The 57,671-nt window shown below is 39.4% G+C and carries 51 protein-coding genes, 3 rRNA genes, 1 pseudogene and 1 other annotated feature (1 of these 56 running past the window's edge); of the genes and pseudogenes, 14 read left to right on the top strand and 41 right to left on the bottom strand.

Annotated elements, in window-relative coordinates:
* A protein-coding gene (locus OMU_RS21105; RefSeq protein ID WP_016181875.1) for an energy-coupling factor transporter transmembrane component T crosses the window boundary here: on the bottom strand, positions 1-629 show its 5' portion. Its footprint begins 136 nt before the window's first position; the window shows 629 of its 765 coding nt (coding positions 1-629); the start codon lies at positions 627-629; its stop codon lies beyond the left edge, outside the window.
* A 12-nt stretch (positions 630-641) separates the two neighbouring features.
* On the bottom strand, positions 642-1,268 hold the full coding sequence (locus tag OMU_RS21100; protein WP_016181874.1) for an ECF transporter S component: 627 nt from the start codon (positions 1,266-1,268) through the stop codon (positions 642-644).
* A 214-nt stretch (positions 1,269-1,482) separates the two neighbouring features.
* Between OMU_RS21100 and OMU_RS21095 the strand changes: the two genes are divergently transcribed.
* Positions 1,483-3,381: a PfkB family carbohydrate kinase gene (locus OMU_RS21095; protein WP_016181873.1), complete on the top strand. Its 1,899-nt coding sequence runs from the start codon at positions 1,483-1,485 to the stop codon at positions 3,379-3,381.
* A 190-nt stretch (positions 3,382-3,571) separates the two neighbouring features.
* Here the strand turns inward: OMU_RS21095 and OMU_RS21090 are convergent, their stop codons facing one another.
* The 19 genes from OMU_RS21090 to OMU_RS21000 form a co-directional block, all read right to left on the bottom strand.
* Positions 3,572-5,017, bottom strand: a complete 1,446-nt coding sequence (locus tag OMU_RS21090) for an IS1182 family transposase (protein ID WP_016181586.1) — start codon at positions 5,015-5,017, stop codon at positions 3,572-3,574.
* A gap of 407 nt (positions 5,018-5,424) precedes the next feature.
* A complete protein-coding gene (locus OMU_RS21085; protein ID WP_016181872.1) occupies positions 5,425-6,255 on the bottom strand; it encodes a MetQ/NlpA family ABC transporter substrate-binding protein in 831 nt (276 codons plus the stop codon).
* Positions 6,256-6,313: 58 nt separating this feature from the next.
* On the bottom strand, positions 6,314-7,075 hold the full coding sequence (locus OMU_RS21080; protein WP_016181871.1) for an aspartate/glutamate racemase family protein: 762 nt from the start codon (positions 7,073-7,075) through the stop codon (positions 6,314-6,316).
* On the bottom strand, positions 7,072-8,292 hold the full coding sequence (locus tag OMU_RS21075; protein ID WP_016181870.1) for an NAD/NADP octopine/nopaline dehydrogenase family protein: 1,221 nt from the start codon (positions 8,290-8,292) through the stop codon (positions 7,072-7,074). Before OMU_RS21075 ends, OMU_RS21080 begins: the two co-directional genes overlap by 4 nt.
* A gap of 62 nt (positions 8,293-8,354) precedes the next feature.
* Positions 8,355-8,602, bottom strand: a binding site (T-box leader).
* A gap of 524 nt (positions 8,603-9,126) precedes the next feature.
* Positions 9,127-9,801 (bottom strand): fructose-6-phosphate aldolase, encoded by a 675-nt coding sequence (locus tag OMU_RS21070; protein WP_016181869.1) that lies wholly within the window; start codon positions 9,799-9,801, stop codon positions 9,127-9,129.
* Positions 9,802-9,812: 11 nt separating this feature from the next.
* Entirely contained in the window at positions 9,813-10,613 is an 801-nt protein-coding gene (locus tag OMU_RS21065; protein WP_016181868.1) for a sorbitol-6-phosphate dehydrogenase subunit, read from the bottom strand.
* A 26-nt stretch (positions 10,614-10,639) separates the two neighbouring features.
* The gene (locus OMU_RS21060) at positions 10,640-11,695 is read right to left on the bottom strand and encodes a zinc-binding dehydrogenase (RefSeq protein WP_016181867.1); all 1,056 of its coding nucleotides are present in this window, start codon (positions 11,693-11,695) and stop codon (positions 10,640-10,642) included.
* Positions 11,692-12,756: a galactitol-1-phosphate 5-dehydrogenase gene (locus tag OMU_RS21055; RefSeq protein ID WP_016181866.1), complete on the bottom strand. Its 1,065-nt coding sequence runs from the start codon at positions 12,754-12,756 to the stop codon at positions 11,692-11,694. Before OMU_RS21055 ends, OMU_RS21060 begins: the two co-directional genes overlap by 4 nt.
* Positions 12,757-12,830: 74 nt before the next feature.
* Positions 12,831-14,102: a PTS galactitol transporter subunit IIC gene (locus tag OMU_RS21050; protein WP_010741515.1), complete on the bottom strand. Its 1,272-nt coding sequence runs from the start codon at positions 14,100-14,102 to the stop codon at positions 12,831-12,833.
* Between the two features lie 61 nt (positions 14,103-14,163).
* Entirely contained in the window at positions 14,164-14,454 is a 291-nt protein-coding gene (locus OMU_RS21045; RefSeq protein ID WP_016181865.1) for a PTS sugar transporter subunit IIB, read from the bottom strand.
* 15 nt (positions 14,455-14,469) lie between these two features.
* A complete protein-coding gene (locus tag OMU_RS21040; RefSeq protein WP_016181864.1) occupies positions 14,470-14,946 on the bottom strand; it encodes a PTS sugar transporter subunit IIA in 477 nt (158 codons plus the stop codon).
* Positions 14,947-14,949: 3 nt separating this feature from the next.
* Positions 14,950-17,028 (bottom strand): BglG family transcription antiterminator, encoded by a 2,079-nt coding sequence (locus OMU_RS21035; protein WP_016181863.1) that lies wholly within the window; start codon positions 17,026-17,028, stop codon positions 14,950-14,952.
* A gap of 175 nt (positions 17,029-17,203) precedes the next feature.
* On the bottom strand, positions 17,204-17,338 hold the full coding sequence (locus OMU_RS23980) for a hypothetical protein (protein ID WP_002302374.1): 135 nt from the start codon (positions 17,336-17,338) through the stop codon (positions 17,204-17,206).
* Between the two features lie 43 nt (positions 17,339-17,381).
* Positions 17,382-18,686, bottom strand: coding sequence for an IS91 family transposase (locus OMU_RS21025; RefSeq protein WP_071879978.1), 1,305 nt, complete (start codon positions 18,684-18,686; stop codon positions 17,382-17,384).
* 435 nt (positions 18,687-19,121) lie between these two features.
* Positions 19,122-20,192: an ABC transporter substrate-binding protein gene (locus OMU_RS21020; RefSeq protein ID WP_016181862.1), complete on the bottom strand. Its 1,071-nt coding sequence runs from the start codon at positions 20,190-20,192 to the stop codon at positions 19,122-19,124.
* On the bottom strand, positions 20,189-21,034 hold the full coding sequence (locus tag OMU_RS21015; RefSeq protein WP_016181861.1) for an ABC transporter permease: 846 nt from the start codon (positions 21,032-21,034) through the stop codon (positions 20,189-20,191). The genes OMU_RS21020 and OMU_RS21015 overlap by 4 nt, the downstream gene beginning before the upstream one ends.
* The gene (locus OMU_RS21010) at positions 21,031-21,840 is read right to left on the bottom strand and encodes an ABC transporter permease (protein WP_016181860.1); all 810 of its coding nucleotides are present in this window, start codon (positions 21,838-21,840) and stop codon (positions 21,031-21,033) included. The genes OMU_RS21015 and OMU_RS21010 overlap by 4 nt, the downstream gene beginning before the upstream one ends.
* 12 nt (positions 21,841-21,852) lie before the next feature.
* Positions 21,853-22,941 carry an ABC transporter ATP-binding protein gene (locus tag OMU_RS21005; protein WP_016181859.1) on the bottom strand — a complete coding sequence of 363 codons (1,089 nt, stop codon included), beginning with the start codon at positions 22,939-22,941 and terminating at the stop codon, positions 21,853-21,855.
* 16 nt (positions 22,942-22,957) lie between these two features.
* Positions 22,958-23,500 (bottom strand): helix-turn-helix domain-containing protein, encoded by a 543-nt coding sequence (locus OMU_RS21000; RefSeq protein ID WP_016181858.1) that lies wholly within the window; start codon positions 23,498-23,500, stop codon positions 22,958-22,960.
* Between the two features lie 213 nt (positions 23,501-23,713).
* Here OMU_RS21000 and OMU_RS20995 point away from each other — a divergent pair, with 213 nt between their 5' ends.
* The 4 genes from OMU_RS20995 to OMU_RS20980 are packed head-to-tail and all read left to right on the top strand — an operon-like array spanning position 23,714 to position 26,594.
* Complete coding sequence (locus OMU_RS20995; protein WP_016181857.1) at positions 23,714-24,706, top strand: YhdH/YhfP family quinone oxidoreductase; 993 nt, start codon at positions 23,714-23,716, stop codon at positions 24,704-24,706.
* Entirely contained in the window at positions 24,703-25,428 is a 726-nt protein-coding gene (locus tag OMU_RS20990; RefSeq protein ID WP_016181856.1) for a phosphopantothenate--cysteine ligase, read from the top strand. The genes OMU_RS20995 and OMU_RS20990 overlap by 4 nt, the downstream gene beginning before the upstream one ends.
* Positions 25,425-25,967, top strand: coding sequence for a phosphopantothenoylcysteine decarboxylase (coaC, locus tag OMU_RS20985; RefSeq protein ID WP_016181855.1), 543 nt, complete (start codon positions 25,425-25,427; stop codon positions 25,965-25,967). The genes OMU_RS20990 and coaC overlap by 4 nt, the downstream gene beginning before the upstream one ends.
* 3 nt (positions 25,968-25,970) lie before the next feature.
* Complete coding sequence (locus OMU_RS20980; RefSeq protein WP_016181854.1) at positions 25,971-26,594, top strand: ECF transporter S component; 624 nt, start codon at positions 25,971-25,973, stop codon at positions 26,592-26,594.
* A gap of 48 nt (positions 26,595-26,642) precedes the next feature.
* Here the strand turns inward: OMU_RS20980 and murB are convergent, their stop codons facing one another.
* Positions 26,643-27,548, bottom strand: a complete 906-nt coding sequence (gene murB / locus OMU_RS20975) for a UDP-N-acetylmuramate dehydrogenase (RefSeq protein WP_016181853.1) — start codon at positions 27,546-27,548, stop codon at positions 26,643-26,645.
* An 85-nt stretch (positions 27,549-27,633) separates the two neighbouring features.
* Entirely contained in the window at positions 27,634-28,545 is a 912-nt protein-coding gene (locus OMU_RS20970; protein WP_016181852.1) for a Gfo/Idh/MocA family protein, read from the bottom strand.
* 159 nt (positions 28,546-28,704) lie between these two features.
* Here OMU_RS20970 and OMU_RS20965 point away from each other — a divergent pair, with 159 nt between their 5' ends.
* Positions 28,705-29,460, top strand: coding sequence for an exodeoxyribonuclease III (locus OMU_RS20965; protein WP_016181851.1), 756 nt, complete (start codon positions 28,705-28,707; stop codon positions 29,458-29,460).
* Positions 29,461-29,537: 77 nt separating this feature from the next.
* Positions 29,538-30,071, top strand: coding sequence for a 3'-5' exonuclease (locus OMU_RS20960; protein ID WP_016181850.1), 534 nt, complete (start codon positions 29,538-29,540; stop codon positions 30,069-30,071).
* 34 nt (positions 30,072-30,105) lie between these two features.
* Here the strand turns inward: OMU_RS20960 and OMU_RS20955 are convergent, their stop codons facing one another.
* From OMU_RS20955 to OMU_RS20915, 9 genes and pseudogenes are all read right to left on the bottom strand, one after another.
* A complete protein-coding gene (locus tag OMU_RS20955; RefSeq protein WP_016181849.1) occupies positions 30,106-30,627 on the bottom strand; it encodes a GNAT family N-acetyltransferase in 522 nt (173 codons plus the stop codon).
* On the bottom strand, positions 30,624-31,091 hold the full coding sequence (gene tsaE / locus OMU_RS20950) for a tRNA (adenosine(37)-N6)-threonylcarbamoyltransferase complex ATPase subunit type 1 TsaE (protein WP_016181848.1): 468 nt from the start codon (positions 31,089-31,091) through the stop codon (positions 30,624-30,626). The genes OMU_RS20955 and tsaE overlap by 4 nt, the downstream gene beginning before the upstream one ends.
* Positions 31,092-31,247: 156 nt before the next feature.
* Positions 31,248-31,703 (bottom strand): PTS sugar transporter subunit IIA, encoded by a 456-nt coding sequence (locus OMU_RS20945; RefSeq protein ID WP_016181847.1) that lies wholly within the window; start codon positions 31,701-31,703, stop codon positions 31,248-31,250.
* Positions 31,704-31,705: 2 nt separating this feature from the next.
* Positions 31,706-32,158: a hypothetical protein gene (locus tag OMU_RS20940; protein ID WP_016181846.1), complete on the bottom strand. Its 453-nt coding sequence runs from the start codon at positions 32,156-32,158 to the stop codon at positions 31,706-31,708.
* Positions 32,159-32,195: 37 nt separating this feature from the next.
* Positions 32,196-32,975, bottom strand: a pseudogene (locus OMU_RS20935) (MurR/RpiR family transcriptional regulator).
* Between the two features lie 64 nt (positions 32,976-33,039).
* Entirely contained in the window at positions 33,040-34,371 is a 1,332-nt protein-coding gene (locus tag OMU_RS20930) for a 6-phospho-alpha-glucosidase (protein WP_016181843.1), read from the bottom strand.
* Between the two features lie 22 nt (positions 34,372-34,393).
* A complete protein-coding gene (locus tag OMU_RS20925) occupies positions 34,394-35,983 on the bottom strand; it encodes an alpha-glucoside-specific PTS transporter subunit IIBC (RefSeq protein WP_016181842.1) in 1,590 nt (529 codons plus the stop codon).
* 229 nt (positions 35,984-36,212) lie between these two features.
* On the bottom strand, positions 36,213-37,193 hold the full coding sequence (gene pta / locus OMU_RS20920) for a phosphate acetyltransferase (RefSeq protein WP_016181841.1): 981 nt from the start codon (positions 37,191-37,193) through the stop codon (positions 36,213-36,215).
* Between the two features lie 157 nt (positions 37,194-37,350).
* On the bottom strand, positions 37,351-38,031 hold the full coding sequence (locus OMU_RS20915; RefSeq protein WP_016181840.1) for a uracil-DNA glycosylase: 681 nt from the start codon (positions 38,029-38,031) through the stop codon (positions 37,351-37,353).
* A 185-nt stretch (positions 38,032-38,216) separates the two neighbouring features.
* Between OMU_RS20915 and OMU_RS20910 the strand changes: the two genes are divergently transcribed.
* Positions 38,217-39,080 carry a Cof-type HAD-IIB family hydrolase gene (locus OMU_RS20910; protein ID WP_016181839.1) on the top strand — a complete coding sequence of 288 codons (864 nt, stop codon included), beginning with the start codon at positions 38,217-38,219 and terminating at the stop codon, positions 39,078-39,080.
* 24 nt (positions 39,081-39,104) lie between these two features.
* The gene (locus OMU_RS20905) at positions 39,105-39,629 is read left to right on the top strand and encodes an LURP-one-related/scramblase family protein (RefSeq protein ID WP_016181838.1); all 525 of its coding nucleotides are present in this window, start codon (positions 39,105-39,107) and stop codon (positions 39,627-39,629) included.
* 54 nt (positions 39,630-39,683) lie between these two features.
* Here OMU_RS20905 and OMU_RS20900 read toward each other — a convergent pair whose 3' ends face one another.
* On the bottom strand, positions 39,684-40,277 hold the full coding sequence (locus tag OMU_RS20900; RefSeq protein WP_016181837.1) for a GNAT family N-acetyltransferase: 594 nt from the start codon (positions 40,275-40,277) through the stop codon (positions 39,684-39,686).
* A 138-nt stretch (positions 40,278-40,415) separates the two neighbouring features.
* On the opposite strand from OMU_RS20900, the gene OMU_RS20895 reads away from it, so the two are divergent.
* Positions 40,416-41,483, top strand: a complete 1,068-nt coding sequence (locus OMU_RS20895; protein WP_016181836.1) for an endonuclease/exonuclease/phosphatase family protein — start codon at positions 40,416-40,418, stop codon at positions 41,481-41,483.
* Positions 41,484-41,754: 271 nt separating this feature from the next.
* A complete protein-coding gene (locus tag OMU_RS20890) occupies positions 41,755-42,642 on the top strand; it encodes a GNAT family N-acetyltransferase (protein ID WP_016181835.1) in 888 nt (295 codons plus the stop codon).
* Between the two features lie 54 nt (positions 42,643-42,696).
* On the opposite strand, the gene OMU_RS23060 is transcribed toward OMU_RS20890, so the two are convergent.
* Positions 42,697-45,114 (bottom strand): hydroxymethylglutaryl-CoA reductase, degradative, encoded by a 2,418-nt coding sequence (locus OMU_RS23060; protein WP_016181834.1) that lies wholly within the window; start codon positions 45,112-45,114, stop codon positions 42,697-42,699.
* A 232-nt stretch (positions 45,115-45,346) separates the two neighbouring features.
* Here OMU_RS23060 and OMU_RS20875 point away from each other — a divergent pair, with 232 nt between their 5' ends.
* The 3 genes from OMU_RS20875 to OMU_RS20865 all read left to right on the top strand — a co-directional run bounded on the left by OMU_RS20875 (position 45,347) and on the right by OMU_RS20865 (position 48,448).
* Positions 45,347-46,498 carry a hydroxymethylglutaryl-CoA synthase gene (locus OMU_RS20875; RefSeq protein WP_016181833.1) on the top strand — a complete coding sequence of 384 codons (1,152 nt, stop codon included), beginning with the start codon at positions 45,347-45,349 and terminating at the stop codon, positions 46,496-46,498.
* Between the two features lie 507 nt (positions 46,499-47,005).
* Positions 47,006-47,455, top strand: coding sequence for a class Ib ribonucleoside-diphosphate reductase assembly flavoprotein NrdI (gene nrdI, locus OMU_RS20870; RefSeq protein ID WP_016181832.1), 450 nt, complete (start codon positions 47,006-47,008; stop codon positions 47,453-47,455).
* A gap of 87 nt (positions 47,456-47,542) precedes the next feature.
* Entirely contained in the window at positions 47,543-48,448 is a 906-nt protein-coding gene (locus OMU_RS20865; protein WP_016181831.1) for a lactate/malate family dehydrogenase, read from the top strand.
* Positions 48,449-48,619: 171 nt separating this feature from the next.
* Here the strand turns inward: OMU_RS20865 and OMU_RS23055 are convergent.
* The 7 genes from OMU_RS23055 to OMU_RS20825 all read right to left on the bottom strand — a co-directional run.
* A protein-coding gene (locus OMU_RS23055; RefSeq protein WP_225844229.1) for an IS3 family transposase occupies positions 48,620-50,040 on the bottom strand; the annotation gives its coding sequence in 2 pieces (ribosomal slippage) (positions 48,620-49,563 and positions 49,563-50,040; 1,422 coding nt in all).
* Between the two features lie 110 nt (positions 50,041-50,150).
* Positions 50,151-50,711 (bottom strand): histidine phosphatase family protein, encoded by a 561-nt coding sequence (locus OMU_RS20850; protein ID WP_016181830.1) that lies wholly within the window; start codon positions 50,709-50,711, stop codon positions 50,151-50,153.
* Between the two features lie 158 nt (positions 50,712-50,869).
* A complete protein-coding gene (locus tag OMU_RS20845) occupies positions 50,870-51,856 on the bottom strand; it encodes an RnfABCDGE type electron transport complex subunit D (RefSeq protein WP_016181829.1) in 987 nt (328 codons plus the stop codon).
* 1 nt (position 51,857) lies between these two features.
* Positions 51,858-53,171 (bottom strand): electron transport complex subunit RsxC, encoded by a 1,314-nt coding sequence (gene rsxC / locus OMU_RS20840; RefSeq protein ID WP_016181828.1) that lies wholly within the window; start codon positions 53,169-53,171, stop codon positions 51,858-51,860.
* Between the two features lie 644 nt (positions 53,172-53,815).
* Positions 53,816-53,931, bottom strand: a 5S ribosomal RNA gene (gene rrf / locus OMU_RS20835).
* A gap of 73 nt (positions 53,932-54,004) precedes the next feature.
* A 23S ribosomal RNA gene (locus OMU_RS20830) occupies positions 54,005-56,916 on the bottom strand.
* Positions 56,917-57,155: 239 nt separating this feature from the next.
* A 16S ribosomal RNA gene (locus OMU_RS20825) occupies positions 57,156-57,671 on the bottom strand; the annotation flags it as partial.

Here is a 57,671-nt window from a genome sequence, read left to right as displayed (position 1 = left end):
TCAAGGGTCATCCCTCTCTCTTGGGCATCTGTCAAAGAAGATAGAACAACTGGTCCTATTAACGGTAGAAATGCTTTCGCTCGTTGTAAGAAAGAACCTGTTACTTCAACACCACGAGATTCTTGTGCTTCTTGAATAATTTTCACTTTTCTTTGCATTTGTGGAACAACATTGAGGCTAGCCAAAATAAGATAGCCGATTTTCATATTTAGACCCGATTGAGTTAATGCCGCAACTGTTTCTGAATTTTTAGTTGAGTTTAAAAAAAGATAAAATGTTGTCAAAAAGACCAATAAGGTAGAAGAAATTTTTAAAGCATACATGGTTCCTTCTAAACCGAGGCTAGCAAACCCTAAATCAGCTATGATTATCGTATTTTTAGGACTATATAATCCTTGGATAAAAAGTAACATCAACGTAACTGGGATTCCGAAGCCCAGTATCAATAAACTAACTTTTCTACCTGTTCCCATGAAAAAAGAGAGAATCAGAATAATCACTAACAAATAGTATCCTAAAAAAGAACTGGGATAGATCATACAACCTATGCCTAAACTTAGGACTAGTATTAATTTAGTAATTGGATTTAACTCTCTAATAAATCCATATATTTTATTATCCTTCTTCACAAAATCTCACCTTCAGTTTTTCATTTTTCTATTTGTCAACGGAGCATTGTCCAAAGGCGCATATTGACTAGAGAAACGTTTGGGTATTTTTTTTACCAACCAATAGACGATTAGAAAAACTAATCCCTTATCGATTAAATTCTCTATTATTGATGTTGAAAATACAGAAAGAACGATTTCTTTTGTAGCCGCTATCAATGCTGCTGTTGCCAGTGAACTTGTGTTAATTCCTGTTGCCCCACCATATACAAAGATAGTGATTAAAGATGATGTAAAAGAATTCGTCAACGTACAGGCTAACCAAGTGAATATCGCTCCACCAATGTTCTTAAAAAAGCCAGCCATTACTAAATATCCTGTTACTAATCCACATAAGATACTGACAAGTGCATAAGGGAAAAAAACTGGATTTGTCACAATTGCCAAAAATAGATTAGTGATCAGACCGCAAAGCGCTGCTACCCAAGGGCCGGCCAAACATGCTACTAAAACGGTACCAATCATATCTAGAAATAGTGGTAACTTTAACGCTGAACAGAGTGTGCCACCAATCAAGTTGATTCCAACAGCGATTGGTATCAATACAAGTACCTTTGTCGAAAAATTCCTATGGAGAAATGCTTGAAAGTATTTTTTCATTGTAGTTCCCCTTTTTAAAGTGTGATAAAATCAATTTAAGAAAACATTTTCGGAAAACGTTTTCCTTGATTAGAATTTATCACCGCATAACAAATTTGTCAATATAATTTTTTGAAGCACGAAATTTTTGTTCTTTTTATTCAAACACACTTGACCCTTTTTGAATTGGTTGAGTATGATGAAAAGAAAGATAACGAGGATAAAGGAGAAGTATATGAATATAAGAGATATTGCAAAATTAGCTGGAGTATCTGTATCCACGGTTTCAAAGATCGTAAATAAAAAAGACGCCAGTATTAGTAAAGAAACTCGTGAAAGGGTTTTAAAAATAGTTCATGAATACAATTACACTCCCTATTCATCTACCATTAACTCCACTACAACTACTGGTTCAATTGGTATATTGATTAATTCAGATAAATATACGGATAATGCCTTAAACGGAATGATTGAGTATGCACAGCAAACAGGTTATAGTCCGATAATTCTTAACAGTCTTGGTGATCACAAACAAGAACTTAGAAATATTACCTCCTTATGTACAAAACAAGTGGACGGAATAATTTGGGATCCGATAAATGAAAGCAGCTTAAAAAACTTGAAGCATATTGAAACATTAAATATTCCGCATGTGTTATTGGGAAAGTGGAAAGATGAAGCATCCTATTGGGTTCCGTATGAAGAAATTTCCTATTTTCTAACAGAACAATTGATTGAAAAAAAACACAAAAGAATCGCTTGTATTGTACGAGAAGATAAAAGTAAAGAACATTTTATTAATGGGTATAAAAAAGCTCTTTTTAAGTACAATTTGAAGTTCAATGATTCAATGATCATCAATACATTAGATTTTTCTATCAATGATTTTATTATTGAAAAACAAATTTCTGGGTTCGTATCTGCTGATTTTTATAAATCAATTGAGCTCTACAATTTGACCATGCAAAGTGGTCTAAAAGCACCTAATGATTATTCATTACTTTCGATTCGTAATGATACAGATATAGAATTTACGAATTATCAAAATTCTCTTTCAACAGTCACTATCAACAAAACAGATTTTGGAGCTCATATATGTCAAGCGCTCATCAACCTGATTACAAAAGCAGAAGAGCCAAAACCATTTAATGAAAAAATGGTTTTGGCTAATACAAAATCAATTGGAATTCCAGCAGAAAATGAACGCTCTAAAGTTCTCGTTGTTGGAAGTATAAACATGGATACTTATCTCTATTCTTCGAAGCTTCCTCATAACGGTGCGACAAATTTTCTATCTAATCTGAGTAAACGTCCAGGTGGAAAAGGATTAAACCAAGCAATTGGAACTGCAAAACTCGGACATCAGGTTCGTTTGATTGGCTGTATAGGAACAGATAGTGACTCAAATACAATGTTTCAAGAGCTCAAGAAAAATAGTGTAGATACTGAAGGCATCACACGCTCAAACGAGACAGAAACAGGTCAGGCTTATATTTCTGTAGAATCTAGCGGTGATTCAATGATCTCAATTTTACCCGGAGCGAATGCAGAACTATCGCCTACATTTATCAAAAATAAACATAAGCTATTCTCTAACGTGAAATATTGTCTCGTACAAACAGAGATTCCAATTGATGCTGTAGAAATGACTTGTACATTAGCTACAGAAAATGCGGTTAAAACAATATTGAAACCTTCTGCTTCAAAAAAAATACCTGATTCTCTTTTAGCTAAGGTGGATTATCTCATTCCAAATGAGGAAGAATTAACTTCATTATGCCCCGATTACAAAACGATTGAAGAAAAGGTTGATTTTTTAATTTCCAAAGGTGTCGGAAACGTTATTGTTACTTTAGGTAAAAATGGCTGTTTTCTTAAGAATTCTAAGCAAGGAAAATATTTCCCTGCTACCAACTTCTCCGCTGTTGATAGCACTGGAGCAAGCGATGCATTTATTAGTGCATTGTCTGCATATTTGTTACGAGACTACTGTTTGGAAAAAGCTATCCAAATTGCTATTTATGCGGCAGGATTTCTAGTCTCACGTGATGGTATTACAACAGCTCTCGTTGATCGAACAACACTAGAAAGTTACATTGCTAAAAAAGAACCTCAACTATTGTTAAAAGATTAATTCTTTTCTTTGATCGGATTTATCTCCTTGAAAATACTCTTTTACATTCGTATTGAATTCAAGATTTGTCTTTTTCCGAACAATTTATATACGCTAATACGACAATAGATGAAAAAAGCGAGTGGTTAGCTAATCAAAACTCATATCTTAACTACTCGCGTTATAAAAGAAACGGCAAAATCGCCGTTTCTCAGACTGTAGACAAAAGACGTCTCGAACTCGTAATTTGAGTTTGAGACGTCTTTTTATCTGATTTCTTTCGAAATTTTGAACAAAAAAATAAAGGCTCCTTGCCTTTCCATAGCCAGGTGGCTAATTTCTTTAAATTCATTGCAGCAAACACTAGCATCGTATGCGTCGCGACTTTTTCCAAGCCTCGATACTTGGTCCAACGCATCCCATGCTTTTCTTTTGCATCCGCAAATATTCGTTCAATCGTTTGTTTCCGTTTTTTGTAAATTGATTTATTCAGATCCGTTAGGCGAAGATGTTCCACTTCATCCATCAGATCTCCCCAAACATGTCTCGTGATGACTCGTTGATGATTTTTACTTTTGGTACATTGGTTTAGCAGAGGACAGTTCACACATTCTTTTGGATTGGATTTGTATTCTCGGTACCCTTCTCGATTAACCGTTGAAAAAGCGAGCATTTGATCTTGCGGACAAATGTAACAATCATAATACTCGTCATAGAGAAACTCGTTTTTTGATAATAACCCCTTTTTCCCTTTGGGCCTTGAATAAGGCAAACAAGGTCGAAGGTTCAAATGAGTCAAAAAGTGAACAAACTTAGGTGTCTTATACCCAGCATCAGCGACAACACAGTTGATTTCAGGAAAAAGTCTCTTCGATTGTTTGACGAGCTGAAAGGCGACTTGACTGTCATGAATATTTCCAGGAGTGATGATTGTGCTAAGAATAAATCCGTTGTCGTCGCATGAAGTATGGGCAGAATAAGCAAATTGTTTTTCTCGTTCGCCTTTGACGTAGTAGCCGCTTTCCGGATCAGCCTTACTTATTTTTCTTTCTTTCAGCTTCACTTCCTTTTCTAAGTCCAAAGTAAAAGGGCGTTTTCCGGCCTCTATTCGTTGACGATTGATCTCATCTTCTAATTCATCCTGATAGGCTTTCGCTTCATCATGGGTCATTTCTTTCGTAAACTTATGTTTATTGGCGTTAGCTTTGATGTGGGTAGAATCAAGATACAAATTATCCTCTGTTACAAAACCTGCTTTAACTGCTTGTTCTAAAATATAGGCAAAAATATCCTCAAACACCGTCGTTTCTCTAAATCGGCGGACATAATTCTTTCCAAAAGTTGAGAAATGGGGGATTTTCTCCTCGAAGGAATAGCCTAAAAACCAGCGGTAAGCGACATTGGTATCGACTTCCTTAATGGTTTGTCGCATGGAACGGATACCGAATAAATACTGAATAAACACCAATTTGATCAGAATCACTGGATCGATACTTGGGCGACCTAAATCGGAGTAAGTGGCTTCGACGATTGGATAAATAAATTCAAAATCAAGCGCGGCATCAATCTTTCGAACGAGATGATCTTGAGGAACTAGATCATCAATCGTAAGCATCGCAAATTGATTTCTACCATTCGTATTGTTTTTAGACATCATAACTATCACTCCTTGCATTCGTTTTCATAAATCTATTATAAAAGAAAAGACTGTAGACATCATCCATAAAATGGACTTTGTCTACAGTCTGTTCTGAGAAACGGCAAAATCGCCGTTTCTTTTTGAAGAATATTGAAAAACTGACAGTAAAAATGTAGATTTCTCATGCAATTTTAAAACTGATTTATGATCATTTTTTACTGTCTTTTACTCTACTTTCAAAGTACATCCTATTTAAGGATATAACGATTTAAAGTATTGTTTTATCTACGTTTCAGATTTTTCAGGCAGAAAGTTGGAAAACTAAAATTTATAGCTTTTCTACTTTTCCCTCATTATTATTCTTTTCAAAATTAAAATTCTCTATCCAAAATCCGCATCTATAAGTTCGAGTAACGTTTGAATGATTAGTTATCTATTGAAACGGGTTTTACAGACCCCTCCCATTTCTTCAATATCCATTCTTGTACGTCTTCATCATGTAATACTTTGACAAGTTTTTTTACACGTGGATCATTTTTATCTTCTTTTCGTACAGCGATAATATTTCCATATGGGGAGTTGTCTTCCTCTAAAAGAATTGCATCCTTAACAGGATTCAGCTTTGCTTGATAAGCAAAATTTGCATTGATTGCTACTAGATCGCCTTCTTCATTGTTGTATGCACTAGTTAAAAGTGATGGATCAATTGAATGTTCGAATACTAAATTTTTAGGATTTTCTTCAATATCCTCAAAATTGGCCGTTTCAAGATCAACCCCATCCTTCACTTTGACTAAACCGGCATTTTGAAGAATCGTAATGATTCGACCCCAATCAGATACAGAATTAGAAGTAATGATTGTTGCACCATCCTTTAAATCTGCCACTGATTTTATTTTCTTTGAATAAAGTCCCATTGGTTCAACGTGAACAGCTCCAGCATCCGCAAATTTGTATCCATTTTCTTTTATTGCTTGCTCAAAAAAAGGAACATGTTGAAAATAATTTGCGTCAATATCGTTATCAGCCAAAGCTTTATTAGGAAGGATATAGTCATCAAAGTTTTTTATTTCCAATTTGACTCCTTCTTTTTCTAACATAGGTTTCACATACTCTAAAATCTCTCCATGTGGGGTGGGTAACGTTCCTACCACTAACGTATCTTCCTTTTTTTCATTTGTCGAAGCCTTCGTACATCCTGCTAAAACGAAGATTATCGTTAATAAAATTGAAAAAATGATTGTCTTTCTATTCATAATATTTTCTCCTTATTCATTTCTTATTTTGTCGGATTCACTCCTCTTATAGATTCTTTTAGAAGTGTCCATAATATTTTGATTGAACTACTGCAAAATGCACCCAGTTTATTAAACTAATAAAGTCAAAGACTGGCAATCCGGATACTTGTTGAATGGCATAGGAATACGGAGGAAGATCACTGCACTCAAGTAAAATCGCTCCAATTTCCGCTGACCTATTCAACTCAGTCTGTACCACCTTAACTAAATCTGCTTCCAGTTTTTGATTATCTAACTCGGTTTTCCCCCAACGAATCGGAGAAAAGCTTTCTAGAGTACCTATTTCTCGAATGATACAATCCGATAAATCTGCTCCGGATGAACGGAAAAATGCTTCATTTATATCTTTTCCGCTAGCAACTAGGGTTAGTATTTTCTGCTCTTTTTTGAGTCCTAGCTTAATAATAGGCACCTGACTGATGCTAGATAAAAATGCAGGAATATCTACAGCTTCTGAGACAGCTTCTTGAAAATGTCCAAAATAACCGCATGCCCCGACAATCGCTCGAACCCCCTGCTTCTCTAATTTTTTTGCTGCATCGATGACCTGCTCCTGAATTTGTTTACTTCCTTCAAATAGCTGTTCAATTTCAAAATCAACTACTTCATAAAGAACAGGAAAGGCGAAGGTCGTCGCATTCGCTACATTGCCGGGTATTTTAGGATAGATTAAATTGACTGCTATTATGCCAATCGCAAACCCTGAAAATGCGGTTGGAGCGACTTGAATAGTTGAAATCAAGTCTGCCTCTGTTTGAAGATTCTTGGCTTTTCTCACTCGATCACCCCGCGATTTAAATAATCCAATAACGCATTTTTGTCTAAGCTTCCAATCCCTAAATCATCTAAGGTCAAGCCTTCTTTTGAAAAATCTTGGCCAGTCATAACAGAAGCCAAAGTGATCATGCTGTCGATTACCTTCGTTTCAACGTCGAATTTTTTTCCTAATTCATGATAAACATGGCAGCCTACTGGTATATCTTCGGTAATATAGCGATCATGAATACTGAATGGACCTGTTCCAATAGCCATCTCAAACTGTTCATCAAACGGCACGATGCACTCATCTCCCATGTATTCAGGCCCCAAAATACTCGTTCGTGAAAGGAAATTTTTCTTAGGAAAACGCTGAAGATCAACACCGATTGCCTCGGCCAAAGCTACTTCTTCCAAATAAAATGCGTATTGGACTTCTGAAATCGATTCACAATAGGCATGTGAATAAATTGAGTAGGTACTTTTGTCATTTCCACCAAAAACTCTGCCCCAATTCTCCATAACTCCGACACCTAAGATTGTTCCTGGACAATGCAGAACTGGATTAACATTGCTGAATCCAATATCCAATACAGTTTTCCCTCCGATTGGTCCATCGCCTTCTGTGATGGTATCAAAGCAGCCCAGCTCTTTTGTACTTTGTAAAAATATCTCTTGATCAGTTGAAGGTAAGGAGGCCCCTCGCAAAGTAATTGCTCGGTACATTAAACTGACTTCAGGAGTCAACACCCCTCCCTCTTTGACTATTCTCGCTCCATATGGAGCACTCGACCAACCACCGATAACTACTGTTTTATTACAATTATTTTCACGCATTTTCTTTCTCAGTTTTAACGATCCAAAATTATCAGGAATAATATGAACAATCATGTTGTCCTCTAACGCAGGTACCAGCTCTTCAAAGAATGCATCATGTGCAATTGACGGAACCGCAACAATCACCAGCTTACAACCAGCAACACACTCTTTTACATTTGTGGTGATTTTATTCATTATCGCTTTGCCTGAGCGCTTGAATCCATACTTGTTGTTTTGATTCCCCGTAAGTAATATTCCCGTACGCTCTATATTTTTCAGTGTTGTTTCTGCAAACTCCGGCAAATCACAAATATTCACCTTGTTTCCACCTAAAACACAATCAGCTGCGATTGCTTTTGCAGCTGCACCTCCTCCTAAAACAGCGATTGGTGCTCCATTCATTTTTTTTTCATTACTCATTTCTCTTCCTCCTTTTTAATAGAAAACAAAAAAATCGTCCTCGATCTGTATTTAGAATACAAATCAAGGACGATAAAAATACCTTATCGCGGTACCACCTTCATTACTTGTTTTTAAAACAAGCCACTTTTCGGTTACGGAAATATTTCGATAACCTATCACTATATCGGGTGAACCCGTAGCATCTAAAGATCTCTCTCTCGATAACTAATGCTCAAAGACCATTTTCATAACGTTCGACTATCTCTTTTCACCAACCAGAGACTCTCTGAAAATCTAAAATTATTACTTTTCTTTTCATAGCTTAATTATATTTTAATTTAATAGTAATATTACTTGAGTCAATTTTAATTGTCAATACTATTTTTTCTGATATTCTACCTGAGACCCCTTTTTATGACATAAAAATTATTGTCACAATTACAAAAATAAAACTACAAAGAGTTCTATTCAATTCTCCTTAGCTGCCTGACTATAGCCGCTTTTTATTACTAGGCAGCCATTCACTAAACAGAAATTGACGCAGAAATTACTCGTTTTTGATTATTACATTTTTTCTTCATATTAATCGAATAACATATCTTAAAGACCGCTTCAAAGACAAAATTATTGTACTGTTATTTTGAGCGAACTTACAAAATCAAAATCAGCTCGCTGCGGAATTTTGATAATTCTTTGAAAAATCACTCTACTCTATGGAAGAAATCCCACACAACATTTGAATAGAATCAATTTCTCGCATCAATGTTATTCATAACTAATAACTATCTCATCTCAATTTATTAGCAATACTCACGAATCCCATTTCTAAAAATGAAAGAACCTGTAGATCAGTTAAATATTTTTCGTCTGATATAAATTTTCCCAATCACTTGTAAAATGTTCTATCGCTTGTTTTGTCGCCGCTAAATCAAAAAAATCCTCTAGTATTGCAGGCGAAAAAGTTACTGCATCAGCTCCAGATTCTATCGCTTCTGTAATTTGCATGGCATTCTTAATACTAGATGCCATAATTTTTCCGTTCAATGCATTTCTTTTTGTGTACTCTGTGGCTGAGCTGATAATGTCAAAAGGATCAATTCCGATGTTCTCAGATCGATTAGTGTAGACAGCTACATAATCTGCTCCAGATTCTAATGCTAGAAAAGCCTGTAGTTTTGTGTAAACAGCTGACGTTGTAATTCGACAATTGGCATGTTCTTTTTTTAAAATACTTAGCGCATTCAGACCAGCTTTTGAAGCCGGAATTTTTACATAGACCTCTTCACCGATTTGGTTCCAAATTCTTTTCGCATCATCGATCATTCCCTCAAGTTCTTTTGCAACGACTTGCATGTGCAATGTGCGATCATCCCCAATTATTTCAAGTGTCCTTTTCATATGAGGAATAAAATCAATTTTCCCTTCTCGTTTAATGATACTCGGTGTAGAGGTTATTCCTTTAATTGGTACTACATTCATATATTTTTCAATACTATTTAAACAAACAGTATCCAACATATACTCCATTTTTATCCACCCTATCCTCTAGATTTTCCACCAGCGATATTTGTGATAATACCGGTTAAATAGCTGGCATGCTCTGATAAATAGAAGGCAACTACTTCTGCAACCTCCATTAGTTTTCCTGCTCTACCGAGGGGTATACTAGAAGCTTTTACATAGCCTTCTCTCAATTCTTTTGGTGATATTCCTCGAACAAAAGCTAAGGTTTCTTCATACTTTTCAGAACGCAGATCCGTTTCCTCCATAATTCCTGGCGCTACTCCTAATACTCGGATATTATATTTACCTAACTCCTTTGCCCAAGTACAAGTCATGCTATTAATAGCTCCCTTTGTACCTACGTAAAAACCTTGTCCGATTGATCCTTCTATAGCACTTTCAGTCGACATGTTTATAATCACTCCAGAATGCTGCAGAACCATCTTACGCGCCACTGCTTGACTCATCAGAAATACACTTTTCTGATTAACTGAGACAGTCCGGTCAAATAGCTCCTCGGTTAATTCATACTTCCCAGTGTTATCAGGATTTATTAACATGCCCGGTAACGCTATCCCTGCATTATTTACCAGACCATCAATTCGCCCAAATTTCCGAAAGACATGAGCTACTTGCTGCTCTATCTCAGTTTTTTTTGATACATCAACTTTATAAAAATAATAATTTTTTTGTTTAAGTTGATTGGCACTCTTTAAATCGAAATTCACCACTTGTGCATTGTTTTCTATCAAATATTTAACGATGCTACGCCCGATTCCGGCAGAACCACCTGTTACAATAATTACCTTATTATCTAAACCCAACCAACTTTCCATGTCTCTCCTCCTTACTTAGCTTTCCCTTAATCAGTGAACTCTTCTGGATTGGATTCGATCATTACCTTGATTTCGTTGCCTTCCATCACTTTATCAAAGGCTTTCCGCCATTCAGTCAACGGGTATTTTTTCGTAATCATCTCATCGATATTGATCGCACCTTTCGCTAATAAGTGGATCGCAATCGGCCAGTCATAAGGGTTCTGTGAACGACTGCCGATGTATTCGATCTCTCGTTGAATGATCGATTCAGTGTCTAAATCCACCATTTTATTAGCGAACAAGCCTACTTGAATAAATTGCCCCTGCTTGCGAATCAACGGCAGACTAGCATTGACTGCTGGTACAGCACCTGAGGCATCATACACTTTATCGACACCGTAGCCATCCGTGATCTCATTAACGACTTTCGCTAGATCTTCCTTCATCGTATCAACGATCACATCCGCACCTAGTTTTTTTGCTAATGCTAAGCGATGAGCATCTTTTGTGATCCCCGTCATAATGACGAAGGCTCCAATTTCCTTGGCAATCTGCAAAAGATACAGTCCGATTGGTCCAGGGCCCATGATAATGATCGTGTCTTTTAATTCCAAGTGACTCTTTTGATACATCGCGTGGACACAGCACGCTAATGGTTCGCTCATCGCCGCACCTTCATAGCTTAAATGATCCGGCAGTAAATGAATGCTTTCTTCTCGAGCCAACACATAGTTTGCCATGGAGCCATTTTGCTGCGTGCCGATTCCTTTTCGATGGGGACACAAATTATACTGCTTTTCCTTGCAATAATCGCATTCGCCGCAGACATAAAAGGTCGTCTCACTTGTTACCCGATCACCAACTTTGACCTTTGTTACATTGGATCCGACTTCAACTACCTGCCCAGAAAATTCATGTCCTAGGACGACGGGAGTAGTGGGATTTTTGTATTCACCTTTAAAAGTATGGATATCTGATCCGCAAATACCTGTATAAGCGACTTTAATCAAGACCTTGTCATCTGTTGCTTCTGGAACAGATAAATCGATAAATGCCATTTGATCGTAGCCTGAGGCTTGTTTTGAAACACCCTTCATCATTTCTTTTCCTCTTTTCTATCTTCCGGAAAAATCATTACTTTGTTATAGGATTCTTCACGATTCACTGTCAGATCAAATGCTTTTTGAATCTCTGCCAATTCGTAACGATGAGAAATCAATTCTTTTAGCTTTATTTTCCCCTGTTCGATAAACTTCGCAGAATGTATCCATTCTTTTCCCGGAAAAGGTGCTGAATAAGAATTCCAGAAACCGTTTATTGTATATTCTCTTCTAAAAATATTTTCAAAAGCTCGTTGGTGTAATAGAACATCTGAATAAGCGATTCCTTGGTAGCCAATTTTTCCGCCTTTTTTTGTAATTAACAGGCACTGCTCTTCTGTAATTTTGGAACCAGCACATTCGATAGCAATATCTACCCCAAGGTCGTCAGTTAGCTTAAATATTCTTTCTTCTAATGATTCTTCTAAAGAATTTATCGTATCTGTTACGCCGTACTTTTTTGCTTCGTTTATCTTATTTGAGTCGATATCAATGCCAATAATCTTTTTTACACCAGTTAATCGCAACCACTGAACTGTTAATATTCCGATCGTACCTAAACCAAATACCGCTACCGTATCTCCGATTTTAGGATCTAAACCCATTACACCATGAGCTGCTACCGCTAATGGTTCAATCATTGCGGCCTCTTCAAAAGAAATGCTTTCCCCAATGTTGATCACGTTCTCTTCTGGAACAGTCACATACTCTTCAAAACCGCCATACCGGTGAGAACCTATCATTGTATAGTCTTCACACAGCTGATATTTTCCCGATTCACAATAGACGCATTCATGACAGGGGATCAGAGGCGCTACAACCACTCGATCGCCAATCAATATCCTTTTTACTTTACTTCCTATGGATTCAATGACTCCAGAAAATTCATGCCCCATAACCATGGGAAGCTCATATTTCCATTCGTTCTGCATTTTATGGATATCAGATCCACATATTCCTGCAGCTTTAATTTTTACCAAAACCTCATGCTCCTTAGGAATTGGCTTTTCGATAGTTTCTATTTCAAATTGATTCAATCCTTTTAACAATGCGGCTTTCATGACAAAACTCCTCCCTTTCAAAAAATTAAGGGACCCATTTTAGAGTCCCTTAATTCAGTAGTGACTATAAAAAATTAAAGGATTCCAGAAACCAGTTGAGAAAATTTCAAAATTACCCAGTTTAGGAAATTACCGCCCATATCGAGTGTTGATACTTGTGTTGCTCCTTTGGGAAACTCATACACGCCTCGCATCATTTCCGTATGAACAGGAGCAAAATTAGTTGCCATGTATAATGCCAATGCTATTACAACAGTTCCTGTTAATACCGATTGAATAATATTCCCTTTCCGATGAGCAACAATTAAAGAAACATAAAAGGGGATAGTTGCTAAATCACCAAAAGGTAATACTTTGTTCCCCGGCAATATTACAGCGATAAATAAAGTTATTGGAACTAAAAGCAAGCCGGTTGCCAAGTTAGCTGGGTGTCCAGTGGTAACCGCAGCATCTAAGCCTAAATAAATTTCTCTTTCACCATAACGTTCTTGTAAAAAATCTCTGACAGACTCTGAAATCGGGATGAGACCTTCCATTAGGATTTTTACCATCCGTGGCATCAAGAACATTACTGCTCCCATGTTAATGCCCATTTTTAAGATGCCTCCAATATCATAACCGCCTAGTGCAGCAATGGCTGCCCCGATAATAATTCCCATCATCATTGGTTCGCCAAAAATTCCAAACCGTTTTTGGATCGATTCTGGATCAGCGTGCAACTTATTTAAACCAGGAATTTTACTTATAGCAATACCAATTGGGATACCTACTAAGCCAAATGCCACCGTTGATCCAGTTGGTAAACTTACGCCTTCCAACCCATAGAATTTCGCTACTAAAGGTGCTGTTTTATCGGCAATAATCAAGCAAGCAATCTCATACAATACGGCACATAAAATAGCAAACCACCAGTTGCCATTTGTTACAATATAACCTGTTGCTCCCGCAGCGATAAAATGCCAATAGTTCCATAAATCAATATCTAAAGTTTTCGTAACTTTTAACAGTAGTAAGATAACGTTTACAATCAGGCAAATCGGAATTAAAACTGCTGAAACCGGCGAAGCCCATGCAGCAGATGCTGCGGATGGCCACCCAGTATCAATCACAGTCAAATGAAATCCAAAGCGTTCGACCATAGCTTGAGCTGCAGGCCCTAAATTATCTGATAACACACCAATAACCAAATTAATACCTACAAACCCAATTCCTATTGTTAATCCTGATCTTAATGCTTTCCCAAATGGTACTCTAAAAATGAGTGCTATGATTAGGATCATAATGGGGAGCATGACAGTAGGTCCTAAATTAAGGATATACTGTACAACATCGTTAATAGCTTTCATTCAAATAAATCCTCCTTATATATTTATTTTAAATAGCGGCCACTATTTTTAACTAACTTTATTAATTGACAGATCGTGCAATTTCCAAGATTTTTTCATCTAGTTTATCAGCGCCTACTCCACTGATATATCCCAAGGCTGTAATTGCTGGTATTTTGTATTGAGTCGGTAAAATTGTTGTCGAGATAAGCATATCGGCCCCTTCTTGTTTAGATACCGCTTCGGCAATTTTAATTTGTTCAACATCCGCTTCAATGTTATTATCCTGCAATAGATCTTCAATTCTTTTCATAACTACTGTTGATGTAGCTATTCCTGCCCCACAAGCTACCAATACTTTAATTTTTCTCATATTAATCGTCTCCTTTTATTTTTCAATTTTTTTAATTGCATAAAGTAATTGCTCTGAATCTTTTGCTGTTAAAACTTCTTCTAAAATATTGTCATTTTGTAGTAATTTCATTAATGATTGCAGCATTTCTAACTGTGCGTGTGGTTGATTTAATCCCAAAATGAAAATAACATCCGTATTTACTTTTTTATTTTTGTCCTCCATGCTAGTAAATTGAACAGGCTCCTTATTAGTAATCACTGCCACAAATTCGGTTAAAATACATTCAGCATCCGTATGTGGAATGGCTGCACCAAATTTTTCCAACTGAATTCCAGTCGGAAATGTCTCCTCTCGTTGTTTTATTCGTTCTAGAAAATCACTTCTGACCCATCCTAGCTCTAATGCGTGTTCATAGACCTGTTCAAAAATTTCGATAGAATTCGAAAAAGATTCTTGAACAAAAATCAAAGGAGTCTTAACATAAAAACTTAATTTGTCACTTTTGCCCATCTCTTAGTTCCTCCAATATTTTTCACTAAAATCTACTAACAAAGTGCGTATTTCTCTGATAGATGTTGCTTCTTCTATTTTTTTTAGTTGTTCTGAACCTGCTAAGCTCATCAATTCAAAGATCAAATCAACATGTTTATCTTTATCATTAGAGGCCAACAGAACAACTGTGTGTACTTTTGATCCATTTTCAGTAAGTATTCCTTTCTTAACGATTCCCATACTGATTCCTACTCCTAGCGCTCCTGCTTCACTCATCGTATGCGGCAGACCTATGGTATTTCGTAAAACCGTATATTGAGGTAATATGGGCATCTCTTGTTTTAAAACCGTTACAAAATTTTTACTAATAACCTTTTGCTTCTCTAAAGGCCGGGCCAATTTATCAAGGAGTTCTGACCACTCTATGGCATCATCAAATATTTGGATCGTATCCATTTTTAATGTATCGATCAAATGAATACGTTTCTTCTCTAATCTCTCGAAATCTTTTGGAGTAAACAACGTTAATAGTTCGTGATATAAATTTTCTTCGTCAGAAATCACCGCATATTTCTTTATCAATGACATGATCTTTCCTGGATTTATAACGGTGTTTTGAGCTAGTGTCACTGAACGTAATACCCGTTCCCTTAACTGTCTCTTTTCTTGATCAGTTAAGAAATTATTTACGACGAAAACTGGTTTCTCTGTTTCCAGAGGAATAGCTGAAAAAATGAAGTCAACATCGTAATTATTTCGATAGAATTTTCTTTCAGAGATTAACTCTACAAAGTCGATTTCTGGTAATAAGTTCTGTAACGTATTCTTTAGCAATAGCGAGATTGAGATACCATTCGGACAAACAATAATTGCCCGCCTTCTATTTTCATCTCGAATGATCTCCGTACTTTCAACAATATGACTGCCAATGAATAAAGAAATCAGGAATAATTCTGGATCTGGTATTTCCTCTCCAAAAAAAGCCTCAAGAGGTTCACTAGACTCCTTCACTAAATAAAATAATGAAAACAAATCGGTGTCTTTATTCTCTTGATAAAATCGTGTTTGCAGATTTAGATGGTATTTAATGCGATAATACGCTGGCCTCATATGAATCAATAAGCGCTCTAACAATATTTCTTTACGCTCAACACTTAGTCCAGATACTTTTTCAAAATTGTTCAATACTTCAAATAAGGCTTCTTTTAAATTATCAATTTCTCTAACTGAAAGAATGTTTGCTTGCGATAGATTAGTTGTAAGCAATAACAAAGTTAGGTACACTCGTTCATTTCTACTTATTTCATCTACATCCCAAATAATGTGTTCCGCTGCCAAGAATTCTTTTGTATCAGCAAGTTCAAAATCATCAATTTTGAAATTATAGATTATTTGTTTCCCCCTTTTTGCCCTCCGAATAATTAGAATAATTAATAGTGGCAAAACCTTTAAGCGATCATCAGTAAATTGAATATTTAATTTTTCTTCGACTAACCCGATACGATTCTTGAAAACCTCAATTAGATCTGTATCAATTTTTGAAAATCGAATAATACAATTGATTCCATCATAAATATCTGCCAAATTCATTAAGGTTGCCGACAGCAGTTCTCTTTTATTCCATTCATCTCCATGGAAATAGTATCCTTTCTGTCGTGTATACTTTAGTTTCAGCCCATAATTTTCAATGTCTTCTGCGATTCTTTTTAAGTCTCGTAAAATAGTATTCCTGCTAACCTCTAATTCCACGATGAAATGATTTAACGAAAGATACTCTTCTTTTGCCAAAATCATTAATTCGATTCCCCAGATTCTTTCTTGTCCAGAAAATACATAGTGCGCTTTCTTTTCACGTTCTTTTTCTTTACCACCTCCAAATACAGATACCACTACATTAGGAACTAAAAAATGGCCTTTTTTTGTTCTTTTGATTTGTGGTAACTTTCCATCTTCTAGAAAATCGTTGATTTTTTTTAAAGCGTAATTCAATTGACTTCTTGATAGATCAAACCTTTCATATAAAACTTTACTAGTAACTTGGGGATTATTTATTAGTTCCATTAATACTTGGTTATTTCTATCTTCTAAGTTCATATTCATCACCCTTACACTCTCAAAATACTTTAAAAACGTTTTCAAATCTACAAACTTTGTTATCCAATAATATGCATACTTTGTGCAACATGAGCTTACACTACCTCCTTATTTGGTTTCCCCATTAAGAAAACCTCAGGAGAAAACCGCTCCTGAGGACTTTTTGTTTAGATAAATCATTTTATTGTCGATCACTGATTCTAAATTCGTATCCAAGTACGTTCTTATAGTATTCTGGATACATCTCTCCACCACATTTTTCGCAATCAAATTGCGGAGCGTTCTCAGGATCAAATGCAACATCTCCTGCATCCAAAAATTGAACTACTTCCTTTGGAATTTTTTCCTTTATCCCACATTCAAGACAAATGTAATGAACCACTCCATTGGAATCGAAGTTTTTTAAAAGCTGCTTCTTTTTCTTTTTCATACTTACGTTTCGATGCTTCTTCCCCAATTTTTTTATTCTCCTCTCGCATGAATCGTTCCGATTCTTTATTCTTCGCATATTTCACTACAAGTCGTCCATTTTTAGACACACTAACTCCACTAAATTCATAATATTCGCCACATCTAGTACATTCCAATGGATTTACTCCGAATTCTTCGGCTATTCGTTCACACCATGATTTTGGTTTAAGTGCTTTCTTCACATTCACAAGCATTCGTTGAATCTCTTTCTGGTAATTACTTAATACTTTTTTCATGATTGTCTTGATCCGCCGACTATAAATGCCGTATCTACGAATTGTTTTGAACTGGTTCTCTGGAATATGACGAATCAGTGCACCAATAAATTCCTCTGCCGACATCGTCTTTATCTTATCCGTGTTAGTTCGTTTATCATGATACTGAAACATCACTATTTTCCCATCGTACAAAAGGATACGATTTAAAGCAATGGGACCACGTTTCATATAACGACTGATATATTCTAATATCTTTTTGAGAGAAGTTCGGCTCCTTTTGGGTGCATGCACGTAAAAACCCTCTGCATTTTTCGTGTACGCCGCTTGTAAAAGCGGCTGGACTCGTGCCTTATCCCATTGGGATAAGGTTCTTCGAATGAGCTTTAGGACCGCATTCTGCCAATATTTCCTCAACATTGCGAACGGAAAATAGTCATAGTCCTTCCATTTTCCATCCTTCGTCAGTCCACCCATGGTGACGACTAAATGAACATGCGGATTGTATTCTAGCTGAGAACCGAAGGTGTGGAGTGTTGCCACAACCCCAGCTTGTATATGGTGCTTTCTAAAAAAATCTAATAGTATCCGTGCAGCTTCATCCATTAATCCTTTTAAAAGCTCCTTACGATACTTCTCCTTCAGAAAAATCTCACGTAAACCTTCATCGATCGTGAAGATGACGTGTCGATGCGTCACTGTAAACAGATCATTCGCCGCAACCTCTGCCCACCGTTGACTTTCCCCAGTTGCACAAGTTGGACAAAATTTCCCTTTACAACGAAAAGCCACTTTCTTTACATCATGGCATCCTTCACAGACAAATAGACGATAACCTTTTTTAAGGTCACCACAATCGCGAAACTTCTTCACTTCTCTTTTCACAACGGATCGAATCCTTCTTGTGTACCTTTGATTGAATTTCTCCCAGTTTTGATATTCATCAAAGAAAATGGCGTGTAAAATATTGGGTTTCATATCTCCAGTTTAATAGGAAAAAGACCAGATGAAAAGCGGTCAAAAGATTGATGTATCAATCCTTTGACCGCTTAAAATGTTATACTTCCTTTAATGTTAAAAAAAACAGGTGATTTCCCCTGTTTTACAACCTTTATATCAATTTTTCTTAAATCCTATTGAAATACGATCAAAATCACAGTAGCTCAAGCCACTAAATACTATCATATTTTTGTTATCCTTACTGTTCAAAATCATCCCGCTAGTTATACTTATTTCGCTCGTTCTCATCAAGCAAATTATTAAGTCTCTCCCAGAAAAATATCGCTCACAAATAGATAGCATTATAAATATTTACATTTCTTGTATCAAAAAAAACAGCACATCTTTTTGACGATATGCTGTGTATTAATAGTTATATTTTTTTGTTTGAAGCTGTTTTCCCCAGTTCCCACACTACTTCCGATACATCTTAAACTCCAAATACAAATCATTATAGATTCCCAAATATTCTGGACCTAAATCTTTATAAACCTCCAAATGACTAATGGTCTCATCGTCTGGATAAAATTGCTTGTCACCAGAAATACTTTTTGGCAGCATCGCCAATGCTTTTTTATTCGGTGTTGAATAACCGATATATTCTGCGTTTTGCTTGGCTGACTCTGGCTTCAGCATAAAGTTGATAAAATCATAGGCGCCTTCTTGATTTTTGGAGGTCTTTGGAATCACGATATTATCAAACCACAGATTTGAACCTTCAGGTGGAATCACATAATGGAGATGCTCGTTTTCCGACATCATATCCGCTGCTTCTCCAGAAAAGGTCACCGCGACTGCACTTTCTTCATTTGCCATATACATTTTAATCTCGTCAGCAACGATCGCTTTGACATTAGGCGTCAGGCTGCTTAATTTTTTGATGGCTTGATTCAGCTGTGTCATGTCCTTACTATTGATGGAATAGCCTAAGGTGGTTAAGGACAAGCCCATAACCTCTCGAGCACCATCGATTAGCATGATATTGTTCTTCAATTCTGGGCGCCACAAATCGTCCCAATGCTTGATTTTTTCTCCAGCAACAAATTTATCATTATAGACAATTCCTAAGGTCCCCCAGAAATACGGAATCGAGTATTTATTGTCTCGATCGAAATCCAAATCTAAAAAACGTGAATCAATATTTTCTAAGCCATGAATTTTTGAATGATCCAATGGCAGTAGTAATTTCTCTTTTTTCATTTTTTGAATCATGTATTCACTAGGAATCGCAATATCATAGGCTGTTCCGCCTTGTTTGATTTTGGCTTCCATGGCTTCGTTTGAATCAAATGTTTCGTAATTGACCTTATAGCCGTATTCCTTTTCAAATTGTTTCAACAAATCGGGATCGATATAATCGCCCCAATTATAAATGTTCAAAACTTTTGAACTAGCATTAGAAGAATGATTCAAGCGAATGACTAAAAATGTCAGTAAGAGAATGATGGCGACGACACCGATAAAAAGTGATTGTAATTTTCTCATTTCAGTATTGCCACCTCCTCAAAATCGCGTTTGCGTTTCCGTGCTTTTTTCGAAGTATCACGACTAATAAAGTAATAACCCACGACTAACAACAGAGAGAAAATAAAGACCAGAGTCGATAAGGCATTGATTTCTAAACTGATCCCTTGTCGAGCCCGTGAATAAATTTCGACTGAAAGTGTCGTAAAGCCATTTCCGGTAACAAAGAAGGTCACAGCAAAATCATCCAATGAATAGGTGAAGGCCATAAAATATCCCGCAATAATTCCCGGTGTCAAAAATGGCAATATAATATTGGATAACACTTGAAAATTATTCGCGCCTAAATCGCGCGCCGCATCAATCATAGAATCATTCATTTCCTTCAGCTTCGGTAACACCATTAAAACAACGATGGGAATACTAAAGGCGATATGAGAAAGCAGCACACTGACAAAGCCTAATTGGAAATTCTTCAAAACCCCACCAAGCATCGTAAAGAGAATCAGAAAGCTGGCACCAATAATAACATCCGGTGAAACCATCAAGATGTTATTCAGCCCCAATAGGACATTTCTTGAATTTCGCTTACGTGTATAATAAATCCCCATCGCACCGAAAGTCCCAATAATCGTTGCCAACAATGCGGACAAAAATGCCAGCACAAAGGTCTGAACGACAATACTAATCAAGCGACTATCTGAAAACAGACTTTGATAATGTTCCCAAGTAAACCCAGTAAAGGTGCTCATATTGCCGCCCTGATTAAAGGAATAAAAAATCAAATAGAAGATCGGAATGTACAATAGAATAAACACAAAAATCAAATAAACTGTGGACCAGGAAAATTTTCTTCTTCTCATTTCACCCGACCTCCCTTACGTTTTTCACCGGTTAGCATCATCACAATAAACATAGCCACGATCAGAATCACACCGATCGTAGACCCCATGCCCCAATTCTGCGTCACCAAGAAATGTTCTTCGATTGCTGTACCTAGCGTGATCACGCGGTTTCCACCGATTAAGCGCGTCAGCATGAAGAGTGAGAGCGACGGGATAAAGACAGCCTGAACACCGCTTTTTACGCCATTCAAGGAAAGCGGGAAAATTACCCGACGAAATGTATCAAAATTATTTGCTCCTAAATCGCGACTAGCACTGATCAAAGAAGGATTGATTTCCTCCAATGCATTGAAAATCGGCATGATCATGAAAGGCAGTTCGATATAAGCCGCCACAAACATGAAACTAAAATCAGTGAATAGCAGCTGTTTCTGTCCGATCCCGATAAAACTCAAGAAATCATTGACCGAACCGTTCGCGCTAAAAATACCGATAAAGGCATACGCCTTCAGCAACAAATTAATCCATGTCGGCAAGACAACCAGCAGCAGTAATAATTGGCGATGCTTCAATTTCGATAAAAAGTACGCCGTTGGATAACTGATTAACAGCGTCATCAACGTAATCAAAAAGGCAAATAGTACGGAATTGACGGTCATCATCAAATAGGTTTTTGAGGTTAAGTACGTGTGATAATTGGTTAACGTAAAATTGCCGTTCATATCAAAGAAAGACTGATAGACGATCAAAATCACCGGCGCAATGACAAAAAACAGCAGCCAAAAAAAGTAAGGGATTGAATATAAACGACGCATATTTTTCATAGTGATCCCTCCCTAATCTTCATAGCTTTCCAAGCGAGCTTCGAAGTCTTCTTCACTTTCGTTGAAACGCATGACGTGAATGTCCTCAGGTTCAAAATACAGTCCAACTTTGCTGCCTTTTTTGGCTTTCTTCGTCGAATGAACCATCCATTCGTTTCCGTCCGCATCAATACAGTTCATTTCGTAATGAACCCCACGGAACAGCTGCGTATCAACCGTCACAACCAGTTTGCCCTGTTCAGGTGTGGTTAATGTCAAGTCTTCTGGACGCAAAACAACCTCTACTGGTTCATTAGGACGCATCCCGCCATCGACACATTCAAAGGTTTTGCCGACAAATTTGACCAGATTATCTTCCACCATTTCACCAGCGACAATATTACTTTCTCCAACAAAATCCGCGACAAAGTGATTAATTGGTTCATCATAAATATCAACCGGAGTACCACTTTGTACGATCTTACCCTTATTCATTACAAAAATCTCATCACTCATAGCCAAAGCCTCTTCTTGATCATGAGTCACAAAGATAAACGTAATGCCTAAACGTTTTTGCAAAGCACGTAATTCATATTGCATATCGGTTCGTAATTTCAAATCTAAAGCTGACAATGGTTCATCCAATAATAAAATCTTCGGTTCGTTAACAATCGCTCGCGCGATCGCCACCCGCTGACGTTGACCACCAGACATTTCGGTGATTTCCCGATTTTCATAACCTGGTAGCTGAACCAGCTTTAATGCCTCTAAAACTTTTTTCTCAATCTCTTTTTGTGATAGCTTCTTGATTTTTAAACCAAAAGCAACATTGTCAAAAACATTCATATGAGGAAACAAGGCATAATCTTGAAAGACTGTGTTGACCTGACGTTTATTAGCCGGAATATCATTCATTCGTTTTCCCTCAAAAAAAATATCGCCTTCACTAACGTCTGTGAAACCGGCGATAATTCTTAAAATCGTTGTTTTTCCGCAGCCAGAAGGTCCTAATAAGGTATAAAAGCGTCCCTCTTCAATATCAAAATTTATTTTCTTCAATACCGGATCGTCATCGTCGTATTGTTTGCTCACGTCTTTAAAAGAAATAATTGTATTTGCCATGACTTCACGTCCTTTTCTATAAGTAAGAATCTGTAGCGACGATCAGCACTTTGCTGACTCCATTCGCTTGGTTTTGCAGCCGATGCGGTTTACTCGCTTCGTAATAAATACTTTCGCCTTTTTCCGCCTCATATAAGGTTTCGCCAAATTGCAACGCCACCTTGCCTTTTAGTACATAGATAAACGTTTCAGACAACGAAGGCGTAAACTGTTTATATTGCCCCTCTTTGTCCAACGTTAACAAAATGGGTTCCATTTCCTTCTCATTCGATTCAGGAATCAGCCACTTAATATGATAACCGTGTTCCTCATCGCTGTAAAAAGTAGTGTCTTCATCTTTATAGACAATTTTCTGATCACCGGTCTTTTGCTTGAAAAATTCAGCTGGTGTCACACCTAGAACTTCTAAAATATCAAAAAAAGTCTCCATAGAAGGAGAACTTAGGTCACGTTCCAACTGAGAGATGTATCCCTTGGACAAATCGGTTCGTTCACCTAACTCTTCTTGTGTTAAATTTTTTTGGATTCTAAGATTTCGCAGCTTCTCACCAATCTCCATACTCTCAGTCCTCCATTCCTTGTTTGCTAATAGTAAACTTCTTGTTTAATAGCACCATTCCAGTATACGAACTTTTTCCTAAAAATCAAGCGATCTGAATGAAATTCTTTCACGATTTTAATGGAAACTAACGAGAAAATAAATTTGCTTTTTCTTTCATTTCCGCTAAGATAATAGTAACTATTTTTTTAAGTACAGGGAGGCTAACAACTAATGACTTATCGCCGTTTACGTGTAATCAATGATGAAACCCTTCACACAGAGATTGAAAACTTTACTAAACCTGAAATAAAAGAGAATGAAGTATTAGTTAAGGTGAATTATTCTGGCATCAATTATAAGGACGCCTTAGCGACTAGGCCCAATACTGGTGTGTTGCGGGAGTATCCGATGACGCCGGGCATTGATTTAGCGGGTACCATTATTGAAAGTAAGGATAAAAAGTTCCAATCTGGTGACGAAGTATTAGTCACAGGCTTCGGCCTAGGTGTCAAGCACGATGGTGGCTTAAGCGATGTACAGGTTGTTCCGGCTGCATGGGTCGTTCACCTGCCTGAAGGCTTGTCTGCAAAACAGGCGATGATCTTTGGTACAGCTGGATTTACGGCTGCACTCGCTGTTGATGCGTTGCAAATTCATGGATTAAATGCTGAGAGTCGGGTATTGGTTACTGGAGCGACTGGCGGTGTTGGCGGTGTTGCTTTGCATTTCCTAAAACAAATCGGCTGTAAAGAAATCACTGCGTTAAGTCGAAAAGAGGATCAAAAGGATTACTTGCAGCAGCTAGGAGCAACCGCTGTTCTCTCTCCTACTGAACTGTTTCCAGAAAAAGCCCGTCCGTTGAATAAGCAGCTCTTTGATTTTGTCATTGACACGGTCGGCGGCGATACGCTTGCTCAGGTTCTGCCTTTTATTAACTATGGCGGAAGTGCTGCTTTATGCGGAAATGCTGGCGGCATCAAACTGAGTACAACTGTCTTGCCTTTTATTTTACGAGGTGTTAACTTATTAGGCATCGATTCAGTCGAAGCTTCGATGGAGCAACGCCAAAAGCTTTGGAAAAAAATGGCGAATGAATGGGCTTTGTCTGATCATTTCCAAGTCCAACAAATTGAATTAGAGCAAGTATTGGAAACGGCGAATGCCCTGTTAGAAGGAAAGCATGTAGGACGTACAATCGTTGCTTTAGGGGGAACAAACCAGTGAGAATTCTAATAACTTCAGGCGGTACTTCAGAAAAAATCGATGATGTTCGTGCGATAACAAATCATTCCAGCGGTAAGCTAGGAAAAGCGATCGCGGAAAGCTTTGCGAAAGATGATGTGACTATTGATATGATTACTACACGTCACGCGGTAAAACCTGAAGGAAAAATGATTCATCATCATTTGATTGACTCTACCGCAGACCTTGAAAAGGCATTGAAGGATTTAATGAAAAAAAATACCTATGATGCAGTCATTCATAGCATGGCGGTCAGTGATTTCACACCAGAAAGTTCGGTCACTCTTGAAGACCTTGAAGCAGTAATAGCAGCAAAAACAGTAGACTTACCAAAAGCCTTAGTGGAAGTCGCCAATGAGCGCACAGAGAAAAAAATCTCTTCAGATACCGATCATTTAGTCGTGGTTCTAAAGAAAACACCAAAAATCATTTCTTTGATTAAAAAATTGCAGCCGCAAACGATTTTGGTTGGCTTTAAATTATTAGTTGACGTGCCGATGATTGAATTATTAAATGTAGCGAAAGCCAGCCTTGAAAAAAATCAAGCTGATTTTATCTTGGCAAATGATTTAGCGGAAATTCGCGGTGAAAAACATCATGGCTATCTGATCAATAAACAGCATAAAGTCAAAGAAGCACAGACAAAAACTGAAATTGCCGAACTGATCAAAAAAGAGGTCATGAAACTGGAGGAAGCAAAATGAAAAACATCTTACTAGGAGTCAGCGGCAGTATCTCCGCCTACAAAGCTGCCGACATTACCAATCAACTGACTAAACTGGGCTATAACTTAGATGTTGTGATGACCAAGAGCAGTACGGAATTCATCACGCCCTTAACGATCCAATCCTTGTCGCATCGTCTTGTCCACTTGGATGTGATGGATGAACCCGATGCCGCATTGATTAATCATATTGCTTTGGCTAAAGCAGCCGATCTCTTTCTGGTTGCCCCTGCTTCAGCAAATATTATCGGTAAATTAGCCAACGGCATCGCTGACGATTTACTATCAACCGTAGCTTTAGCATTGCTGCCGGATACACCAAAAGTTATCGCGCCAGCTATGAATACTTATATGTATCAAAATCCGATTGTCCAACGAAATTTGGCAACGCTAAAAGAAGTTGGTTATCAAGAAATTAAACCTCGAGAAGCCTTGCTTGCTTGCGGCGATTATGGTCGCGGTGCCTTGGCAGATATTGCTGAAATTGTGCATATCGTAAATTCAAAATTGAAGGAGTAACAAATGAAAGAGAAAAATGTTAAAAGTTTTACTTTGACCGCGATGTTTTTAGCTATCATGATCATTTTAGCGGTCACACCATTAGGATTTATCCCAATTGGACCTATCAATGCAACGACCATGCACATCCCTGTGATTATTGCTTCGATTGTATTAGGTCCTCGCATTGGTGCTGGTCTGGGAGCTGTCTTTGGGGTGATTAGTTTAGCAAGAGCAACGATCGTTATCACACCGATGTCTTTTGTCTTCTCACCATTTATCGCCAATCCATTAACGAATCAAGGTGATTGGCGCGCAATTATCGTAGCAATTATTCCTCGTATTTTAATTGGTGTGGTGCCCTACTTCGTTTACAAAGGACTCCATACCTTAATGAAGCAAAAGGCACGACCAGTCAGCTTGTTTATCGCTGGTTTAGCAGGCTCAATGACGAATACGATTTTAGTGATGAACCTAATCTTTTTCTTCTTTAAAGACAGCTACGCAAATGTTTTGCAGGTCACAGCAGATACCGTCTATAGTGTCATTCTAGGAATTATCTTTGGTAGCGGCTTAGTTGAAGCAGCTGTTGCCGGTATCGCAACGATGGCCATTTGTGCCGTTCTATTGCGCTTAATGAAAAAATAGAAAAATGCTTGAAAGAAAGCCATCACGGTTTTCTTCCAAGCATTTTTATTATTTCGGTTCTTCACCTAGAATTCGGACTTCTGTTTCTAGGCTCACATCAAATTTTTCTTTGATTGTCTTTTGGATATGAGCGATCAACTCAATGTAGTCAGTCGCTGTCGCATTGTTGATATTAACAATAAAACCAGCATGCTTTTCAGAGATTTGCGCGCCACCCCAGACTAATCCCTGCAAGCCGGCATCCTGAATTAATTTTCCAGTGAAATGACCAACCGGACGTTTGAAGACACTTCCGCATGAAGGGTACTCCAACGGCTGCTTCAATTCACGCAATTCTGTAAGTTCCTTCATCCGTTTTTCGATTTGGTCGTAGTCACCTGGTGTTAATTTAAAGGTAGCACTCAAAACAATCGCTGGTTGATCTTGAATCGCTGAGTGACGGTAAGAGAAATTCATTTGATCCTTATACCACGTTTCAAATGTACCATCAGCTAATAATACATCCACTGATTCAAAAACATCTTCCAGCTGCCCATCATATGCACCAGCATTCATGAAGACCGCACCGCCAATACTCCCAGGAATACCGCAAGCAAATTCAAAGCCGGTCAACGAATGATCCAACGCAACATATGTTGTGTCGATTAACTTAGCACCAGCCTGAGCAGTAATCGTATCTTCCTCTGCACGGATCGTTGTCATATCCGTCAGCATGATCACTAATCCGCGAATACCGCCGTCACGGACAATTAGATTGCTGGCATTGCCTAAAACAATCCAGGGAATGTCATTTGATCGACAGAAATCAACTAATGCTTTCACTTCTTCATTGTCTTTTGGAAATGCTAGAGCGTCCACAGGTCCGCCAGTTTTTGTAAAGGTATAATTCATTAAAGGTTCATCCAAAAGGACTTTCACGTTTGGTAATGCGCTCGATAATTCAGTAATTTTCACTTTGATAAGCCTTTCTCGTTCATTACGGGTAAATTTTTCAAACATCTTTGCTATTTTAGCACGCGAGAAAAAAACTTACCACCCCTTATAGTTGATGACGAATATGCTGCTGCAGCATCTTTTCACACAACTCATGACTTAACAAAACATTTTTCTGACGCAAATCAACAGCCTCACCTTTTAATGCGGCAATAAAACGGATAACTAACTGCTCAAATCCGCGTTTTTCTAACGTGGTCGTCCAATCCCCAAATCGTTGAACTTCTTCCACTGTTCCCTTTTTGATCGTCAAATCGGTCAATTGATTTAAAATATTCGTTTGTTCAGGTGAACTGACTTGGTAACGCTCCATTTTCCCGCCACTCATCAGATCCATTGACAGGATAACTTCTGTTGTAGCTGTTGAAAGCAGCAGTTGTGCATAGGTCATTTTCCCTTTTTCTTCACGAATTTTTGAATGCACCGTCATGATTTCATCATCCAGCAAATAAACAGCGGTATCCACTAAATGAATGAATAAGTCATAGATACCATATTGTGTATTCATCGCATGATTCGGTTCATTCTTTTCCAAATGAATGACATGCTTTTGCGGAAGCTGTTTGAGCTGTTCCACCATTGGAGCAAAACGCCGGTTAAAGCCCACCATAAACAACAGCTTGTTTGACTTTGCCAGCTCCTGCAATTCACGCACCTCTTGCAAATTTTCACTAACAGGCTTATCGATAAATACTGAGACCCCCGCCTCTAGACATTGCTTAGCGATCTCAAAATGGACCTTTGTAGCAACATGGATGAAACAGGCGTCGATTTTCTCAGCCAACAGTTCATCAATCGTTGCAACCGTATTAACGAAATTGTATTCGCGAGAAATCTTATCCCTGGTTTCATCATTACGCGTCGCGAAAATGAATGACGCCTCCTTGCGCATTTTAGCATAGGTTGGTAAATAGGCTTTTTGGGCGATTCCTCCAATGCCGATAACTCCGATTTTCATTTATCATTCTCCTTCTTCGCTATAATTTTTTACATCTCATTAGATATTTCTTATCTACAAAATTATGGTTTGCCGATCTGGCATCCTTTGCTTTCTGACTTTTTTTCGTTACAATGAGTCCATGAGTAAATCACAAGATTTAGTATGGAGGAATGAACATTGAAATTTATTTCTTGGAACGTCAATGGCTTACGAGCTGTGATGAAAAAGAACTTTATGGACGTCTTTAATGAATTAGACGCCGATTTTTTCTGTCTGCAGGAAACCAAACTGCAAGCTGGTCAAATCGAAATGGATCTGCCTGGCTATTATGAATATTGGAATTATGCAGAGAAAAAGGGCTACTCGGGTACCGCTATTTTTACAAAATACGAACCACTAAACGTTACTTATGGTCTTGGGCTTGATGAGCACGATCAAGAAGGTCGCGTCATCACGCTGGAATACCCTGAATATTATGTGATTACCTGCTACACACCTAATTCGCAAAATGAATTGAAGCGCTTAGATTACCGCATGACGTGGGAAGAAGCCTTCCTAAACTATCTGAATGCGCTGAAAGAAAAGAAACCAGTCATCTTCTGCGGTGATTTAAATGTCGCTCACGAAAACATCGACTTAAAAAATTGGAAAACCAATCAAAAAAATGCTGGGTTCACGCCGCAAGAACGAGAAAAATTCAGTATCTTATTAGAGAACGGCTATATTGATACCTTCCGTCATTTCTATCCAGATCAAGAGGGCATCTACTCTTGGTGGAGCTATCGCTTCAATGCCCGCAAAAACAACGCTGGATGGCGGATTGATTACTTTGTCGTTTCTGATGACTTAAAAGAAAAACTGCAAGATGCTAAAATTCACACTGAGATTTTCGGCAGCGATCATTGCCCGGTAGAATTGGATATCAATCTTTAAAATGTTTGAAATTTTTGCCGCAAACCTTTCGCCGCTGAAAGAAATATGTTAAAACAATGGCGAAGAGGTGACCCTTGTTGAATTTTATTGCAATGGACTTTGAAACAGCCAATTACCAAACACATAGTGCTTGTTCATTAGCACTCGTAATGGTTAAAAACAGCCAAATCGTGGGTGAATATTATTCCTTAATTAAACCAGAAACAGAATTCTTCTGGAAAAACATTCAGATTCACGGGATTCATCCAGAGGACGTGGAGAATGCCCCAAAATTTCCTGAAGTATGGCAAGAAATCCAACACTATTATCAGGAAAATCGTTTGATCGTCGCTCACAATGCCGGCTTTGATACAAAGGTATTAGCCGGCTGTCTGGATTATTATCATTTAGAGCAGCCATCTTATTTGTCACTTTGTACTGTAAGAACCAGTCGCCGTCTATTTCCCGAAATGCGAAATCATCGACTGAACACTGTCTGTGAAGAATTAGCTATTCCACTAGAGCATCACCATGATGCCCTAGAAGACAGTCGAGCCTGTGCAAAAATATTGCTTTATCAAGAGGATCATTTTGGAGTCGATCCTTTGAAAAAATTAGTTTTACCAATGTAGATGGACTGAAAGCGAAGCGCTCTGCTTCGCTTTTTTAATTGATCAATTTACTCATCAGCAAAACATCTAAAAATTCTCCCTTACTATCACGCACTCCACGTATCATCTCAGCCTCAGTTTCAAATCCAAATTTTTGATACAAATGAATCGCCCGTTCATTGCGTTTCTGGACGGTTAGCTCCAATCGCCGCAACGGTGAAGCATTTTCGCTCCAGTAAATGACCTCATTTAATAAAGCAGAACCTAAACCAATCCCCCAGAATTCTTTTAACACACTGATACCAACCTCGCCAATATGCGCGACAGTGAATTCTGACGCCGCCTTGACTGAAGCCATACCAACGATCTTTTCATCTGCCAAAGCTAACAGTAATAAATTGTTCTCACTTTCGTATAAATCAGCCAATTGCAGGCTTAACATTTCTTCACTCAAGCCTAAACCAACTTCATCCATGATTAAAAAGTCCGTCTCCTCAGCGATTTTCTGACTCACCTGCAATAAGGCTGCAGCGTCGTCCGGGATTGCTTCTCTTAGCGTGATCTCGACCTCACTCATTCCGCTTCCCACGCTTTCAAAATGCGACTCTGAAATTTTTCAGCCTGTATTCCCTTTGCAAGCAACTCGACTTTACGCAGATTTTCATCCTGATCATCTTTAGATAAAATCAACTCCAAATAATCCTCCGGCATATACTCGCCTAACTGCTGGCCCCATTCGACTACGGAAAGACCATCGCCTTCGAAATAATCATCTAAGCCTAAATCATCCGCCCCAGCCTCAATGCGATAGACATCCATATGGTAAAGCGGTATGCGTCCCTGCTGGTATTCTCGAATGATCGTGTAAGTCGGGCTCTTAATCATTTGATCAATTCCTAAACCCAAAGCGATCCCTTTTGTTAGAGTTGTCTTCCCAGCTCCAAGATCACCCGTTAATACTAAATTATCGCTAGGCTCTGCCACCGTACCAATTATTTTTCCTAATCTTTCTGTTGCTGTTGTATCTACTAATGTTATCACGCTGTATCCCTCTTTTCTGCTACCAATTTAGTATAACGATTTACGCTTAGAGAGAAAAGAAAAAGATTCTTTATTTTTTCCGGACACAAAAAAGCAAGCATGATGATCTCTTCACCATACTTGCCTTTACTTACAAACGCTCAAGCGATTTCTACATCAAATAATCTCATCACCAGCATTTACTGTTTTCGCCTCAATCGAATAGGTATCCGAACTGCCGGGAAACAACACCATGATCGTGCTTTCTTTTCCCTGTTCTGCTAAATATGCTCGATCGACAATCGCCAGCTTCGTTTCAGGCGTTACTTTATTGGCTTCACCAACAAGTACATCGAAGCCTTCACCATTTAGCTCGACTGTATCGATGCCAATATGGATCAGAACCTCTTTTCCGTCACTCATTTCCAGACCAATCGCATGTTTGGTTGGAAAGACACTGGTTACTATTCCTGTAATTGGAGAAAAAATCTCATTTGATGCAGGTTCAACCGCAAAACCTGGTCCCATCATTCCTTGAGAAAAGACCGGATCACTTACCTCAGATAGCGGGATCAATTTGCCATCCACTGGACTGAAGATGCTGGTTTGGTTCTTCTTAAAAATAGAAAACATTCTTATACCCCTTTCAACCTCGTAGCAATAACTATGACGACCACACTGATCAAACTAATAAATCCAATCGCAAAACAGAAGATAAATTTCTCATTCCGTGAAGCAGTCTGTTTTTCAGCAAACATGTTTCTACTATAGAAATAGCATAAAGCCGCGCCAATGATATTTCCTGTCAAAATCTGTTGAAACAAGCTGAAGGTCAAAAAGCGTTTTTCAATCAACGACTTCTTTTCATTTTGAGCGCCAATCAGATAAAGACAAGCGGCTTGAAAAAGCATTAAAAAAGATAGCAGAAATGCTAGCGTGAATCCCGGAATTTGCAGGATAAGCTGTTGAATCGTTACGTGCTGATTAAAGCTTACCAAAAATAAATAAAAATAAAAGAGCACCGGCAGTACAATCCAATAACCAAGTAACAGATTTCTTTTAACATTCATTGATCTAAGCGCTATCATTTAAACTCTTCCTTTCATAACAAAACGTAAATAAATCTTAAGTCGTTGAATCAGTACTTTTATCCAGTGTGTAAATGCCATAAGAGCGAAGCAAGTAGTCCATTAAACAGCTTAGTCCAATCAAGGATTGTGATTGAAGTCTTCGTCTGCCAATAACGAAAAAGTCACAATAAAAATTCAAATGATGCGTACTGTGTCTAGCAAAATAGTTATCTCCAACTGCTGTAACCGCCAGTACTGGAATTTTTCGAACTTCAAATGCTGTTAGATTCTCTTTGATATCATCTGTTTCTCCACTTAAGGAAGCAATTACTACACAGTCATTTTGAGTAATCATCGGCATGACCATATCCAACTCTGTTTTATTCGGCAAAACCAGTGCACGTTTATCGACATTTAATAACATTTTGTAGAATTCATCGATAATGTTTTTTTGAGAAAAACCAGTTGCATAACAATAAATCGTTTGGCTTTTATCGAACATCTCATTGATTGGCTCCAAGTTCACTGATTGCATATATTCAAGCGTCTTTTTGATATCATCAAGTTGCTTCTCAAAAATATCCTTATCGCTAGTTTCCTGCTGCTGGCTAGTTTCAGTGTGTCGCAGAAAATACTTTAATTCTGAATACCCTGAAAATCCAAGCTTTTTAGTTGTTCTTAACACAGAAGATTTGGAGGCATGAACCATTTCGGCAAGCTCCATGATCCCCGAAGATCAAACCTTATCAGGATTCGCAAGCATAAATTGTAAGATATCTTTATCTAAATCACTAAGCTCATCTAAATGCTGATGAATCAACTGTTCTAATGTCATAATTTTCCCCCTCCTACACTATTATACGTGATGAAGGAGGAAAAATTGATTTTTTTCATATTAATTATTTTAATTCTGGCCAAAATTCTTTGTTCGCTTCAATCAAATCATCTAACAATTCTTTGGCAATTCGTGCATTCGGCACGATTCTCGAAAGTGCCAACGCTTGGTACAATTTTTGATAGGATTGCTCTGCCCAAGCCTCAACGACTAATTTTTCAACCGCTACTTGCTGCTCCATCAAGCCCTTTTGGAAACGCGGAATTTTCCCTTGAGTTAATGGCTCTGGACCATTGCTACCCACCACACATGGGACTTCTACCATTGCTGTTTCGTCAAAGTTAACGATGGCTCCTTCATTTGGAACAATCAGCAGCATTCTTTCATGAGTGTTATAAGCGATCGCCCGTGCTAAATCAACAATATAGCTTGCATGCTCGTCCACTTCTAAGGATGTTCCTTCAGCCGTTCCTGCTTCAGCAATCCGGTCACATTCACTAAATACATGCTGTTCACGTCCAGCCATAACCTCATTTGCCCGTGTATATTCCGGATTTGCATGAGCAACCTCATCTTGTGGATAGAAGTAATATTTTAAATACGTGTTTGGTAATGTCTCTGGGTCCAATGCGTAAACTTCTTTGGCCTTAGCAAATGTATGCATCCAGCTAGCATCGGTATGTTGAGATTCTTCAATCTCTTCTGGTAATGAATAACCGTGATCTTTGACATGTGCTTTAATCTGCGGCATCAAATCACTGCCTTCCTTATCACGGATATCTGTCCACCAGCCAAAATGATTCAATCCGTAATAACGAACAACCATTTCTTTACGTGATTTCAAACCAATTGAATGAGCCATCCGTTCCTCGATTCCTACTGGCATATCGCAAATATTGATGATTTTTGACTCTGGTCTTAGTTTTCTGGTTGCTTCAGCTACAATTGCCGCAGGATTCGAATAGTTCAACATCCATGCATTCGGCGAATATTTTTCCATGTAATCTACTAATTCTAATACGCCGCCAATTGAACGCATCCCATAAGCGATTCCCCCAGGTCCGCAGGTTTCCTGACCTACAACTCCATATTTCAATGGGATTTTTTCATCTTTTTCGCGCATTGCGTATAATCCGACACGAATATGGGCCATCACAAAATCAACATCCGTGAAAGCTGTTTCTGGATCAGTTGTCGCCACAAAATTAATTTCTGGCGCACGTTCCTTCAACAGGATTTCACAGGCGTTCGCCACATGATTCTGACGTTCTTCCAGATTGTCGTAAAATTTGATTTGTCTGATCGGAAACTTGTCTAGGTTGTCCAAGAGCATCAATACGATCCCCGGTGTAAATGTACTTCCTCCGCCTGCAATAACAATTGAAAATTTCTTCATCTTTCATTCTCTCCTTTGGTCTCTAATTTTCGATATTCATCAGTGTTTCAAATTGTTCTCTAACTTGTGGTACATCTAGGCCAACAATGACCTGAAAGGCATTTCCATTTCTAACCACTCCATGGGCTCCACCAGATCGAAAAACATCATCTGGCTGAACAAGCGCTTCATCTTTGACCGTAATTCTTAAGCGAGTGGCACAATTATTAACCTTTTCAATATTTTCAGCTCCCCCAAAACCATCTAAATAAACAGCTGCTTGTTCCGTATATTGATTCGCGCCTTCAATCACTGGCACGTTACTACCTTGCTTGGCTTTGTAATCTTTTTTCGAATATAACTTAATGTCTTGCGAATTTTCCTCCCGCCCTGGTGTTGCCAGATTGAACTTCAGTATCAAAAAACGGAACACGAAGAAATAAATCACGATAAAGGCAAGTCCAATAATCAATTGGGTGACTATCATACTTTTATGGTTTTGGAACAATGGAATCCAAACCTTCGCCAATAGATCAATTAAACCTCCACCCATATCTCCCACAACTCCAAAACCATACATAGTCGCGGCCATCGTTGCAGCTAACAGAGCATGTACAGCAAATAGTGGCGGTGATACAAATAGGAAGGTAAATTCTAATGGTTCAGTAATTCCTGCCAAGACTGCTGTTAAAGTTGCTGGAATCAGAATTGCCAGCACTTTCTTTCTATTTTCTGGTTTCGCCGTAAAATAGAAAGCTGCAGCAATACCAGGCGATGCAAATATTTTTGAGTTTCCATGTAAAGCAAAGCCGCCTTCTGGGAATAACTGTTTCAACGGTGTCGTTGTTTGCGCGAATTCCTGTAAATGTCCCATCCAATATTTGGTAATCCCTTCTTCAACAACAGCCGGACCATAAACAAAGGGAGTATAGATAAAATGATGCAGCCCTGTTGGTATCAAGATGCGTTCCAAGAAAGTATAAAGCCAAACTCCGAAGATTCCTGCACTTGCCAGAAAACCTTGCAGTGATCCGATCCCTTGCTGAACTTTGGGCCAGATCAAGCAAATCAGAAAAGCAATTGGTAGCATTGCGAAGAATCCCAAGATAACAATGAATGACGATCCTTGGAAGATTCCTAAAAAGTCAGGCAACTTCTTTTCGAAATACCGATTGTGTAGAAAAATAACAATTGCAGAAATGAAAATAGCACCAATAATACCGGTATCTAGTGTCTTGATTCCACCGATTAATTTAAGTCCGCTTTCTCCTCCTGGTTCAGCTGCAAAGTTTACACCGAAAAATTTGCCAAAGTATTCAAGCATAGATGAAATAAAATAGTTACAGGTAGTATAAACAACAAACGCTTCCATCGCTGCTCGTGCATTCGCCTTTTTGGCTAACCCGATCGACAAGCCGATAACGAACAGCAACTCCATTTGATTGAAGACTGTCCACGCACCATTTTCTACAATACTCCAAATGGAATACCACGTCGTTCCTTCACTTGCGATGCTGCCTACAAGCATTGGATTTTTGAAAATGATACAAAGTGCAACCATTATCCCTGAAAACGAAAATAGTAGTACCGGCGTAAACATCGCCCCACCAAAGCGCTGAATCTTTTCCATCATGACAAAAACACATCTCCTTCCAATAATTCCTTTTTCCTATTTACACGTCTGACTATACAGACAGTAAAAAGCGTTTACAATACTATAGGAAAACACTGGGAATAATGTTCCATGATTGAACTTAAGTGTCTAACGCTGGGAAATTTCCCAACGATCTCTAAAAAAGAGCAAAAAAAGCGAGAATTCGCATAATACACGAATTCTCGCTTTATTCTTGATTTAACGATGCTTAGTTCATCAATGATTGTGCTGCCGTAATAATAGATAGCTTATAAACGTCTTCTTCATTACAGCCGCGTGATAAGTCAGAAACTGGCTTGTTCAAGCCTTGTAAGATTGGTCCGATCGCTTCAAAACCACCGAAACGTTGGGCGATCTTGTAACCAATATTTCCTGATTGTAATTCAGGGAAAACAAAGACAGTTGCTTGTCCAGCTACTTGAGAATCAGGGGCTTTCAATTGTGCCACGCCTGGGATATAGGCAGCATCAAATTGTAATTCGCCATCGATTAAGAAATCTGGCGCCAATTCTTGAGCAATCTTCGTTGCTTCTGCAACCTTTTCAACCTCAGGAGATTTAGCAGATCCTTTTGTTGAGAAGCTCATCATTGCGACTTTAGGCTCAATATCGAATAATTCAGCTGTTTTAGCAGATTCGACAGCGATTTCAGCCAATTCTTGAGCACTTGGATTCACATTGATGGCACAATCTGAGAATAAGTATTTCTCTTGATCACGCCCGCGAACCATTAAGAAAGCTCCACTTGTACGGCTAACGCCTGGTTTTGTTTTAATAATTTGCAAGGCTGGGCGAACAGTATCTCCAGTTGAATGAATCGCTCCAGAAACCATGCCTTCAGTAATGCCCATATAAGTCAGCATTGTACCGAAGTAGTTTTCATCTTTAAGAATCTTTTCCGCATCTTCTTTGCTGACTTTTCCTTTACGACGTTCAACAAAGGCTTCAACCATTTCATCCCAACGATCAAAATGATCAGGGTCAATAATTGTGAAGTTCTCTAAAGCGATTCCACGAGCGCCCGCAGCTTTTTCGATTTCAGCCAGATTGCCAATCAAGATTGGTTCAATCAATTCTTCTGCTTTCAAACGAGATGCGGCACCAAGAATACGCGCGTCAGTTGCTTCAGGAAATGCCACTTTAATGTTGCGACGAATAATCTTAAATTTCAAACTATCAAATAGATCCACGATAAAACCTCCAGATATTTATTTCCTTTTCATCATACAACACTTCACATGAAAAGAAAAGGACAGAATAAAACCTCTGTACTACTCATTAGAATCTAGTAAACATGAATTAAGAGGTTTTTCACAAACTGTCTCTATAACAGAAACCGTTGTCATACTACACTGTTTCAGGCAGCTGCCAATCGATTGGTGACTCGCCCCATTCCTTCAAAATCTGATTTGTTTTTGAAAATGGTTTTGATCCAAAGAAGCCTCGATGAGCGGATAAAGGCGACGGATGAACAGACTTTATGATCGCATGCTTATTGGTATCAATCATTTTGATTTTTTCTTGAGCCGGCTTGCCCCATAGAATAAAGACGATCGGCTTTTCACGCTCATTTAATCGTTGAATAATTGCGTCAGTCAATTGCTCCCAACCTTGACCGCGATGTGAATAGGCTTGGCCTTCGCGTACGGTCAGCACCGTGTTGAGCATCAGAACCCCTTGCTTGGCCCAGCTTACGAGATTGCCGTGCTGAACTGGCGGAATCCCTAAATCATTTTGCAATTCTTGATAAATATTTCGTAGTGAAGGTGGTATTTTGACTCCCGGCTGTACGGAAAAGGATAAGCCGTGCGCTTGATTTACGCCATGATAAGGATCTTGTCCTAAGATTACAACTTCGACTTTGCTGTAAGGTGTCAATTCCAACGCTTCAAAGATATGATACATATCTGGATGAATTCTTTGAGTGCTATATTCCTGCTTCAAGAATTCTCGTAGTTTCAAATAGTACGGCGCTTGAAATTGATCTGCTAAAACCGTCTGCCAATCATTATGGATAATTTCTTTCATGCTCTACACTCCTACTTCTATTCTTAGTAAAAACTCTCCATTTTACATGGAAAAAACTAGCCTATGCGTCGAGAAGACCATTTTCTACCCAAATAATTCTTTTTAAAGAATTCTCTCGACATGGCTATCCTCTTTGGGATTATGGTACACTATCGGTGTATGATAGGAAAGCTAGGTGAATAATTTTGATAAAACTCATTGCCTCTGATATGGACGGTACACTGTTAAACGATCAAATGCAAGTCCCAACAGCAAATATCGCAGCCATTCAGAAAGCTCAAGCACAAGGAATTGAATTTATTACAGCGACCGGACGCGGAATGAGCCACGCCAAAATCTCCTTAGATGAAGCGGACATCCACGTACCGATGATTTTATTAAACGGCGCTCATGTGGTGAACGCCGAACGAGAAACCATTTTTACCATTCCGATCGGCAAGGAAAAGACATTTGAAGTGATGGATGCCATTGAAGAAGCTGGCCTTTATTATGAAATTTTTACCGCCGAACATGTATATTCTTCAAATCAACCGAAGCGGATTGAATTTTTCTCAGAGCATATCATTGATAAAATACCTGGTATTTCTAAAAAAATGGCGATCGCTGCCTCATCGCGACATTTATCACTTACACCGATTACTTTTGTTGAAGATATGCGACAAACACTAATCGATAAAGAAGAAGATGTATTGAAGATTATCGCGTTTGATAAGAATGGGCCAGAACAGCTTAAAGCGATAACAGGAGAGCTAGAAAAGATCGGAGACCTCGCCATTGCGGCATCTGAATTGACAAATATCGAAATCAATCATGTCGATGCGCAAAAAGGCATCGCCTTAAAGCAGTTTGCGGAAGAACGAGGATTTTCCGCTGATCAAGTGATGGCACTGGGAGATAATTTTAATGATGTCAGCATGTTAACATATGCTGGTACGAGTGTTGCGATGGGAAATGCAGTAGACGCTATAAAGAAAATTGCGAAACATGTAACTGACACAAACGAAGAAAACGGAGTAGCAACGGCAATCGATCGAATCCTTTCTGAATAATAAAAATCAAAAGGTGTGAGCATCATGACTGAATTTTTTATTCAAGAAAAACAATTAAGTTCCACGACACGAACGATCGTCAAAGACAACAAAGGTGTTCCACTTTATTTAATGGTAGGACATTGGGGACGTAAAGGAAATGTGCTCTCCCTCTATGCAATGGACGGTCAAATCGTAGCATATATCAAACAAGCCAGTGTGATTTTCGGGCGCAAGTTTGAGATTTACTATGACCATACAAAAGTTGGTGTACTTCACAAAATCTTCCATTGGCCCGGGGATTTTTATTACATACAGCAGCTTCATTGGGCAGTTTATGGAGATATTTACAACCATAAATATAAGATTAATCATTTTAACCAGCCAATCATGACGATGGATAAAGCCACCTTATTAACTGGTGATTACTATGTCTTGGATGTCACAGATCCAGCAGACGCCCCAGTCTGTATTTGTGTGGCGGCGATTATGGATTATTGGCTGTATAACCGCAATAGAAAAAAAGAACAAGAAACTGTGTTAGAAGTAACCTTTTCTCAAAACTGTTAAAACGGCTAATACGTTTACTACGTTAAGTAAGCGATTAGCCGTTTTCTTATATGCCTATTTGTGACGCTTGATGCGATCAAAGCCTTTAACCTCTCGTTGCATGTGGTCGTATAAATGACCGCTAATCATAATTTCTCCAACGTCTTTGAAGCCATCACGTAAATATAAACGTTTAGCATTTGGATTAGCCTTGTCGACATTTAGGCCGATAACTTTTTCGCCCTCGTGGGTCGCCAGCCGATCTACCGCCGTTAACAGCTTTGAACCAATCCCTTGTCCACGAAATTTTTCATCCACTGCGATTGAATCCAAATACCATTCACCAGGAAAAGCTTCAGGATCAATAAACATCTTAATATCGTCGGAAATTCCTTGTGAACGCAAATAATTTTCTAAAGGCAAATCGATAATCTTTTCTTTATTGGCCGGATAACCAAAAACAGCCCCTGCGATTTCGCCATCAATTTCTTCAACTAGACCTCGAGCATAGCCGAAGCGATAAGTCGGATCTTCAAAGCAAGCCGTGATAACTTCTAAGGCCTTCTCTTCACCAAACTCAGCTAAGAAATCCAACTCCATGTCTTTTAAAATAACCAGTATTAATTTTGCAACTGCTGCGCCATCTTCTTTTTTGGCAAATCGAATCATTTTAAAACCTCTCTTTTAATAACGTATATTTCCTTTTCTATAGTGTACCATGGGAAAGTTCTTTTCGAAAGTCAGGAACTTTGTGAATAGTTAAAATTCTGCTATGATAAGCTTGAAGAGAAGACTAGGAGGCGCAACATGAAAAAAATAGGAAAGATTCTTTTAGGAATTATAACAGCCATCATTTTGGTTTTAGGCGGCTATTTAATTTATTTATTCGCCAGCTATGACCGTTTACCTGACCATCTTACCTTAAAACCCGACAATCAACATAATCAGGTTTTAGAAACCAATAAGACTTACCGTGCTATGAGTCATAACATTGGATATGGGGCTTATCCGCCGAGCTATAGCTTCTTTATGGACGGTGGGAAATACTCACGAGCGTATGATAAAAAAACGGTAGAAAAAAATATGCAGGGAATTGTCACCACGACAAAAGAATTAGAACCTACTTTTGCTTTTTATCAAGAAGTCGATCAAGATGGCGATCGTTCACAGCATGTAGACGAAGTGGCTTTTCTGAAAGACCATTTATCTGACTACAACAGCTTGTATGGGCAAAACTACGACTCTTCTTATTTGTTCTATCCCTTTACTGACCCAATCGGCCAAGCAAAATCAGGGCTAGTCACCCTAAGCCAAGCTGAGATCACCAGCAGTAAACGCTATTCTTTACCGATCGAAACAAACTTCAACAAATTTGTTGATTTGGATCGTGCCTTCACTGTCAGCCGTATGCCAGTCAAAAACGGTCATGAGTTTATTACGATCAATACCCATTTGTCCGCTTTTACGAAGGATCGCTCCATCCAAGCGGCTCAATTGAAGAAGATTTTTGATGTCATGGAAAGCGAATATAAAAAAGGGAACTATGTGATGGTGGCTGGAGATTATAATCATGATGTTTTGGGGAACAGCCCAGACGTATTTAGTACAAGTAAAAAACGCGAAACCTGGACACATCCATTTCCAAAAGAAGAATTGCCGGCAGGCTTTCACCTGCCTACTGGAAAGCTGGCAGAAGAGAAAAAGCCATCCGCTCGAGCATTAAATGAACCCTATAAACAGGGCAAGACCTACACGACTTTGATTGATGGGTTTCTTGTTTCAGATAATATCAATGTTGAAGCTGTTCACATCAAGGACATGCAATTTAAATATTCTGACCATAATCCAGTATATTTGGATTTCACTTTTAAATAAAATAGCTTTAACTCCAAGGTACATTGCTTTCTTTCACTCTCGTTGATAGAATGAAGGGAAATCATAGAAAAGGACTTATTTCAATGTGGAAATTCACCTTCAATATACGCACCATTACTCTACTCCAAACAAGGAAACTACTGTAGATGAAACATTGTTTGGAGATACGATAAGAGTTGTTTCATCGCCAATTTTTAAGCGCGGATTTATACACGTTTATTTGTTGCGGCTTGAAACCTCTTCTTATAGACAAAATTGGAGGAAAAATAGAATGTTGACAATTAAACAAGTTGACCGAAAAAATAAAAACGAACTAGGTACAATGATGGCGATTTGGGAATCAGCGGTTAAAGCTACCCACACCTTTTTGACAAAGAATGATATCGAAGCCTTAAAGCCCGAGGTAAAAAAGGCGTTTCAGCTGATTGATCAGCTTTATGGCTATTATGATCCTGAGCTTTTAGGATTTATTGGTGTCCAGCAAGATAAGGTTGAAATGCTTTTCGTTGCAAACAAAGCTCGAGGAAACGGAATTGGAAAAAAATTACTGCAATTTGCGCTTGATTCGCTAAATATACACTATGTAGATGTGAATGAGCAGAATCAGCAGGCCTTTGGTTTTTATCGGCATATGGGTTTCCTTGTGATCGGGCGATCTGAGCTAGATGAGCAAGGGAATCCTTTCCCTATTCTGCATTTAAAAAAAATGCAGATTGAAGAAGTCGTTACAGATAAGAAAAACTATTTAAACTTGCTTCTTTTAGCCGATCCACAGGAAGACATGATTGATCGTTACCTTGATGACGGCCGCATGTTTGTTTTATATGATGATGCTTTGAAGTGCGCAGCCGTTGTCACAGAGTTGAATGAACAGGAATGTGAGCTGAAAAACATAGCAACTGTCCCAGCTGTACATGGCCAAGGCTATGGCAGAGCAATGATCCAGTTTTTATTCCATGAATTTTTAGGTCATTATCAAACGATGTATGTCGGAACTGGTGATGAGCCAGGAATATTGGACTTTTATAAAAAAAGCGGATTCCGCGAATCGCATCGCGTGAAGAATTTTTTCACCGATAATTACCACGAACCAATCATTGATCAGGACGTTCAATTGGTTGATATGGTTTACCTGCGGGCAGACGTCAATAATGAATAACATAAAAAAAGTGATAAGATCAACTTCATGATCTTATCACTTTTCTTTGTGAACTTATGCTTGCCGCAGCTGTTTGATAATTGTCTCAGCTGTCGCGAGATTCATCTGGTCTGCTCGACGCAATTGCCTTGAAACCTGAGCGATCTCTTTTTCGGTCGCGCCAGCAGTGATTGCCAATGAGCGGCTCTGCATCGCCATGTGTCCTTTTTGAATGCCGTCTGTCACTAGTGCCCGAATGGCTGCTAAATTTTGCGCCAATCCAACAGCAACAATCATTTCGCCTAATTCAGCCGCCGTGGAAACTTCTAATAATTTCAAACTTAGCTGAGCCTTCGGTAAAACCTTCGTTGCCCCACCGACAATACCGACTTTCATTGGTAGGGTTAATTGTCCAACGAGTTTTTCTTCTTTTATGACCCAATCCGTCAACCCTTCATAACGTCCATTGCGTGCAGCATAAGCATGACAAGCTGCCGCCACCGCACGTGTATCATTCCCAGTTGCCAGGACGACCGCATCAATCCCATTCATAATCCCTTTATTATGAGTTGCCGCACGGTATGGATCGAGCTTGCTAAACTCACTTGCAGCAGCAATTTTTTCTGCGACTTCCGGTGTTAGCTGTGTCAGTGGGATCTCACATCGTGCTTCAATCAACGATTCGGTTGCATAGTTGCTTAAGATGCTGAACAAGATATCCGCCATTGGAAGCAGTTGTCGCAGCTCTTGCGCAACTGCTTCCAGCATCGTATTCAAGATATTGGCGCCCATCGCATCTTTTGTATCGACAACTACATCGATCGAAATGTAGCCTTCTTCAAAGGTGCGTGCATGAATGGATTGCAATCCGCCGCCGCGCTGATAAATCGAAGGATAGCTTTTTTCTGCCGCTGCAAAAAGACTCTTTTTATTTTCATTAATCGTTTTAATTACTGCATCGAAATCAGTGTCCTTTCGTAAAACGATCTGTCCAACCATCCCTTGATTAACCACTCGCGTCTGAATTCCGCCCGCTTTTGCAATGATTTTCCCCGCGTTGCTAGCTGCCGCAATTACGGAGGGCTCTTCGGTAGCCATTGGAATTAGCTTTTTTTTACCATTAATAACAAAATTTTGAGCGACACCTAAAGGAATCGAGCATTCACTGATTTGATTTTCAATCAGATTATTCGCGATTTTTTCCGGCAGCACCGTTTCAGTTGCTAACTGGGCCGCTTCTTTAGCTGATAACTTTTTTTCTTTCACCAGTTTAGCTAGACGTTCAGCTTGGGTCATCTGATAGAATTTTTTTTTTGCGATTTCTTGATCCTCTGCTTTCGTGATCAACAAAGCTAGACCTAACCCGCCGCCAATACAAAGACTTGCTACACCACGTTGCTTCTCCTCTTGAATCAGCTCAGAAATTAAGGTTGTTACAATTCGCGTCCCACTGGCACCAATTGGGTGACCCAAAGCGATTGCGCCGCCGTAACTGTTAATTTTTTGATCAGATAGCTTTAATTCTTTTTGCACCGCAACAGAAGCTGCCGCAAATGCTTCATTGATTTGGAAGGTATCAATTTCATCAATTGTACGATTCGCTTTTTTTAATAATTTATTAATTGCAGATACTGGGGCCATTCCCATAATACTTGGATCAATTCCAACTTCACTGTAATTATTAATAACAGCCAGGTAAGTCAGTCCATGTTCAATTGCATAGGATTTCGCTGCCAATACGACAGCTGATGCACCATCGTTTAGCGTTGAAGCGTTGGCCGCTGTAACGACGCCATTTTCCTTAAAAGCTGGCTTTAAGGAGCTAATTTTCTCCAGAGTAGAATCAAAGCGAATCCCTTCATCTTCCCACATGGTACTACCGTCTGATAGTGCAATCGGAACGATCTCTGATTCAAACTTGCCATCCTTACTGGCTTTCGCTGCCTTCATTTGCGAATCATAGGCATATTGATCCTGCATTTCACGGGTAACATGATAGTCTTCAGCCACCTTTTCTGCTGTCAACCCCATATGCTTTCCGCTAAACGCATCTGTTAAACCATCATAGATCATGCTCGATTTTGGTTCGTGCCATTCTTGGGCTGCATAATCAAAGCTTGTCACCTTTGGAGCCTGAGACATGTTCTCCGTTCCGCCAGCAATCACAACGCTCGCCTCATTCAACAAAATCTGCTGCATCCCAAAAATGATCGATTTCATTCCAGAGCCGCACACTTCATTGATCGTAGTTGCCGGAACCTCATAGGGTATCCCTGCTTTAACTGCGGATTGACGAGCTACATTTTGACCATTACCTGCTTGCAAAACATTTCCCATAAATACCTGATCGACTTGATCTGCCTCGATCTCCGCACGTTTGATTGCTTCTTTCACCGCAATCGCACCGAGCTCAACCGCTGAAACAGTTGCTAGTTTGCCTTTATATCTGCCAATTGGTGTTCGTACAGCGCTTAAAATAACTACTTCTTCCAAGGGTGCACCTCCAATGTTTTCATTAAAAATCAGACGTAAGTATAGCACAGATAGTTTTATAATTTCTTAAGATTCAAACTCAACTAATTATGACCTTTCTATGATATATTTACCTTTGGAAGAAAAGGATGTCTGCTCTACTTATTATTTTAGTAATTAAGTGGAAAGATATGTGTGGTTTATTCATTTTTATTAAAAAATGGATGGATCAATAAGAACTAGGAGGAGCAATATGAATATAGGGATTGATAAAATCAGTTTTCACGTACCAAATTATTATCTTGATATGACAGATTTAGCGAATGCCCGTGAAACTGACCCCAACAAATTTCACATTGGTCTTGGACAAGATCAGATGGCAATTATTCCCGAGACACAAGACATCGTCACTTTAGGGGCAAGTGCTGCTGCCAAAATTCTTACAGATGAGGACAAAAAGGACATCGACATGGTAATCGTCGGAACAGAATCAAGTACCGACTTCTCAAAATCCGCTGCGGTAATCATTCATGATCTGTTGGATATTCAACCATTCGCTCGTTCATTTGAAATAAAACATGCTTGTTACGGCGGAACCGCCGCCCTGCAGCAGGCTCATGATTATGTTGCCCTACATCCCGATCGTAAAGTTTTAGTGATCGCTGCTGATATTGCTAAATATGGTTTAGCAACTGGTGGCGAACCTACGCAAGGTTGCGGTGCTGTCGCTATGCTAATAACCAAGGAGCCAGATTTATTAGCCTTTAATAACGATAGTGTCTTCTATTCAGAGGACGTTTATGATTTTTGGCGACCTGCAGGGCATGATTATCCATTAGTCGATGGACACATGTCTAACCAAATCTATATTGATTCATTTACTCGGATATGGGAGCAAAATAAAAAAGTCAATCAAACCGATAGTACGGATTATGCTGCGATCACTTTCCATCTACCTTATACAAAGATGGGACGCAAAGCTTTACGTGCAATCTTTCCGGAAATGCCTGAATCAGAACAACAACGTTTAGAAGCTCGTTATGATGAAGCAGTGGTGTATAGCCGAACAGTCGGTAATCTCTACACCGGATCATTATATCTAGGTTTGATATCCTTGTTAGATAATGGCAATCTAGCTGCCGGTGATCGAATCGGATTATTCAGCTATGGTTCTGGTGCCGTTAGTGAGTTCTTCTCAATGACATTGATGGATGGGTTCAAAAGTCATTTAACTAGCGAAAAGAATCAGTCTTTACTTTCTGAACGCAAGCAGCTTTCTATCGATAAATATGAAAAAATGTTTAACGAAAAACTCCCAACCGATGGAGGTACGTATACCTTCTCTGATTCAACTGATTTTGCTATCAATAAAATCAGCGGTGATATTCGTTATTACAATAAGTAGTATAATAGGAAAAGGCCAGCTGACTGATCAGCTGGCCTTTTTTAGGCGCAAAAATAATCTAGCAGGTCTAATGGCTAAGTGCTTGTTCTTCATTCCAGATTTCTGGAATATTTACACTCTTTTCTAGGTCTTAAACGTTTTTTATGATTGAATTTCGTTTAAGCCTCACCATTAAGTGAAGAAATGGTTCCACTGTCTACATTTCTTTTCCCCGCTAGATTAGAATAACTTGGTAAGGAGACTTCAAATCCCTACTTCCTTTCTGCCGTTTTCGGCATTCTCTGTGAAATGAACACTGCTTCCGTCCATTTCTGTTGTATTATTTTACAACCTTAGGGACCTACCCCTTACATCTATATTTATACCATATTTCGCTGCTTTTTGCAACCGTTTACACTTTATCTACTCGTCCTTTTTCGTGTTATAATCTTAACGTTAAGACTACAATTAAAACCCGATTTTTTCGTAAAAAAACGGTGATTAACCAAATTAGGAGGAAATATTTTTATGAATATATTGTACATTTCTATCTCAGGAAACACTCGGGCATTTGTTAAGCGTCTGGAAGCCTACGCGGTGGAACAGCATCAATTAGATCCGAAAAATCCTTTAATCGGTTCAAAGGAAATTTCCGAAAATTCTCCCTTCGAGATTGAGTCGGCACCCTTCTTTACCTTTGTCCCTACGTATTTAGAAGGAGGAAATGGTGTTGATAGCGGGGATACTGAGATTTTGACAGAAGTGATGCGCGAATACCTCGAATACGAAGATAATTTTAAACATTGTCTAGGAGTGGTCGGCAGCGGGAATAAAAATTTTAACTATCAATATTGCCTGACAGCAAAACAATATAGCGAAGCCTTCAAGTTTCCTTTCTTGGCAGATTATGAGCTGCGAGGAACCGCTGCTGATTGTGAGCGCGTGTATCATATTTTAAAAGAAAACAGTTTGAATTAATCGTTTACTAATTATTCTATTGACTTTTTCTCATGTTAGAGGCATTCTTTTTAAAATAGATAAATCTATGAGAGAGGTGTGTTGCAATTGAGAAAAGTCGCAATTATTGGTGTAGGACATGTAGGAAGTACAACTGCTTACACTTTGATTTCAAAAAATATCGTTGATGAGCTGGTGCTTTTCGACTCGAAAGATACGATTCTAAAGGCTGAACTGAATGATCTGATGGACGGGCAAATGGAACAAGCTAATCAAGTTCGACTGATTGGTCCAGATGTAGCTGAACTAGCCGATACAGATGTGATTATTTTTTCTGCTGGTGACATTTCGATTTTTGAAGGAAATCCTGATCGCTTTGCCGAACTGAATTTGACCAAAACAATCGTAGAGGAATGGGCGCCAGTCATCAGAGATTCAGGCTTTGAGGGAATTATATTGAATATAACAAATCCTTGTGATGTCATCACTCAATATCTGCAGGAATTGACAGAACTTCCTCAAGAGCGTGTTATTGGTACTGGAACTTCACTAGATACTGGCCGAATGAAGCATGCTATCAGCAAAAGTATGAAAGTTCATCCTTCGGCCATTGATGGTTATGTCATCGGAGAACATGGTGAAAGTCAATTTGTTGCTTGGTCTAGCGTCCGAATCGGTGGCACCCCTATCAGTGAAATATTGACGGATGATAGACTTGATGTTCTGGATAATGCTGCTCGTGATGGCGGTTGGGTCACTTTTAGAGGAAAAGGCTATACTTCTTATGGTATCGCCATTCAAGCCGCACGGATTGCTGAAGCAATTTTAAACGACAATCACCTTGTCGTACCAGTCAGCCATTATCATCAAGCTGAGGGCTGCTATGTGGGTTCTCCTGCAAAAGTTTCAAGACAAGGAATCAGTGAAAGTTTTCCGTTAAAGCTTTCCACTGCAGAACAAGAAAAATGGCGTCATACCATCCAGACGATTCATTCAATGCACGCAACGATCTAAAGAAACCACTGTGACGGAAGAACGACAAAACTGTTGATGAGTAGCAGAACACGCTCATTAAAAGAACGAACAACTGTGGAACTATCAACAATGATTGAAGTGACCCCCAAATGTTAGACTTTTTTCGGAGTAGAGAAATCTACTCCGTTTTTTGTTTCTTAAGCTAAGCGATTATGCCGCTTTCTGTGCTGTTTCTCGAAACTGAACAGGGCTTTTCCAGTTCAATTTCTGTTTCATCCGGTGATTGTTGTAGTAATAGATAAAATCATCAATCGCCGTTTTTAGTTCATCAAAACTGTGATAGGTTTCTCCATGAAAAATTTCTTGTTTTAGAAGACTGAAGAAATTCTCCATGATGGAATTATCTAAACAATTTCCTTTTCGAGACATACTTTGAAAAATTTTCTGTTTCTTTAGTTTTCGACGGTAGGCTTTCATCTGATAGGCCCAGCCTTGATCCGAGTGGAAAGTGCGACGATACGGGCAATCATTCGTGATCGCTATGGCTTCTTCTAAGCCTTCCATGATTGCCAAGGCATTTGGCTTTTCCGAGATGCGGTACGAAAGAATCTCGCTATTATACATATCCATAAACGGGTCCAGATATAACTTTCTCTGACGGATCACGCCTTTGGTATCCACTTCAAGATATTTGAACTCTGTTGTATCTGTCGTAATTTTTTGGTGACAAATAGTCGTATAAAAGTGACGACGAATCCGGTGTTTCGCCACTTTCCCGACTTTTCCTCGGTAAGAACTGTAGCGCCGTGATTTCCGCGTGTATGAACGCACTTCGATTCCTAGTTTTCGAATCAAACGTTGGACTTTCTTTTTATTAACATGGAATCCACGATTCTTTAGTTCGTTCGTCATTCGTAAACAGCCATAATTTTTATGTTCTTTACGAATACGAAGCATTTCGGCTTCAATTTCTTGATCAGGGTTTTCTCTGTCAAATCGTTTTTGCCAGTACATAAACGTTGCTTTAGGAAAGTCCAAGGTCTCAAGAAGCTCAACTAATTTGAAGGGTCCTCGGAGGCTGTGGATGATTCGTGCGATTGATTCGTTCGTCTTTGTTGGGCTTCCTGATTTCGCAGCTTCCTCAGTTCTTTTAAAAAGGCATTTTCTATCTGAAGTGAACGGACTTGTTTTTCTAATTCTTTAATACGGTCGCGTTCTTCCGATGTTACTTTAACAAAATCTTTCTTTGGCTTTTCTTTTTTCTTAGGCACGGTAGGTGGACGTCCTTTCGGTTTTGAGAGTCCCTTGATACCATCATCTCGAAAACTCCGCATCCAACTGGCAATCAGAGCATGATTCCTCATACCGAGTCTATTGGCAACTTCACGATAGGACAACTCACTCGTTTGATATAACTCTATCGCATCCATCTTGAATTGAACAGAGTAAGTATTATCATAATGTTTTCGAAAGAGTCCTTCCTCACCAAATTGTTGATAGGAATTAATCCAGCTTCTTACTTGATCCGCGTTCTTAACTCCATACTTTTTCGCTAGATAGCGATAGCCACCTTTTCCATCCAAATAATCTTGAACAACTTTCAGCTTGATTTCAAAGCCATATTCAGTCATAAAAATACCGACCTCCAAAAAGTTAGATTTTTGGTCTAACTTTTGGGGGTCGGTTCAGATAGCCCTACAGTCGTTCGTTCTTATTTTCTATTTATTAATTTAAAAGAATTTCAGGCACTCTTGATATTTGAGAGAGCTTTCCTCCACTCAAACCCGATCAATTTAGCGTTAGGTGTGCGATAATTAAAGACCTTTTCATTTTCTAAGGGCTCAAAATAGTTCTTAATCGCTCGAATCACCGAATTATGACAGACCAAGAGATAGGTATTCTCAGCGTCTTGTTCTAATTCTGCTAATAAAGGAACAATTCGAGCATAAACATCCATCAAAGATTCCCCATTAGGATAGCGTACAGCAAATTGAGTACGAATTTTTTGGTAGCCTGCCAGTTCATCGCTCTTTCCATCATAATCCCCATAATCCAGCTCAATTAATCGTTCATCGACACTCATGGGTAAATGATTGGCCTCACTAACTATTCGTGCTGTTTCTTCCGCACGATTTAAGGGAGAATGGATGATTCTGGTTATAGGTGCGTCAAGGTTAGCCACTTCTTCTGCTAATAAAGTCGCTTGATGATAACCTATCTTAGACAAAGCAATGTCGCTTCGCCCTGAAATAATTCCTTTCTTGTTCCAATCTGTCTCCCCGTGTCTAGCTACATAAAGCAAATAAAACAGTCCTCTCTATCAAAAAAATTGAAAATACAAATAGAAAGATTTCTAGAATTTTCAAAATAGTTATTCATTAAAATATTGGTAGTAGCCAATTTCTCTACTACTTTATCATTAGAATGAAAGAACGTCTATATATTTACTGAAAATGACTGCTAGTTTTTCACACCGTAGGCTCGTGGAATAATGAGGTGATCAATCAATGGTACAAAACAATTCATAATTAATAAAATAAATGTCATACCTTCTGCCATAGAACTAAATGAACGCCAAGCCATTAGCAGCACACCACAACAAATTCCATATTTGATTTCGCCTTTGGGTGTTGTAGGTGATGTACTATAATCTGTCGCCATGAAAAAAGCACCCAGCATTGTTGCACCCCCAAAGATATGAGCAAAAACAATCGTCAGATCACCTTTCCCCAAAAAAAGCGCAATAATAACTATTGTACTAAGCATACAAATCGGAATGTGCCAAGTAATTACTTTTTTATACAGCAGAAACATCCCTCCTAAAAAGAGAAGTATCGCCGTTGTTTCAGCATTTTTACCAGCAATCAATCCAGTCAAGCTGTCTATCATCTGACCAGAGCTTAAACTTTCATCAGCTTTGGCATTCATCAAAGGCGTGGCAGAAGAGACGACATCTAAGCCATTCAGCGAGAAAAAAGGCTGCGGTTGTACATTCGCTGACATTTCCTTTGCAAAGACCAATCTTAAGACAGCTCGCCCTGTTAAAGCCGGATTTAACAGATTTCTACCGATTCCTCCAAACAATTCTTTTGCGATAATAATTCCGATAGCTCCGCCTAAAGCCGGATACCACAACGGTACACTTGCTGGCAAGCTCATTGCCAATAGAACACCAGTCACTACTGCTGAATAATCTTTAGGCAAGGTATCTTTGCGAAATTTAAACCATAGAAACTCAGAAATCAGGCATGTACCTATGGCTATCACATAAATAAGCAATGAACGCAGGCCAAAGAAAATAATTGAAGCAATCACGCTAGGTAGCAGCGCCAATAAAACCATTCGCATTATTCGATCAGTTTTTTCGTAAAACAACAAATGCGGCGAGGCTTCCATTAATGGGTAACGTGTACTGCGAAGCTGCTCCAACGAATTTTTATTCCCCATCCTATGCCTGCCTTTCTTTAAGAGCTTTTTGTCCAGCAACAATATGTTCAGCTAAATGCCGACGTGCTGGGCAAATATACGTACAACACCCACAGTTAATACAACTATCTACATAAAGCTTTTCCAAACGTTTCCAATTTTCCTTCAAGTAATTTTTTTCAAGCTGATGTGGCAAAAGATCCACCGGACAAACAGCGACACAGCGAGAGCACAGGATACAAGGAGAAGGTGTGCTGTCTTCATCATGATGCTCATTGATAACAATTAACCCATTGGCTGATTTTGTTAATGAAGCCGCCATTGTGTCTACTGTTTTCCCCATCATAAATCCACCTGTGATAATCTTAGATGGCTTTCCCTCAAAGCCTCCGCAAAAAGCAATCATATCCTCAATCGAAGTTCCCAGCGGAAAATAGACATTTTTCTGCTGCTTGACATCACCCACCACAGAACAAATTCTATGACTCAGGGGAACTCCGGGATCAATCGCTTCATAGACAGCGACCGTCGTAGCCACGTTGATAATCAAATAGCCTAAGTCTCGTGTTGAACCATCTGCTGGGGCTTCCTTTCCTGTAATTACTGTAAAAAGCATCTCAGTGCTTCCTTGAGGATAAATCGAAGGAACTTCGATAACGGAAAGATTCGATATGTCATGGCATAAAATCTGCATAACCTCAATTGCTTCTTGCTTATCATCCTCAATTGCAATAATGCCTTCCTTTGCTGCGACAGCTTTCAATACCAACTCACAGCCCTTAATCAGCTTTTCCCCCTGAGTCGCCATTAATGCAGCATCAGACATCAATAATGGCTCACATTCAGCACCATTAAAAATACAAGTATGAATATCTTCTTTAGGGTTTAGCTTTACATGACTGGGAAAAGTCGCCCCGCCTAGCCCAACCACTCCCGCTGATTCAACACGCTCAACGATCATTTCCGGTGTCAAATCATCAATTGTTTCATGGTGTATCTCTTGAGGTTCATCTCTAAAATCATTTTCAATAATTACGCAGGTCATCTTATCCCCCTGACCTTGATCAATCTCTTGTATTCCGATGATCTTCCCGGAAATACTTGCATGAACGTTCGCGCCTAATCCTTCATCTATTTTTGCAATTGTCTGTCCTAAAAATACTTTTTCTCCTACAGAGACGATAACCTCTGCAGGCTCACCAATATGTTGCTGAACGGGAATATAAACTTTTTTAGGTTGTATGTTCTCAACCTTTTTATAATTATCGATTCCTCTTAAATGCAAGGCCGGATCTTGATGCAAATCAATTCCACCTTTAAATCCTCGCTTACTCATCACATTCCTCCAATATTATTCATAATTTTAGTATAACATGAACATTTTTCAGCTAAAAATAATATACTGTTATACAATAATTGAAGGTGAATAATAAAAAAAGTTACTACAATGTTTTGTAATATCTTAGTACTTACGTATAGAAACGACCCACTTTTTTAATCAGTTCTATCTTCCTTTGCAAAAATAAACCCAAATATACAGTAGATTCAAAAGTACCCATTTCTTTTACCAACCAGATTGCTATTTTTCCATCCAAGATTTCTTATAAAATAGAGGAAAATATCCTATGTTTATCATTTTATTCTACATGAAAAAAGACTTGAACTCATTTGACAATTGGGTTTCTAGCACCTTAAACACTCTCAACGATATTTTAGAATGATATGATACTTTGCAACTGAATGAGACTTAAAGAGGAAATAGCTAAACAGATGAAGAAATAAGGAATCGTAATAATAGATTAAGAGAGGTAATTTAGGAAAGAAGTTGTTTGGAAAACATGACTTTAAACTTCTGTATCTAAGAAAAATAGCAAAATAAAAAGGGCTAAAAAGACTGGTAGTGCAGCCTTTTAGCCCTTAACTTTTTATACTTTCTCTACTGTTAAAAAAAAGACTATCCTAATAAGAATAGTCCTAACTGCGTGGCGACGTCCTAATCTCACAAGGGGCAACCCCTCACTACAATCGGCGCTAAGAAGCTTAACTTCTGTGTTCGACATGGGAACAGGTGTATCCTTCTCGCTATCGCCACCACACTAGTATTTAATTGAGTAAACGTCGTTCACTCAAAACTGGATCAGAAACATTCTAACAACCGTGAATCAATTTTTGGTTAAGTCCTCGATCGATTAGTATCAGTCCGCTCCGTACATCACTGCACTTCCACTCCTGACCTATCTACCTGATCTTCTCTCAGGGATCTTACTTTCTTAAAGAAATGGGAAATCTCATCTTGAGGTGGGCTTCACACTTAGATGCTTTCAGCGTTTATCCCTTCCCTACATAGCTACCCAGCGATGCCTCTGGCGAGACAACTGGTACACCAGCGGTAAGTCCATCCCGGTCCTCTCGTACTAAGGACAGATCCTCTCAAATTTCCAACGCCCGCGACGGATAGGGACCGAACTGTCTCACGACGTTCTGAACCCAGCTCGCGTGCCGCTTTAATGGGCGAACAGCCCAACCCTTGGGACCGACTACAGCCCCAGGATGCGACGAGCCGACATCGAGGTGCCAAACCTCCCCGTCGATGTGGACTCTTGGGGGAGATAAGCCTGTTATCCCCAGGGTAGCTTTTATCCGTTGAGCGATGGCCCTTCCATACGGAACCACCGGATCACTAAGCCCGACTTTCGTCCCTGCTCGACTTGTAGGTCTCGCAGTCAAGCTCCCTTGTGCCTTTACACTCTGCGAATGATTTCCAACCATTCTGAGGGAACCTTTGGGCGCCTCCGTTACTCTTTAGGAGGCGACCGCCCCAGTCAAACTGCCCATCTGACACTGTCTCCCACCACGATTAGTGGTGCGGGTTAGAGTGGTCATAACACAAGGGTAGTATCCCACCAGCGCCTCTGTCGAAACTAGCGTCCCGACTTCTACGGCTCCTACCTATCCTGTACATGTGGTACAAACACTCAATATCAAACTGCAGTAAAGCTCCATGGGGTCTTTCCGTCCTGTCGCGGGTAACCTGCATCTTCACAGGTACTAAAATTTCACCGAGTCTCTCGTTGAGACAGTGCCCAAATCGTTACGCCTTTCGTGCGGGTCGGAACTTACCCGACAAGGAATTTCGCTACCTTAGGACCGTTATAGTTACGGCCGCCGTTTACTGGGGCTTCAATTCGTACCTTCGCTTACGCTAAGCACTCCTCTTAACCTTCCAGCACCGGGCAGGCGTCAGCCCCTATACGTCATCTTTCGATTTTGCAGAGACCTGTGTTTTTGATAAACAGTCGCTTGGGCCTATTCACTGCGGCTGATCGTTAGATCAGCACCCCTTCTCCCGAAGTTACGGGGTCATTTTGCCGAGTTCCTTAACGAGAGTTCTCTCGCTCACCTTAGGATTCTCTCCTCGACTACCTGTGTCGGTTTGCGGTACGGGCCATTGTTTTCTCACTAGAAGCTTTTCTCGGCAGTGTGACATCAGGAACTTCGGTACTATTATTTCCCTCCCCATCACAACTTGTCCTTAAAGATGTAAGCATTTGACTCACATCAAGACTCATTGCTTGGACAGACATTTCCAATCGTCTGATTCCTTAGCCTCCTGCGTCCCTCCATTGCTCAAACAAAAACAACGGGTACAGGAATATCAACCTGTTATCCATCGCCTACGCCTTTCGGCCTCGGCTTAGGTCCCGACTAACCCTGGGCGGACGAGCCTTCCCCAGGAAACCTTAGTCATTCGGTGGACAGGATTCTCACCTGTCTTTCGCTACTCATACCGGCATTCTCACTTCTAAGCGCTCCAGCAGTCCTCACGATCTGCCTTCAACGCCCTTAGAACGCTCTCCTACCAACACACCATTGGTGTGTTCCACAGCTTCGGTAAACTATTTAGCCCCGGTACATTTTCGGCGCAGGGTCACTCGACTAGTGAGCTATTACGCACTCTTTAAATGGTGGCTGCTTCTAAGCCAACATCCTAGTTGTCTGTGCAACCCCACATCCTTTTCCACTTAATAGTTATTTGGGGACCTTAGCTGGTGGTCTGGGCTGTTTCCCTTTCGACTATGGATCTTATCACTCACAGTCTGACTCCCAGAGATGAATGGATGGCATTCGGAGTTTATCTGAATTCGGTAACCCGAGATGGGCCCCTAGTCCAAACAGTGCTCTACCTCCATCATTCTTACTCTGAGGCTAGCCCTAAAGCTATTTCGGAGAGAACCAGCTATCTCCAAGTTCGTTTGGAATTTCTCCGCTACCCACACCTCATCCCCGCACTTTTCAACGTACGTGGGTTCGGTCCTCCAGTGCGTTTTACCGCACCTTCAACCTGGACATGGGTAGATCACATGGTTTCGGGTCTACGACCACTTACTCATTCGCCCTATTCAGACTTGCTTTCGCTGCGGCTCCGTCTTTTCAACTTAACCTCGCAAGTAATCGTAACTCGCCGGTTCATTCTACAAAAGGCACGCTATCACCCATTAACGGGCTCTAACTTGTTGTAGGCACACGGTTTCAGGATCTATTTCACTCCCCTTCCGGGGTGCTTTTCACCTTTCCCTCACGGTACTGGTTCACTATCGGTCACTAGGGAGTATTTAGCCTTGGGAGATGGTCCTCCCGGATTCCGACGGAATTCCTCGTGTTCCGCCGTACTCAGGATCCTCCTAGGTGCCAGTCAAATTTTGTCTACGGGGCTTTTACCCTTTCTAGCAGACCTTTCCAGGTCCTTCGACTATCTCACTGGACTACCATATCGGAGTCCTACAACCCCAAGAGGCAAGCCTCTTGGTTTGGGCTTTTCCCGTTTCGCTCGCCGCTACTCAGGGAATCGATTTTTCTTTCTCTTCCTGCAGGTACTTAGATGTTTCAGTTCTCTGCGTCTACCTCTAATCAGCTATGTATTCACTGAAAAGTAACATCCTATAAAAGATGTTGGGTTTCCCCATTCGGAAATCTCCGGATCAAAGCTTACTTACAGCTCCCCGAAGCATATCGGTGTTAGTCCCGTCCTTCATCGGCTCCTAGTGCCAAGGCATCCACCGTGCGCCCTTATTCACTTAACCTTATCTTGACTTTCGTCAAGGGTCTTACTAATTTCCATGAGCGATCATGTTCTTTAGTAATAAATAAGCAATTGAACTTATTAAAAAACTCATTCAACGCGGTGTTCTCGGTTTGTTTAAAATTGTTTCTGTATCCAGTTTTCAATGAACGATTTGAGAGTAGACCTCTCAAAACTGAACGAATAAAGCATTCCTGTGTAGTTTCCGTAACGTTCATCTTCGATGAACTATTTCCTTAGAAAGGAGGTGATCCAGCCGCACCTTCCGATACGGCTACCTTGTTACGACTTCACCCCAATCATCTATCCCACCTTAGGCGGCTGGCTCCAAAAGGTTACCTCACCGACTTCGGGTGTTACAAACTCTCGTGGTGTGACGGGCGGTGTGTACAAGGCCCGGGAACGTATTCACCGCGGCGTGCTGATCCGCGATTACTAGCGATTCCGGCTTCATGTAGGCGAGTTGCAGCCTACAATCCGAACTGAGAGAAGCTTTAAGAGATTAGCTTAGCCTCGCGACTTCGCGACTCGTTGTACTTCCCATTGTAGCACGTGTGTAGCCCAGGTCATAAGGGGCATGATGATTTGACGTCATCCCCACCTTCCTCCGGTTTGTCACCGGCAGTCTCGCTAGAGTGCCCAACTAAATGATGGCAACTAACAATAAGGGTTGCGCTCGTTGCGGGACTTAACCCAACATCTCACGACACGAGCTGACGACAACCATGCACCACCTGTCACTTTGCCCCCGAAGGG

It is taken from the genome of Enterococcus avium ATCC 14025 (genome assembly GCF_000406965.1).
Classification (GTDB): Bacteria; Bacillota; Bacilli; order Lactobacillales; family Enterococcaceae; genus Enterococcus_A; species Enterococcus_A avium.
Note: the sequence above shows the minus strand (reverse complement) of the source record. Positions and strands in the feature narration are given on the sequence as shown.

Excerpts from the sequence above, each read along its gene's own strand:
- OMU_RS21100 (WP_016181874.1), bottom strand. The coding sequence starts at position 1,268 with ATGAAAAAATACTTTCAAGCATTTCTCCATAGGAATTTTTCGACAAAG.
- OMU_RS21095 (WP_016181873.1), top strand. The coding sequence starts at position 1,483 with ATGAATATAAGAGATATTGCAAAATTAGCTGGAGTATCTGTATCCACG.
- OMU_RS21090 (WP_016181586.1), bottom strand. The coding sequence starts at position 5,017 with ATGATGTCTAAAAACAATACGAATGGTAGAAATCAATTTGCGATGCTT.
- OMU_RS21085 (WP_016181872.1), bottom strand. The coding sequence starts at position 6,255 with ATGAATAGAAAGACAATCATTTTTTCAATTTTATTAACGATAATCTTC.
- OMU_RS21075 (WP_016181870.1), bottom strand. The coding sequence starts at position 8,292 with ATGAGTAATGAAAAAAAAATGAATGGAGCACCAATCGCTGTTTTAGGA.
- OMU_RS21070 (WP_016181869.1), bottom strand. The coding sequence starts at position 9,801 with ATGGAGTATATGTTGGATACTGTTTGTTTAAATAGTATTGAAAAATAT.
- OMU_RS21065 (WP_016181868.1), bottom strand. The coding sequence starts at position 10,613 with ATGGAAAGTTGGTTGGGTTTAGATAATAAGGTAATTATTGTAACAGGT.
- OMU_RS21060 (WP_016181867.1), bottom strand. The coding sequence starts at position 11,695 with ATGATGAAGGGTGTTTCAAAACAAGCCTCAGGCTACGATCAAATGGCA.
- OMU_RS21055 (WP_016181866.1), bottom strand. The coding sequence starts at position 12,756 with ATGAAAGCCGCATTGTTAAAAGGATTGAATCAATTTGAAATAGAAACT.
- OMU_RS21050 (WP_010741515.1), bottom strand. The coding sequence starts at position 14,102 with ATGAAAGCTATTAACGATGTTGTACAGTATATCCTTAATTTAGGACCT.
- OMU_RS21045 (WP_016181865.1), bottom strand. The coding sequence starts at position 14,454 with ATGAGAAAAATTAAAGTATTGGTAGCTTGTGGGGCAGGAATAGCTACA.
- OMU_RS21040 (WP_016181864.1), bottom strand. The coding sequence starts at position 14,946 with ATGGGCAAAAGTGACAAATTAAGTTTTTATGTTAAGACTCCTTTGATT.
- OMU_RS21035 (WP_016181863.1), bottom strand. The coding sequence starts at position 17,028 with ATGAATATGAACTTAGAAGATAGAAATAACCAAGTATTAATGGAACTA.
- OMU_RS21025 (WP_071879978.1), bottom strand. The coding sequence starts at position 18,686 with ATGAAACCCAATATTTTACACGCCATTTTCTTTGATGAATATCAAAAC.
- OMU_RS21020 (WP_016181862.1), bottom strand. The coding sequence starts at position 20,192 with ATGAGAAAATTACAATCACTTTTTATCGGTGTCGTCGCCATCATTCTC.
- OMU_RS21015 (WP_016181861.1), bottom strand. The coding sequence starts at position 21,034 with ATGAGAAGAAGAAAATTTTCCTGGTCCACAGTTTATTTGATTTTTGTG.
- OMU_RS21010 (WP_016181860.1), bottom strand. The coding sequence starts at position 21,840 with ATGAAAAATATGCGTCGTTTATATTCAATCCCTTACTTTTTTTGGCTG.
- OMU_RS21005 (WP_016181859.1), bottom strand. The coding sequence starts at position 22,941 with ATGGCAAATACAATTATTTCTTTTAAAGACGTGAGCAAACAATACGAC.
- OMU_RS21000 (WP_016181858.1), bottom strand. The coding sequence starts at position 23,500 with ATGGAGATTGGTGAGAAGCTGCGAAATCTTAGAATCCAAAAAAATTTA.
- OMU_RS20995 (WP_016181857.1), top strand. The coding sequence starts at position 23,714 with ATGACTTATCGCCGTTTACGTGTAATCAATGATGAAACCCTTCACACA.
- coaC (WP_016181855.1), top strand. The coding sequence starts at position 25,425 with ATGAAAAACATCTTACTAGGAGTCAGCGGCAGTATCTCCGCCTACAAA.
- OMU_RS20980 (WP_016181854.1), top strand. The coding sequence starts at position 25,971 with ATGAAAGAGAAAAATGTTAAAAGTTTTACTTTGACCGCGATGTTTTTA.
- OMU_RS20970 (WP_016181852.1), bottom strand. The coding sequence starts at position 28,545 with ATGAAAATCGGAGTTATCGGCATTGGAGGAATCGCCCAAAAAGCCTAT.
- OMU_RS20955 (WP_016181849.1), bottom strand. The coding sequence starts at position 30,627 with ATGAGTGAGGTCGAGATCACGCTAAGAGAAGCAATCCCGGACGACGCT.
- OMU_RS20945 (WP_016181847.1), bottom strand. The coding sequence starts at position 31,703 with ATGTTTTCTATTTTTAAGAAGAACCAAACCAGCATCTTCAGTCCAGTG.
- OMU_RS20940 (WP_016181846.1), bottom strand. The coding sequence starts at position 32,158 with ATGATAGCGCTTAGATCAATGAATGTTAAAAGAAATCTGTTACTTGGT.
- OMU_RS20930 (WP_016181843.1), bottom strand. The coding sequence starts at position 34,371 with ATGAAGAAATTTTCAATTGTTATTGCAGGCGGAGGAAGTACATTTACA.
- OMU_RS20925 (WP_016181842.1), bottom strand. The coding sequence starts at position 35,983 with ATGATGGAAAAGATTCAGCGCTTTGGTGGGGCGATGTTTACGCCGGTA.
- OMU_RS20915 (WP_016181840.1), bottom strand. The coding sequence starts at position 38,031 with ATGAAAGAAATTATCCATAATGATTGGCAGACGGTTTTAGCAGATCAA.
- OMU_RS20905 (WP_016181838.1), top strand. The coding sequence starts at position 39,105 with ATGACTGAATTTTTTATTCAAGAAAAACAATTAAGTTCCACGACACGA.
- OMU_RS20900 (WP_016181837.1), bottom strand. The coding sequence starts at position 40,277 with ATGATTCGATTTGCCAAAAAAGAAGATGGCGCAGCAGTTGCAAAATTA.
- OMU_RS20895 (WP_016181836.1), top strand. The coding sequence starts at position 40,416 with ATGAAAAAAATAGGAAAGATTCTTTTAGGAATTATAACAGCCATCATT.
- OMU_RS20890 (WP_016181835.1), top strand. The coding sequence starts at position 41,755 with ATGTTGACAATTAAACAAGTTGACCGAAAAAATAAAAACGAACTAGGT.
- OMU_RS20875 (WP_016181833.1), top strand. The coding sequence starts at position 45,347 with ATGAATATAGGGATTGATAAAATCAGTTTTCACGTACCAAATTATTAT.
- nrdI (WP_016181832.1), top strand. The coding sequence starts at position 47,006 with ATGAATATATTGTACATTTCTATCTCAGGAAACACTCGGGCATTTGTT.
- OMU_RS20845 (WP_016181829.1), bottom strand. The coding sequence starts at position 51,856 with ATGGGGAATAAAAATTCGTTGGAGCAGCTTCGCAGTACACGTTACCCA.
- rsxC (WP_016181828.1), bottom strand. The coding sequence starts at position 53,171 with ATGAGTAAGCGAGGATTTAAAGGTGGAATTGATTTGCATCAAGATCCG.